Here is a 57,671-nt window from a genome sequence, read left to right on the forward strand (position 1 = left end):
TACGAACGCAGCATCGGGGCCGAGTTCTTCGACGAACTCGCGGTCATGGTCGACGCCTTCCGGCCCCTCGAACTCGGCGAAGGAGCGCTGGCGTGCGAGGACTTGGGCTACGCCTGGACCTGGGCGGGACGGGGGCCGGCGCAGTGACCGGCATTCCCGCGCTCTTCACTGGTCTGTGCGACGACGCCGCCCTGTTTCCCCCCGGCAATGCGCCCTTGCCCGATGCCATCCCCGCGCACACACGTCACCGGACATCACCGTACGCAGACCTGGTCGGCCCGTTCGTCTTTCCGGCCTCTCGGGTGAACGAACTCACCCCGGCCGAGCTCGACGTGAGTCTTACTCTGCCGGGCGGCCCTGCCACTCTCGAGGCCGCACTCACGCGCATTGCCGCGGTGGAGGGCGTCACGCCGGTTTCCCTCGAAATCGCGGTTCCGGCGGAGCAGTCGGTCGCGGACTTCATGACCGCGTTGCAGGTTCTCGAGACCTTGACGGCTGGACTCGATGTGTTCGTCGAGATTCCACGCGACGAGAGGCGTCCTGATGTGCTGGCCGCACTCGTGGGTACGTCGGTCTCGGCCAAGTTCCGTACCGGCGGTGTCGTTGCGAAGGCCTACCCGGACGAAGGTGAACTCGCCGCCGCCATCCACACCGTGGTTGCGACCGGGGTCCCTTTCAAAGCGACGGCCGGACTGCACCATGCCGTGCGAAACACGGATCCGGACACTGGGTTCGAACAGCACGGCTTCCTCAATGTGCTGCTCGCCACCCGGCACGCCCTCGGTGGTGGCACCGTCACCCAACTCGCCGCGACACTCGCCGAACGCGACGGCGCACTTCTCGCGCAGGAGCTCGGTGACCTCTCCGACGACGTGGTCGACGCCGTGCGCTCCGCGTTCCGTTCCTTCGGAACCTGCAGCGTCCTCGAGCCGCTCGAAGACCTCGTCGGGCTGCAGCTCGTTCCGTCATCCGTCCTCTCCACAGAACAGGGAACCTCCGCATGACCACGCTCGACATCCCCGACGATTCGCTTTTCGGGATCGACAACCTGCCATACGGCGTGTTCTCGACCGCCGGCTCGGTCCCACGGGTCGGAGTGCGGGTGGGGGATTCCGTCGTGGATCTCGCCGTCGTACTCGGCGACGACGTCTTCGCGCAGCCGACCCTCAATGCCTTCATGGCGCAGGGCAGGGACCGGTGGGTGGAGGTCCGACGGCAGATCACCGAACTCGTGCAGGGAGACGTCGACGCGGCTGCCGTGTTCGCGGTCGACGAGGTCACCATGCATCTGCCGGTAAATGTTGCGGACTACGTCGACTTTTACGCGTCCGAAAACCATGCCACCAACCTCGGACGGCTGTTCCGGCCCGACTCCGAGCCGCTGATGCCCAACTGGAAGCACCTGCCGGTCGGCTACCACGGACGGTCGAGCACCGTCGTCGTGTCGGGCACCGACGTCATCCGGCCGTGTGGGCAACGCAAGGCCCCGGCTCAGGACACCCCCGACTTCGGTCCGTCCCTCCGCCTCGATATCGAGGCGGAGATGGGCTTCCTCGTCGGCGTCCCGACGAAGCTGGGGGAGACCATCACCCCGGATCAGTTCGCGGACTACGTGTTCGGCGCCGTGGTGGTCAACGACTGGTCGGCCCGCGACATCCAGGCGTGGGAGTACGTGCCACTCGGCCCGTTTCTCGGCAAGAGCTTCGCGACCTCCATCTCGCCGTGGGTGGTGCCGCTGCTCGCCCTCGAGGCCGCTCGCATCGACACCCCGAGCCAGGATCCCGAGCCGCTACCGTACCTGCGCGGCGAGGAGAAGTGGGGCCTCGACATCGATCTGACCGTCGAGTGGAACGGGCACGTCGTGTCGCGGCCGCCGTACGCGCAGATGTACTGGTCGCCTGCGCAGATGCTCGCACACACCACCGTCAACGGTGCCGTCGCCAGTACCGGTGACCTGTTCGCGTCGGGCACCATCTCGGGTCCCGAGAAGAATCAGCGCGGTGCCTTCATCGAACTCACCTGGGGTGGCAAGGAACCGGTCCAGGTCGGCGACGAGACCCGTACCTTCCTCGAGGACGGCGACGAGATCGTCATCTCCGCCACCGCACCGGGCCCGAACGGCAGTCGCATCGGCTTCGGTGACGTCCGCGGTCGTATTCTGCCGGCAACACCACCTGTGAGTACTTGTTAACCGCGGGCGGTTTGTGCTGTCTACGTTGATATGAGACACGGGTGTCTACGTAGATGCGAGACAGATTTTAGGCGGGTTGGAGTTGTCCTTGGTAGCGCTTGGTGTGGTCGAGGTGTAGGTGTCCGATCACGTTGCCGTCGGCGGTGTAGGCGGTGACGTGGTCGTCGTCGTGGAGCAGGGTGATGGTCTGCCCGGCTCTGCGCCGGCCGACGCTCAGTCGGGTGTGGGAGTCGATGCACACGGTGCCGGCGGAGGAGACGATCAGGGCGTGCACGGTGGCGTCGTGTTGGATCGGAAGTGCTTGTGGCCCACCGAGGAGTGGCGCGTTCTGCCAGGCCTGCAGTGGCGGCATCTTGACCGCACTGTGCGGGCGGTCGGTGTTGTAGAACCGCTGGTAGGTGTCGCAGAGCTGCTGCAGTTCGATCAGAGTGGTCGGTTGGGTGGGGTGAGTGGCCAACCATTGCTTGAAGGTGCGGTGGTGGCGTTCGACCTTCCCGCAGGTCTGTGGGTGGTATGGGGTGGAGTGGATCAGCCGCGCCCCGGCCCGCTTCACGACCCGGGTGAAGCCCGAGGTGCCGCCCTTGGTGCGGCGGGAGGTGAACGCGCTGCCGTTGTCGGCGAGTACCAGTGCCGGAACCCCGAAGTCGGTGAACGCGGCGGTGATCGCCGCGATCGCCCCGGCGGCGGTCTCGGCGTCCGCGACCCGGGTGGCGACCAGGGTGCGGGTGCAGTCGTCGAGGACCTCGAAGACGGTGGCCTTGGCTCCGGTCGCCAACCGAACTTCGGTGGCGTCGATCTGATAGCAGTCGCGGGGTTTGCGGTAGCAGAACCGGCGGTAGGACGATTTCGGGCGTTTCTTCGGCTCGGGGACGACCAGGTGGTAGCGGGAGAGGATCTTGTTGATCGTGGCCCGGGACGGGATGGTCCAGCCCTGCTCGGACCAGTGTTGTTTCTCGGCGACCGCGTTCAGGTGGTAGGCGATGGTGTCGGCGCCGCGCTCGTGATGGGGCAGGTTGAGGCGAAGCCGCACGATCTCGGCCTCCACCTCCCACGCGGTGGCGTGTGGGCAGGAGGTGGGCCGGCGGGACCGGGCGGTCCACCGGCCGTCCTCCTCGATCCGTTTCTTGTGCCGGTAGGCGGTGGCGCGGGAGATCCCGTGGTCGGTGCACCAGCGGGCGAAGTTCCCGTCGAACATGTCGGCGCCGGTGGTCTGCGAGACCACCAGCAGGGCGTGTAGCAGTTCCATGACGGCTTCCGTTCCGGTCATGAACCAAGTCCACGACCAGTCAGGTGCCTCATACCTCAATCGACAGCAGCGTGTCTCACATCTGGGTGGACATCATCTGTCTCACATGTCCCCAGACTCAACAAACCGCGGACGGTTAACAAGTACGCACAGGTGGTAGGCAGTAGGCATGACCCAGAACTTCGTGGACACCACCGTCGAGCCGGACACCGGCGTCGCGTTCCTCACCCTGAATCGGCCCGAACAACGCAACCCGCTGTCGTCCGAGGCGATGCGGGAGGTCACCGCAGCGCTTCGGAAACTGGGCGGCGACGACACCACCCGTGTCGTCGTCATCAGGGCTGAAGGACCGGTCTTCTCCGCGGGACACGACCTGAAGGAGATGATCGGTCGCACCCTCGAGGACGAGCAGGCAATCTTCGACACCTGCGTGGAGATGATGCAGACGGTTCAGGACATCCCGCAGCCGGTCATCGCGTCGGTACAGGGCGCTGCTGTCGCGGCGGGCTGCCAGCTGGCCGCCTCGTGCGACCTCGTGGTGGCGTCGTCGGACGCCGTGTTCGGGACTCCGGGTGTGAAGATCGGACTGTTCTGCTCGACTCCGATGGTGGCGCTCAGCCGCGCGATCGGGCGGAAGCGGGCGCTGCAGATGCTCCTCACCGGCGACACGATCGACGCGGCGACGGCCGCGGACTGGGGGCTGGTCAACATAGTTGTCCCCGCCGCGAAGCTCGCGGACGAGACCACTACCCTCGCCCGGAAGATCACAAAGGCAAGTCCACTCACGGTGAAAATCGGCAAGCAGGCCTTCTATCGGCAGATCGAATTGCCGCAGAACCAGGCGTACAAGGCCATGGCCGACACGATGGCGGCCAACGCCGTCACGTGTGACGCGCAGGAAGGCATGCAGGCGTTCGTGGAGAAGCGAGCACCGCAGTGGCAGGGGAAGTAGGTGTCGGCATGGTGAAACCTCTGCCGTCATAGTTGGACGTCCTATAACCTTCGGGCATGAGTCTGGATCCGCGTACCGATACCGTCGACGGAGTGCTCCGGCGCTCGGCCGCCAAGTTCCCCGACCGCACGGCTCTGCTCTTCGAGGAGCGCACGTGGACGTACCGCGAACTCGACGACGCGGTGAGCCGGGCCGCCGCGTACCTGCGGTCCCTCGGGCTTCGGACGGGGGAACGCGTCGCCGCGTACGGCACCAATTCGGATGCCTACGTCATCGGGTTCCTCGCCTGTGCGCGTGCCGGTCTGGTGCACGTACCCGTCAACTACGCACTGAAGGGTGACGAGCTGACCTACCTGGTGTCGCAGTCCGGCAGCACTGCGGCACTGGTGGACCCGGCGCTGGCAGGAACACTCGACTCCGTCCGCGATGGGCTCGACCTGCGCCACGTCGTACCCCTGCGCGACGCCGAGGGTTCCCTGCTGTCCCACAGCAGTTCCGGTGACGTACCCGTCCTCGCGGAGCCGGTCGCCTCTACCGACCTGGCCCAATTGCTGTACACGTCGGGCACGACATCGAAGCCCAAGGGCGCCATGATGACTCATGGTGGTCTCGTGTGCGAGTACGTGTCTTCCGTGATCGCGCTCGCGCTGAACGACCGCGACAATCCGTTGATCTGCATGCCGCTCTATCACTCGGCGGGCATGCACGTCTTCATGTTGCCCTACCTGTCGGTGGGAGCTTCGGTGAATCTCATGCAGGCTCCGGACATCCCGGAGATTCTGCGGCGAATCGAGGCCGATCGCATCGGATCGCTGTTTCTCGCCCCGACGGTGTGGGTGCCGCTCGCCGGACATCCGGATCTGGAGACACGCGACCTGTCCTCGCTGAAGAAGGCACAGTACGGCGCGTCGATCATGCCGGTGACGGTGCTGAACCGGCTGCGTGAACGCTACCCTGACCTCGGTTTCTACAACTGTTTCGGCCAGTCCGAGATCGGTCCGCTGGCCACGGTGCTGCAACCGGAGGAGCACGAGGATCGGCCGTCGTCGTGCGGCAAGGCGGTGTTCTTCGTCGAGACGCGGGTGGTGGATCCGGACGGCAACGACGTCCCGGACGGCACCCCCGGTGAGGTCCTCTACCGTTCACCCCAGCTGTGCCTGGGGTATTGGGACAACCCGGATGCCACCGCGGAGGCGTTCCGCGACGGCTGGTTTCACTCGGGTGACCTGGTCACGCGCGACGCGGACGGTTATATCACCGTGGTAGACCGTATCAAGGACGTCATCAACACGGGCGGCATTCTCGTGGCCTCGCGGGAGGTCGAAGACGCCGTCTATACGCATCCGGACGTGGCCGAGGTGGCCGTCATCGGGACGCCGGACGACAAATGGATCGAGGCGATCACCGCGGTGGTGGTGCTGCGGGAGAACGCGGCCGGAGTGACACCCGACGGGCTCATCGCGCACGTCAAGGAGCGCATCGCGCCGTTCAAGGTGCCGAAGCAGGTGGTCTTCGTCGACGAACTGCCCCGCAATCAAAGCGGCAAGTTGCTCAAAAGGGAACTGCGAGCGACGCTCTGATCACCGCCTGGTCGACGCCCTCTCGACGAGTTCGACGGGAAGTTGCACCGACTCCACGTCGTGACCAGCGATCAGTGACAGCAGGTGACGCACGCCTGTGGCCCCGATGAGACGGGCCGGTGACCGCACCGTCGTCAGCGGCACCGGTAGCTGGGCGACCACCGGGATGTCGTTGTAGCCGACCAGTGCGAGGTCGTCAGGTATGCGCAGACCGAGGTCGCGGGCGACACCCAGAACACCGATGGCGATGGTGTCGCTGACGGTGAAGATCGCATCCGGACGCGCGTCGCGGTCGAGCAGGATGCCGGCGGCTTCGACGCCACCCGACACGTCGAAGTCCGAGCGGACGAGGCGGTCCGCGGGCAGTGTGATCCCGTCTTCGGCCAGCGCGTCGCGGAACCCGGCCACCCGGCCGCGGGAGGTGCTGGCGTGTTCGGGCCCCGCGATGACGGCGACGTCGGTGAAACCCCGATCGAGGAGGTGCCGGCCGGCGAGGTATCCGCCCCGGTGGTCGTCACCGGACACGAACGGCAGTCCGACGTCGGCATGCCGGTTGAGTTGGAGCATCGGCAGCGCACCCACCGACAGTGATTCGACGAACTCCTGTCCGGGGCTGTGCAGGCTGCTGAGCAGCAGCCCGTCCACCTGCCTGCTGACGAGGAACTCGATGGCTTTGCGCTGGGCATCGAGATCGTCCGGCGGGCTGGACAACAGGACCGAATATCCTGCGGCCGTGGCGGTCTCCTCGATGCCCTGGAACATGGTCGCGACCACGCCGTCGGTGAGCCGCGGCATGACGACACCGAGGGTGGTGGTCTTGCGCGTCCGCAGGCTGGCCGCCCACAGATTTGGTTGGTAGCCGAGTTCGACCGCCACCTCGCGGACTCGCAGAGCGGCCTCCGACCAGCCGTCCGCGGGTTCGGGCTGCCGGAGCACGCGGGACGCCGTCGACACGTGGACACCGGCGCGTTCCGCGATCTCTCGCAGGGTCGGCGGACGCCCGGAGGTGCGTGTCGGGCGGTCCGGCAGGTTCACAGGCAATCCTCGCGCTCGGGGGTGGGAGTACGGCCTGCCACGTGGTTGACGGCGACCGGGAACGCGCCCTAGTCTACGTGACGAAATCGTTCGTGCAATCGTTCTCGCGAACGTTTGCGCACCAGCCCCACCGGCCCCGTGGAGGAACCATGTCCGACCCGCAGTCCCTGTCACAGCTCTTCGCTCTCGACTCCCTCCTCGACACCGAGGAGATCGCGATCCGCGACACCGTGCGCCGCTTCGCCGACGAGCGCATCCGCCCGCACATCGGGGAGTGGTTCGAGGTCGGGGCGCTGCCGGTGCGCGAGCTGGCGGAAGGCCTCGGTGAACTCGGCGTGCTGGGTATGCACCTCGAGGGGTACGGCTGCGCCGGTATGAGCGCCACCGCCTACGGTCTGGCCTGCCTCGAACTCGAGGCCGTCGACTCCGGAATCCGGAGTCTGGTATCGGTGCAGGGCTCATTGGCGATGTACGCGATTCACCACTACGGCAGCGAGGACCAGAAGCAGGAGTGGCTGCCCCGCATGGCCGCCGGCCAGGCCATCGGCTGCTTCGGCCTCACCGAGCCCGACTTCGGCTCCAACCCCGCAGGGATGCGCACCAATGCCAAGCGGGACGGTGAGGACTGGATTCTCAATGGCACGAAGATGTGGATCACCAACGGGTCCGTCGCGGACGTCGCGGTCGTGTGGGCGCGCACCGACGACGGCATTCGCGGATTCGTCGTGCCCACCGATACCCCCGGCTTCTCGGCGCCGGAGATCAAGCACAAGATGTCGCTGCGGGCGTCCGTCACCTCGGAACTCGTGCTCGAGGACGTCCGGCTGCCCGCTTCCGCAATGCTGCCGGAGGCCAAGGGGCTGTCCGGTCCGCTCGGCTGCCTCAACGAGGCCCGATTCGGCATCATCTTCGGTGCGATGGGTGCCGCCCGCGACTGCCTCGAGACCGCCATCTCCTACGCCCAGGACCGTCAGGTGTTCGACAAGTCGTTGGCCGGCTATCAGATCACTCAGGTGAAGATCGCGGACATGGCGCTCGAGGTCGGCAAGGGTCACCTGCTCGCTTACCATCTCGGACGTCTCAAGGACCGCGGCGAGGTCCGGCCCGAACAGGTGAGCACCGGCAAGCTGAACAACGTTCGCGAGGCCATCGCCATCGCCCGCGAATGCCGCACCATCCTCGGCGCCAATGGAATCACGTTGGAGTACCCCGTCATCCGGCATGCCAACAACCTCGAGTCCGTACTCACCTACGAGGGCACGTCCGAGGTGCACCAACTCACCATCGGCAAGGCGTTGACGGGCGAGGCCGCGTTCAGGTGAGCGGGTCGCTCGAGTCGGGTCGGCGTGCTTCGCTCGACGGTCTGCTGATCGCCGATTTCGGCCGGGTGCTGGCCGGACCGTATGCCACGATGCTCCTCGCCGATCTCGGCGCCGAGGTGGTGAAGGTCGAGCGTGCGGGTGTCGGGGACGACACCCGGCAGTGGGGGCCGCCGTGGGTGGGTGAGGAGTCGACCTACTTTCAATCGGTGAACCGCAACAAGCAGTCCGTCGCGTGGGACTTGCGTAATCCCACCGACCTTCAGCAGGCGCGGGAACTCGTCGCCCGGGCGGATGTCGTGGTGGAGAACTTCCTGCCCGGCACCATGGACCGGCTCGGTCTCGGCTACGACACGGTGCGGGATTCCAATCCCGACGTCGTCTACTGCTCGGTGACGGGGTTCGGTGGGCACAACAACCTGCCCGGCTACGACCTGCTCATCCAGGCCGTCGGCGGGTTGATGAGCATCACCGGTCCGGAACCCGGCGTCCCGACCAAGGTCGGGGTGGCCGTCGTCGACGTCATCACCGGGCTGCACGCCGCGGTCGGGATCCTGGCTGCGTTGCGTCACCGTGACCGGAGCGGCGAGGGACAGCGGGTCGAGGTGAACCTGCTGTCGTCGTTGCTGTCCGCCCTCGTGAACCAGACGTCCGGGTATGTGGGCGCGGGTGTCGTTCCGCAGGCCATGGGCAACCGGCATCCCAGCATCGCACCGTACGAGGTCTTCGACACCGGCGACCGCCCGCTCGTGTTGGCGGTGGGCAATAATCGCCAATTCGCCTCTTTGGTAGAGGTTCTCGAAGTTCCGCACCTCGCCGGCGACGAGCGGTACGCCACCAACATGCAACGGGTGGCGCACCGCGAACAATTGGTCCGGGACCTCACCACGGCGCTGGCATCGGATTCCGCGGACGTATGGTTCGAGAAGCTGACCGCGCAGGGTGTCCCGTGCGGGCCGCTCAACGACATCGCCGATGCCGTCGCGCTGGCCGAGCGGCTCGGGCTGAATCCGGTGGTCGAGATTGACGATCCACGCCGGGACACACCGGTACGACAGGTGGCGAACCCGATCCGGCTCAGTGCCACCCCGGCGAGGTACCGCAGCGCGCCGCCGCTCCTGGGCGAGGACACCCCAGCTGTGAGTACTTCTTAACCGCCCGCGGTTAAGAAGTACTCACAGGGGGACTTTCCTAAGAGAGTGTTAGGAACCCCCGCGGACCCTTCCGAATGTCTGTGACCTGCCCCACTGTGGTGGGAACGGAGAGATTCAGGACATCGGAAGGAGTCCGCGTGAGCACCACACAGACTGGTGAGCGCCGAGTGATCGGCAACGTCTTGAAAGGTTCGGTCGGCAATCTGATCGAGTGGTACGACTGGTACGTCTACGCGGCGTTCAGTGTGTACTTCGCGAAGGAGTTCTTCCCCGAGGGCGACACCACTGCCCAGTTGCTCTCGACAGCAGCGGTTTTCGCGGTCGGGTTCCTCATGCGGCCGATCGGCGGCTGGGTCATGGGGCGGTACGCCGACCGGCACGGCCGCCGCTCGGCGCTCACCTTGTCGGTGACCGTGATGGCGGCGGGCTCGCTCGTCATCGCGCTCACGCCGTCGTACGACAGCGTTGGACTGGTGGCTCCGGTGCTCCTCGTGCTCGCCCGCATGCTCCAGGGACTGTCGGTCGGCGGTGAATACGCCACCAGCGCCACCTACCTCGCCGAGGTCGCCTCACCGGGTCGGCGGGGGTTCTACTCGAGCTTCCAGTACGTCACCCTCGTCGCCGGACAGCTGTTTGCGCTGGGTGTGCAGATTATCCTGCAACTGCTGTTGCCTGCCGAGGCCATGCAGTCGTGGGGCTGGCGAATTCCGTTCATCATCGGTGCGGCAGGTGCCGTCGCGGTGATGTGGCTGCGTCGCACGATGGACGAGTCCGAGGCTTTCACCGACGAGGTGGAGTCGAAGCGTGACACAGACACCCCGGACGACGGGCCGAAGGAAGGTTCGCTCCGGATGCTGCTGCAGTACCCACGCGAGTGCCTGCTGGTGTGTGCCCTCACACTCGGTGGCTGTGTGGCGTTCTACACCTACACCACGTACATGCAGAAGTTCATGATCAACACCTCCGGCATCTCCAAGGACACGGTCGCCTGGATCAACTTCGCGGCTCTGTTGGTCTTCATCGTGTTGCAGCCGCTCGGCGGAGCCCTGTCCGACCGCATCGGCCGCCGCAAGCTGCTCATCTTCTTCGGTGTCGGTGGAACCCTGCTGACGGTCCCGCTCATGACCGTGCTGGGAAAGACGTCGAATCCGCTGGTTGCCTTCGGGCTGATGATGCTGGGACTTACCGTCGTCACCGGATACACGTCGGTCAACGCGATCGTGAAGACCGAGCTCTTCCCGACCAAGGTCCGCGCGCTCGGAGTCGGACTGCCATACGCCCTCACGCTGGCGATCTTCGGTGGCACGGTCGAGACCGTCGCCCTCGCCCTGAAACGGGCCGGTCACGAATCGCTCTTCTTCTACTATGTGACCGGATGCATCGCGATCTCGCTCGTCGTCTACGTCTTCATGCGGGAGACGTCGGAAGGTTCGCCGCTCGACCGGGCGAGCAGCCGGGCCGACAGCCCGGACGACGATGTCGAGCTGGTCGACTCGCGGAGCTGATCGAAGGGAACGGACAGTGCAGATCGCGGTGGTCGAGGACGACGACGGAGTCGGCGACGCACTCGTGGAGGCGCTGGCGAACCACGGCCACGACACGGTGCGCATGCGACGCGGCTCCGATCTCCTCCTCGGCCATCGCGGTATGGACGCGGTGATTCTCGATCTCGGTCTCCCCGATGCGGACGGCCTGCAGGTGCTTCGGCAACTGCGGGCCGTCAGCGACGTTCCGGTCGTCATCCTCACCGCCCGCGACGACGAGCGTTCGGTGGTCCGCGGGTTGCGCGGCGGGGCGGATGACTACCTCGTCAAGCCGGCGCGGCTCGCGGAGTTGCTGGCCAGGCTCGACGTGGTGACCCAGCGCCGCCGAGCCGCCGAACGGCCGGCGTCGCAGCAGATCACCGAAGGCGACGTCGTGGTCGACCTGGCGGCACGCGAAGTGGAGGTCGCAGGCGAACCGATCGCGCTGACGACCAAGGAGTTCGAGCTTCTCGAGGTCCTCGTCACCCGGCCCGGCGCCGCCGTGAGCCGCCAGCAGCTGATGGACGCCGTGTGGGGCGATGCCTATGTGGCGATCTCACGCACCCTGGACGTGCACATGACCGGACTGCGAGCGAAACTTGCTCGGCCCGGCCTCATTTCGACTATCCGCGGGTACGGCTACCGCTGGGGTACCTGACGTGCGGCGACGGGTGCTCGCCGTCCTGCTGGTGTTCGCGGCCCTCGCGGTGGTGGCGTTCGCGGTCCCCCTCGCTCTGGCCACCGGTGCCGGGAGAACGCAGGCACTCCGGTTGAGCCGGGAGGCGGATGCGACACACTTCGCCAGCCTCGCCGGACAGACGCAGGCCCCCGGCAGCACTGCGTTGTTGCGGGAGGAGGTGGCGCGCTACCACGAGTTGTACGGCGAGGGCGTTCTCATCGTGGACGCTCGGGGCGGTGTCCGCGCCGGAGCGGGACTGTCGCCGGCCGACCCGGGCGTGGGCGAGGCCATCACGGCCGGACTCCGAAATCAGAAGAAGGGCATCGGCGGTTCGCTGACACCGTGGTCGGCGGACCGTGTCCTCTCGGCCGTCCCTGTAGGCACCGGAGCGCAGGTCGACGGCGCCGTCGTCCTCGAGGTGTCCACCCGAACGGCGCGCGAGTCGATCCGGACGTCGTGGCTGGTGATCACCGCCGGGGCGCTCGCGGCGCTGGTGGCGGTGACCGCAGTGGCCATCGCGCTGTCCCGGTGGACCGTTCGTCCACTCGGCGCACTGACGGCCCGCGTCGGTGCACTCGAGGACGCTGTCCCGTCGCCGAAGCCGTGGACCCGTCGCACTGCCGGCAACTCCGCGGACCGCTACACCGGACCGCCGGAGGTGCAGGAACTCGCGCGGGCCTTCGACACCATGGCGGGCGCCGTTCAGGCTTCCGCCCACGCGCAGCGCCGACTCATCGCCGATACCGCGCATCAACTTCGCAACCCTCTGGCGGCATTACATATTCGGTTGGACTCCCTCGCCCCGTACATCCTCGAGGCGGGGGCGGAAACCTATCGCCGGACGAGTATGGAAGTGGACCGTCTCGGCGGAATCCTCGACGGACTGCTGGCATTGGCAGTCGCCGAGTCGCCCGCCGAGACCTCGCACGGCGGCTGTGACGTCGGCGCAGTGGTCGCCGACCGGCTCGACGCATGGGCGGAGGCGCTGGCGGAGTCCGGGATGGTCGCGACATCGGACGGCCCCGACGAGCCCTTGTTCGCCGACTTCCGGTCCAGTCAGCTCGCTCAGATCCTCGACGTGCTGCTCAGCAACGCGCACACCTACGCGGGTACCGGGTCGACAGTGCGAATCGACACCCGGAAGACGGAGTCCGGCATCCGTATCCGGGTGAGTGATGACGGCGTCGGGGTGTCCGAAGACGAGGTCGACAAGTTGTCCTCGCGCTTCTTTCGTGGGTCCGGATCCGGCCGGCCGGGCACGGGTCTGGGGTTGTCCATCGCCACCGCTCTCGCTGACAACGGTGGTGGTTCCCTCACGGTGGCGGCCGCACAGCTGCACGGTCTCGAGGTAACCGTGACGCTGCCGGAGTCGCCCGACGGTACCGGGGAGGCGTTGTGATCTCCCGGCGCGAACTGTTCCGCGCTCTCGCGGCCACCGCAGTGGCCGCGGTGGCTGGGTCGGGCGCCGCCTGTTCCGGTGGCACCCGTGAACAGCTGCGACTAGCCGCCGGTGAGGAAGGCGGATTCTTCTGGGAGTTCGCGCAGCTGACCGCTGCTGCCGCGGAGCGCGCCGACCTGGGCGTGACGATCGTCCCGTTGCGAACTGCCGGGTCCATCGACAACCTCGCGGCGCTGGCGTCCGGGGAAGCAGAGCTCGCCCTGAGCCTCGCCGACGCCGCGGTGACGGCCATGGATACTGCCGCGGTGACGGCCGTGGATACTGCCGCGGTGTCGGCCATAGATGCCGCCGCCGACTTCACCGCCATCGGCAAGGTGTACGAAAACTACATGCAATTGGCGGTGCGCGCCGATTCCGAGATCGAGGACACGTCCCAACTTGCCGGAGCACGAATAAGTTTGGGAGCGCGAGGATCCGGCGCAGAACTGACCGCGGAACGAATTCTCGAGGTGTTGGGCCTCGGCCGCCCCGGCGACGTCATACGCCTGCACCTGTCGATGACGGATGCAGGCCACGCTCTGCGCGAAGGCAGCGTCGACGCCGTCCTGTGGGCTGGCGGAGTGCCCACACCATCGTTTGCGAACCTGGGTATCGCGCTGCGACTCCTCGATCTGTCCGCTGAACTCGAGTTGCTGCGACAGCGGTTCGGCCCCCGCTACGAGTCCGTGCTCATTCCGCCGGGTACGTACGGAAGTCAGACACCGGTCGCGACAATCGGTTTGGCCAACCTTCTCCTCGCCGGCCCCACGGTGACCGACAACGCTGCCGGTGCACTCGTGAAAGTGCTGATCGACCATGCCGCAGAACTGGTGCCGGAACAGGCGACGGGCAGCCAGTTCCTCGATCGGCAGTCGTTGATCGTCACCGCCGGAGTGCCGTTGCACCCCGGCGCGGCTGCGGCATACCGGCGGCACCACGGCTGAGGCGCTTCGCGCTCGTGCGCCCTTTTGGTAGTGGGAGCAACCAGAAAGGCGCACGGGCGCCGAAGGCGCCTCGCTACAACCCCAGATCCTTCGCGATGATCGTCTTCATGACTTCGCTGGTGCCGCCGTAGATGCGGGACACCCGGGTGTCGGCGTACAGGCGCGCGATGGGGTACTCGAGGACGTAACCGTATCCACCGTGCAGCTGCAGGCACTTGTCGATCACCCGGCCCGCGGCCTCGGTGCAGAAAAGTTTGACCTTCGCCGCGTCGGGCACGGACAGTTCACCGGCGTCGTGGAGTTCGAGTGCGCGGTCGGCCATCAGCTGGATTGCTTCGACCTCGGTGGCGCATTCGGCGAGCACGAACTTGGTGTTCTGGAATGCTGCCACCGGCTTTCCGAAGACGTTGCGTTCCTTCACGTAGGCGAGGGCGTGTTGCAACGCGGCCGCGGCGGTGGCCGACGCGCCGAGCGCGATGGTCAGCCGCTCCTGTGCCAGGTTGTGGGTGAGGTAGCTGAATCCGGCACCCTCCTCACCGAGCCGATCCTCGACCGGAACCTTGACGTCCGTGAACGACAACTCGGCGGTATCGGACGCCTTGAGGCCGATCTTCTCGATTTTCCGGCCCACCGCGAAACCCTCGGCGGCGGTGTCGACGACGAGAATGGACAGCCCCGCCCGGCGGTTCTCTTGCGTGCTGGGAGCGGTGCGGCACACCACGAGGATGCGGTCGGCGAGCGCGCCGCCGGTGATGAACGTCTTGGCGCCGTTCAACACGTAGTGGCTGCCGTCCTCGGACAGCTTCGCCGAAGTCGCGATGTTGGCGAGGTCGGAACCGGTACCGGGTTCGGTCATCGCGATGGCGAACATGATGTCGCCGGATGCGAATCCCGGGAGCCAGCGCTGCTTCTGCTCATCGTTCGCGTATTCGACCAGGTACGGCAGGATCAGATTGGTGTGTACCGAGAAGCTGCCGAACGTGACACCGGCCGCCGCCGTCTCCTCACCGACCACCGCGGAGAACTTGAAACTTTTCTCGCCGCCCCCGCCGTACTCCTCCGGCACCTGGATGCCCAGGACGCCGAGCTCGCCGAGCCGACGATAGAAATCACGTGGGGGATGTCCCTGTACCTCCCAATCATGGTGGACGGGAGCCACTTCCTTGGCGATGAAGTCGCGGATCGTCTTCCGGAACGCCTCGTGATCTTCGTTGAACACCGTACGCTGCACGGATCTCTCCTTCGATTTACAGTGCGTAACTACGCAGTACGCCCTTGCTGATGATCGTCTTCTGAATCTCGCTGGTGCCTTCGCCGATGAGCAGGAACGGTGCCTCACGCATGAGCCGCTCGATCTCGTACTCCTTCGAGTAACCGTAACCGCCGTGGATGCGGAAGCTGGCCTGGGTGATCTCCGAGCAGTACTCGCTGGTGAGGTACTTGGCCATCCCGGCGGCCACGTCGTTGCGTTCGCCGGAGTCCTTTAGTCGTGCCGCGTTGACCATCATCAGATGTGCCGCTTCGACCTTCGTCGCCATCTCGGCGAGGCTGAACGCGATCGCCTGATGCTGCGCGATCGGCTTACCGAACGTACTGCGCTGCTGCGCATATCGGGCCGCCAGCTCGAACGCGCGGATCGCCACACCGCACGCGCGCGCGGACACGTTGACCCGTCCGACCTCGATCCCGTCCATCATCTGGAAGAAGCCTCGACCCGGCGTGCCACCGAGGATGTCATCGGCCGCGGCGGTGTAGTTGTCGAACAGGAGCTCGGTGGTGTCGATGCCCTTGTACCCCATTTTTTCGATCTTCCCGGGGATGGTGATGCCCGGGACCACCTCGCCGAATCCGGCGGGCTTCTCGATGAGGAATGCGGTCAGATTGTCGTGCTTCTTGGCGGCACCTTCCTCGGTGCGAACCAGGGCGGCGACGAGGGTGGAGCTGCCACCGTTGGTCAGCCACATCTTCTGGCCGTTGATGACGTAGTTTCCGTCGGCGGCGCGCTTGGCCTTGGTGCGGATGGCGGCGACATCGGAGCCGAGTTCCGGCTCGGACATCGAGAAGGCCCCGCGAACCTCACCCGTAGCCATCCGGGGCAGGTAGTGCTCCTTCTGGGCATCGGTGCCGTGCTGACGCAGCATGTAGGCGACGATGAAGTGAGTGTTGATCACCCCGGAGACGCTCATCCAGCCCCGCGCGAGTTCCTCGACGCACAGGGCATAGGTGAGGAGGGATTCGCCGAGGCCGCCGTACTCCTCCGGGATCATCAGCCCGAACAGGCCCATGTCGCGCATCTTGTCGACGATGGCCTGCGGGTAGGTGTCGGAATGCTCGAGTTCCTGTGCGACGGGGATGACGTCGCGATCGACGAAGGTTCGCACGGTGTCGATGATCTCGGTCTGGAACTCGGTGAGGCCGAGAGTCTGGGCGAGGCGGCTCATGGGGGTCCTTCGAATACGAGTTGTACCGAGCAGGGGAGTGCGGAACCGGGGCGCGGACGAGCGCCTCGGGAGCCGCGAGGTCGAATTTCAGCTTGCCCGACTTCCCGTGGAGCGGCTAGAGGCCTTCGGCTATCGGTCGGATAGCGCACTCCAATGCTTCTTGCATCTGCCTGTGACCTGCGGGGGCCCTGACCCATAGGTAGTGGCAGCCGGTGCGTTCGCCGAGTGCGTATTGATCGGGTGGGCCCGCATCCGTTGAATGGGCTTGACGCTGTGACCTGCACCACCCATTCTTCGAAGGGATCACCAGGTGACCCACTCCACCGCCACCCTCGACGCACCCGTCGACATCGGCTCCGAGTCCCGCCGCCGTGCGTGGGGCTTGACCGCCCTCCTCGTGTTGCTCTACGTCGTCAACTATGCCGACAAGGCCGTACTCGGCATCATCGCTCAACCCCTCGCCCAGGAGCTGGGACTGAGCTCCTCCCAGATCGGTCTGGTCGGGAGCTTGTTCTTCCTGACCTTCACGGTCGGCGGATTCTTCGCAGGCGTGCTCAACCGATGGATGTCCCTGCGGTGGGCGCTCGTGCTACTCGCGCTGGCCTGGTCGGTGGCCATGCTGCCGCTCGTCGTCGCCGCAAGCTTCGTGGTTCTACTCGGCAGCCGGCTACTCCTCGGCCTCGCCGAGGGCCCGAGCTCGGCGCTGCTGCACACCGGGGCGTACTCCTGGCACGCGCCCGCAAAACGCGGACTGCCCAGCGCGCTGCTGGCCGGCGCGGCATCCATCGCGAAGATCGCCGTTGCTCCGGCACTCGCATTCGTCACCGTCACCTTCGGCTGGCGCTACGCCCTGATCGCGCTGTCGGTGATCGGAGTCGTGTGGTGTGCCGTCTGGCTGACCGCGTGGTCCGAGGGTCCCTACATTCGCAGCGGCAAGAGCGCGACCACCGCTCCTGACGGTGACGCCGGTGAGCCCGCCGTACCGTGGAGTCGTATCTTCCGGACACGCACGTTCATCAGCGGCGCCCTCCTCGTCATGAGCGTGTACGCACTGGTCGCAGTGGTGCTCACCTGGCTGCCCTCGTACTTCGAGGTAGGCCTCGGCTACAGCCGCCTGCAGGCGGGGTCGATGTTCGCCTTCCCGAGCATCGCGGGACTGATCCTGATGCTCCTCACCTCCGTGATCGGCGACCGCCTCCTGGTGCGCGGCTCGACGTCCCGGATCGTGCGGATCATCGTGCCGGCCGTCGGGGTGCTCATCTGCGGCGCGATCCTGCTTGCCCTGCCGTCCATCGACACCCCCGCCCTCGCGGTGCTCGTGGTGTCGGTCGGGTACGGTTTCGCCGCCTCGGTGTTCCCGCTGCTCAACTCCGCGATCTCCGAAATCTGCCCGCCGCGTCAGACGGCCGGCACGCTCGGGGTATTCCTCGCGATCATGGCGGTCGGCGGCCTCGTCGCCCCGTATGCGACCGGCCTGATCGTCGACGCCGCCAGTTCGCCCGCCGCGGGCTACGCGACCGCGTTCCAAGCGCTCGGTCTGGTCGCCGCGGTGTGTGCCGTCCTCGCCTTGATCCTGGCCAACCCGGAACGCGACAAGAAATTGGTTCGAGGCGACAGTGTGAGGAGCACACGATGAATGACGCAGTAATTATCGACGCAGTCCGCACACCGATCGGCCGGCGCGGAGGGTCCCTTTCGGATATTCATCCGGCCGATGTGTCGGCCCACGTGCTCGAAGCACTCGTTGCCCGTACCGGTCTCTCCCCGGACGAGGTCGGCGACGTCATCTGGGGTTGCGTCAGCCAGGCAGGCGAGCAGGCGGGCAACATCGCCCGGACCGCGGTGCTCGCCGCCGGCTGGCCCGAGAAGGTGCCCGGCACCACGCTCACCCGGGCGTGTGGATCGAGCCAGCAGGCGGTGAGCTTCGCCGCCGCGACCGTGATCGCCGGCCACGAGGACATCGTCGTCGCCGGCGGTGTCGAATCGATGAGCCGCGTTCCGATGGGCAGTGCCAGCAAGAACGGCGAGCACTTCCCCGCAACCGTTCTCGACCGGTACGGCGTCGACGGCTTCAGCCAGGGCACCGGTGCAGAAATGGTGGCAGCGAAATGGGGATTGACTCGTCGGGTGCTCGACGAATACGCCCTTCGCTCTCACGAACTCGCGGCGCGTGCCGCCGACCGCGGCGCCTTCGACGGGCAACTCGCACCGATACCCGGCGTGCTCGAGGGAGATGAGGGAATCCGCCGCGGTGGTTCGCTCGAGTCCCTCGCGAAGCTGAAGACCGTGTTCAAGGACGACGGCGTGATCCACGCGGGCAACTCTTCGCAGATCTCCGACGGCGCGGGGGCGTTGTTGATCACCACGAGCGACAAGGCTGCGCAGCTGGGACTGCGTCCGATGGCCCGGATACACACCAGCGCGGTGGTCGGTGACGACCCCGTCATCATGCTCACCGGTCCGATCGCAGCCACGGACAAAGCCCTCTCGCGGGCAGGACTGACCATCGAGGACATCGGCGCGTTCGAGGTCAACGAGGCCTTCGCTCCGGTTCCGCTGGCCTGGCAGGCGGAGACCGGTGCCGCCATGGACCGGCTGAACCCGGTCGGCGGCGCCATCGCCGTCGGCCACCCGCTCGGTGGATCGGGGGCGATCCTGATGACCCGACTGGTGCATCACATGCGCGACAACGGCATCCGATACGGCCTCCAGACCATGTGTGAGGCAGGCGGACTCGCCAACGCCACCATTCTCGAACTTCTCTGAACCACCACTTTTCTGAAGGGACCCACAGGCAATGGAACTCAAAGGCATCTCCACCGCGGTGACCGGCGGCGCGTCGGGACTCGGACTCGCCACCGCCCGTCGACTGGTGGACGCCGGGGCTCAGGTGACGCTCATCGACCTTCCCCACTCCGAGGGTGCGGCGGCGGCGAAAGAACTCGGCAGCGCAGCGCAGTTCGCGGCGGCCGACATCACCGACCCCGAACAGTTCGCGGCGGCCCTCGATGTCGCCGACGAACGAGGCGGACTGCGCGGCATCGTGCACTGCGCCGGCGCGGGACGACGAATGCGGATCCTGGACAACGACGGCAAGGCCGGTTCACTCGAGGATTTCGAGTTCGTGATTCGCCTCAACCTCGTCGGCTCCTTCAACGCTCTGCGGTTGGGAGCGGAACGAATCGCCCGCCACGACGAGATCGACGGCGAACGCGGCGCGATCGTGCTGACCGCCTCCGTGGCGGCATTCGAAGGTCAGATCGGCCAGATCAACTACACGGCGTCGAAGGCCGGCATCGTCGGAATGACCGTCACGGCGGCGCGGGATCTGGCCAGCCGAAACATCCGGGTGTGCACCATCGCCCCGGGAATCATGGACACCCCACTCCTGGCGCGACTGCGCGAAGACGTGCGGACGTCACTCGAGAAATCCGTACCCAGCCCGTCGCGGCTGGGCAAGCCAGGTGAGTTCGGGCAACTCGCCTGCTCCATCCTCGAGAACGGCTACCTCAACGGTGAGACCATCCGCCTCGACGGTGCCATCCGCATGGCACCCCGCTGACCAGTGAGGACCCACGTGAACAAGCCGGTACTGCACTACCCGGATCTGACCATGGCGGCCTTTCCGCCCAGCATGGCGGCCCTGTACGGAGACCGGGCCGCGGTGGTCGACGGCGACACGGTGTGTACCTACCGTGAGCTCGACCAGCGGTCGGGTGCATTCGCGTCCGCGCTGCGGGACGCGGGTGTGACCGAACGTGACGTGGTGCTCCTGCACCTCGGCAACTGCATCGAGTTCGTGGTCGCGTACTACGGCGCCCTGCGAGCCGGCGCAACCGTCACCCTGGTCAACCCGCTGCAACCCGTGCCGGGACTCCGCACACAGATTGTGGACACGGGTGCGGTCGCGGCCGTGACCCAGCCCGGGCAACTGGACAACCTCACCGCGGCTGCCGACGGCACCACCGTCCGCACGATCGTGGTGGCGGGACTGCCCGCCGGGCGAGGTCGCGGACAGTTCGGATTCGACGAGTTCGTCCGCGGGTACGCGGCCGCACCGTTCCCTTCGAAGGTGACCGGAGACGACGTGGCCCACCTCGCCTACACGGGCGGCACCACCGGCCTGTCGAAAGGTGTTCGGGTACTGCACCGCAACGTCCTCGCCAACGTGATCCAGATGGTCGCCTGGCGAGCGGGACACGCGGTGCTCGCAACCGCTGACGGTGGGATCGAGTTGCGACCCCTCGAGGAACTGGGGGATCGCGGTGTCGAACCCGGCGTCGGGGCGACGGTCGTCGTGTCGCCGCTGTTCCATGCCCACGCCCTGATCAACATGTCGTTCCTGCTGCTCTGCGGGGCGACTCAGGTGTTCGCCGGCCGGTTCGAACCCGGCAGGATGCTGGAACTGATCGAGAAGCACCGTGCCACCTACATCACGGGAAGCCCGGCAATGTGGCATGCGGTCGCCACTCATCCCGACGCGGCGACCCGGAACACCGATTCGGTGCGTGTAGTCTCCTCCGGTGCGGCCCCGATCGACCACGTCACACTCGAGGCGCTCGGCCGCGCGTTCCCCTCGGCGACAGTGGTCGAAGGGTACGGGTTGACCGAAGGCACCTGTCTCGTCGCGTCCGCGCCGCTGACCGGAGCCGACGCATACAAGCTCGGGAGTGTGGGTCTGCCGGTGTTCGACACCGAAGTGCAGATCCGTGCAGCCGACGATTCCGGGGCCGTACTCGACGCCCACACCCGCGGCAAGCTGTGGGTCCGCGGCCCGCAGGTCACCGACGGTTACCTGAATCAGCCCGAGATCACCGCTCAGCAATACGTCGACGGCTGGCTCGATACCGGTGACATCGCGTACGTCGACGAGGACAGTTACCTGTTCATCTGCGACCGCACCAAGGACATGCTGATCTACAAGGGCTACAACGTGTATCCGCGTGAGCTCGAGGAGATTTTGGTCTCGCACCCGGACGTCTCCTCCGCTGCCGTCGTCGGCAGAGAGGCCGGCAGCGTCGGTCAGGAGCCGGTGGCGTTCGTCGTCCCGATGCCGGGGGCGACGGTCGATCCGGATGCCGTGTCGGCGTTCGTAGCCGAGCGGGTGCTGCCGTACAAGAAGGTGCGTGACGTGGTGGTGGTCGAACAGTTGCCGACGTCGGCGGCGGGAAAGATCCTCAAAACGACTCTGCGGAAGATGCTCGAGGTCGCAGCCACCTAGAGGACCACGAAGCAACCGGCCCCCACCCGCTCTCGGCGGTGGGGGCCGGTTGTTTCCTTCAGCGTTGCGCGCGCTTGACCAGGCCTCGCCCGATGATGAGCCGCTGGATCTCGCTGGTGCCCTCGTAGAGGCGCAGGAGACGGACGTCACGGTAGATGCGTTCGACGGGGACGTCCCGCATGTACCCGGTGCCACCGTGGATCTGCACCGCCAGGTCGGCGACCTTACCCACCATTTCCGTGCAGAAAAGCTTGGCGACCGACGGCGCGATGCGCCGGTCCTCACCGGACACCCACGCCCGGGCGGCGTCCCGGACGAGTGCCCGCCCCGCCATCACGCCGGTCTGCTGATCGGCGATCATGGCCTGCACCAGCTGAAAGTCGCCGATCGCGCTGCCGCCCTGAGTAGCGGTGGCGGCGTACGCCACCGACTCGTCGAGTGCGCGCTGGGCCGCACCCACCGACAGCGCGGCGATGTGCACCCGGCCGCGCGCCAGCGACGTCATCGCGGCACGGTAGCCGACGTCCTCGCTTCCCCCGACGAGAGCGGAATCAGGCACGCGCACATCGGTGAAATGCACGTCCGCGGTCCAGGCGCCTTCCTGGCCCATCTTGCGGTCCTTCGCGCCTACCTGCACTCCGTCGGCGTCGGCGGGGACGAGGAACACGGCGATGCCGGTGCCGTCCGCGTCTGCGGGGCGGGTGCGGGCGAACACGACGAACAGGTCGGCGAGTGGCGCATTGGTGATGAACCGCTTCTCGCCGTTGATTATCCAGCCGTCGCCGGTCCGCGTCGCCTTGGTGCGCAGTCCCGCGGGGTCCGAGCCCGCGCCCGGTTCGGTGAGCGCGAACGACGCCACCACCTCGCCCGACGCGATGCGCTCGAGCCACGTCTCTTTCTGCTCGTCCGTGCCGAACGCCACCAGCACCTGCCCGGCGATGCCGTTGTTGGTACCGAACATGGAGCGCAGGGACAGCGACGTGTAACCGAACTCCATCGCCAGTTCCACATCCTGCGTCAGGTCCAAGCCGAGTCCGCCCCACTCCTGCGGGATCGCGTACCCGAACAGCCCCATCGCTTTGGCGGCCTCGCGGATGTCCTCGGGGATCGCGTCGGCATCCATGATCTCCTGCTCGCGGGGAACCACAGCGGAGCGAACGAAACTGCGCGTCTGGGCGAGGATGTCCTGAAAATCGTCGTCGCCGACCTGAGATGTGGTCATGGAATCACCGGCCTGCAAAGTTGTCATGAAGTCACTGTCGGATGGTAGTCGCCGCATGTCCAATACGAATCGGACCACGCCGCCATAGGAGATCCCGATGATTCCGACCCGTTCAGGAGGGTTCTGCGCCGATATATTCGGCTGGTGCCGGAACCCCCGAGTGGCGGGAGGGCACTCGTCATGTCGAAAGGACTTCCATGGAACTGCTCGCCAACCGCACCGCCGTCGTCACCGGAGGCACCCAGGGTATCGGCTTCGAAATTGCCCGGACCTTCGTCGAGGCCGGCGCCCGCGTGGTGATCGGTGACCTCGACCTCGACGCCGCCACGGCAGCGGCCGACAAGCTCGGTGGCGCGGACGTCGCCCACGCCGTCCGGTGCAACGTGGTGCACGCCGAGCAGGTCGACGAGATGCTGGGCGCAGCCGTCCAACGCTTCGGCTCGCTCGACGTGATGGTCAACAACGCCGGGATCACCCGCGACGCGACCATGCGCACCATGACCGAAAACGACTTCGACCTGGTCATCGACGTGCACCTGAAGGGCACCTGGAACGGGACGCGCAAGGCGGCCGCCATCATGCGGGAGGCCAAGCGCGGCGCCATCGTCAACATCTCCTCACTGTCCGGCAAGGTCGGCATGGTGGGGCAGACGAACTACTCGGCGGCCAAGGCGGGCATCGTCGGGCTCAGCAAAGCTGCGGCCAAGGAGCTGGCCCATCACGGTGTCCGGGTCAATGCGATCGCGCCGGGACTCATCCGGTCGGCCATGACCGAGGCCATGCCGCAGAAGGCGTGGGACCAGAAGATGAGCGAAATTCCGATGGGGCGTGCGGGCGAGGCCGGCGAGGTGGCGAACGTTGCCCTGTTCCTCGCCTCCGACCTTTCGTCGTACATGACCGGCACGGTCCTCGAAGTCACCGGTGGACGCTTCATGTGACGCGCACCGAACCCTCCCGACATTTCCCCGAAAGGCCATCATGCGTGAAGTCGTCATCTGCGAACCCGTCCGCACTCCCATCGGACGGTACGGCGGCATGTTCCAGTCCCTCACCGCCGTCGATCTCGGTGTCGCTGCTTTGAAAGGACTGCTCGAACGCACAGGGGTCGAGCCGTCCGACATCGAGGACGTCGTCCTCGGCCACTGCAACGCGAACAGTGAGGCGCCTGCCATCGGCCGTGTGGTAGCCCTGGATGCGGGGCTGCCGATCACCGTGCCCGGCATGCACATCGACCGCAGGTGCGGATCCGGTCTGCAGGCCGTCATCCAGGCGGCTATGCAAGTGGCGGCCGGTGACAACGACCTCGTGGTAGCCGGGGGCACCGAGTCGATGAGCAACGCCTCCTTCTATTCCACCGATATGCGGTGGGGCGGAGCACGATCCGGTGTGCAGATGCACGACAGCCTCGTGCGCGCCCGGTCCACCGCGGGCGGCCGCTTCTACCCGGTACCCGGGGGAATGATCGAGACGGCGGAAAACCTCCGGCGCGAATACGGGATTTCACGCACCGAGCAGGATGAGCTCGCGGTGTCTTCGCACACCAGAGCCGTCACGGCGCAGAAGAACGGCATCCTCGCCGAAGAGATTGTGCCGGTGACCGTGCGCAGCCGGGCCGGTGAGCAGGTGATCGACACCGACGAGCATCCTCGTCCCGACATCTCACTCACTCGAATCGCTGGCTGCCCTGAAACCGATTCTGGGCAAGACCGATCCGGAATCCACTGTGACCGCCGGCAACGCCAGCGGGCAGAATGACGCTGCAGCAATGTGTCTCGTCACCACGACGCAGACCGCGGAACGGCTCGGTCTGCGTCCGCTCGTGCGCATGGTGTCCTGGGGCGCGGCCGGTGTCGCACCGAAAATCATGGGTATCGGTCCGGTCCCGGCCACCGAGGTCGCGCTGCGCAAGGCCGGGCTCACCCTCTCCGACATCGACCTGATCGAACTCAACGAGGCGTTCGCGGCGCAAGCGCTGGCCGTGATGCGCGAATGGGATTTCCGCGCAGCGGATCTGGATCGCACCAATGTCCACGGTTCCGGAATCTCCCTCGGTCATCCTGTCGGTGCGACGGGGGTACGGATGCTGGCGAGCCTGGCCCGGGAGCTCGATCGCCGTGACGCGCGGTACGGGCTCGAGACGATGTGCATCGGTGGTGGGCAGGGCCTGGCCGCAGTGTTCGAACGAGTGGCGTAGAAGGCTAATTGCCCTGCGGGCCTGTGGCACGCGCGCGGATGAGTTCGACGAACGCGCGTCCCACGGGCGACAGCGTTTCCGGATCGAAGGCGATCCCGAATCTGCGAGCGAATCTCGGTTCCACTTCGCGCACGATCGCGCGGTCGCGGGCCGACTCCGCGATCGACCTCTCCACCAGGGTGCCGCCGATTCCCGCCAGTACCAAGGGAAGCCGCGCCTCCCGGTGATCGGACAACACGGCCAGGGGCGGCCGTGCCCCTGCGTGACGAATCGCTTCTTCGATTTCGTCGGCGAGGGAGTGACCGCGGGGCACGAACACCATGGGCACCTTGGGAAGTGCGGACAGCGGGACCGGTCCGTCCGGGACCTCGGTGTCGGCGGGATACACGAGCCAGTACTCCTGCTCACCCAGCTCCACCACGTCTAGGCCGTCTTCGTCGAGGGGCAGATGTGCGACGACGAACTCGCAGTGCCCGTCCTCGATCAGGGAGGCGGCCTGTGCTTCGGATTTCAGCTCACCGAACCGCACCGCCACTTTCGGGTAGGCCCGCCGGAATTCGGCGACCAGGTCGACGAGCGGGCCGAGGACCAGGGCGGGAAACGCCATCACGTCGAGGCGGCCGGCGAGTTCTCCGTCGGCGGTGGCCAGCAGATCCTCGACGGCGGTGACGTCGCGCAGGATCTGGCGGCTCGGGCCCACCATGCTTCGTCCGGCGGCACTGAGAACCATGCCCCGGCCGATGCGATGGAACAGTTGCACGCCCAGTTCCCGCTCGAGACCCCGCAACGCCTGGGAGATGGTCGGCTGGGCGACGCCCAGCGATGCGGCGGCACCGCCTATGCCCTCGTGCTCGACGACGGCGAGGAAGTACTCGACCTGACGTAACTCCATGTGCTCAGCCCCTTGTCGACGTGTCGTATGCGCTCGCGACGAACGCTGCGGCCGCCGGCGAACTCGGTCCGGAGCGCTGCACCAGGCCGACGGGGCGGGTCAACCGCGGTGACAACGACCGGATCGTCACACCGCGCAGTTCCTGTTCGGCGACGACACGGGGAAGGACGGTCGCGCCCGCCCCGCGCTGGACCAGGTCCCAGGTGGCGCTCGGATGCGAGCAGTCGACGACGACGTTGTCCGTGTTCTCCCCGAGAAGTTCGAAGATCAGCGCCGCGTCACTCTTGTCACCCAGGTCCTGAATCAACGGGACCTGGCGCAGGGCAGAGCGGGGTACGGGGTCGGGAAGGGCGGCTGCCAGCTGGTCGGGCACGGCAAGTACCAGCTCCTGCTCGCCGATCGGGACCGACAGCAGAGCACTGTGATCCACGGACAGGTCGATCACCCCGAGCTCCGCCTCACCGCGTCGCAACGCCCCGAGGACGCCGGTAGGGCCGTCGCTGTCGATGATGCGGACCGTGATCCGCGGATACTGCCGGCGGAATCGGCGGACCAGTCCGACGATCGGGTCGATCGAGAACGCCGAGTACGTGACCACGTCGACCCGGCCGGATTCGAGTTCACGGACCGCGGCCACCTTCGCCTTCGCCCGTTCGACATCGGTGAGAATGCGCCGCGCCGCCACGTCCAGTGTCCGGCCCGCCTCGGTCAGCTCGAGCCGTCGGCCCGTGCGATCGAACAGGGTTACCCCGAGGCGACGTTCGAGAGTGCGAATGGCCTGCGACAGCGACGGCTGAGAGATGTACAGGGACTGCGCCGCCCTGGTGATTCCGCCGTGATCGACTACCGCGACGAAATAGGTGACGAGATGCAGGTCCACCCGGTCATCGTACGGAAGCCGTGGTCGCGCCCGGCACCACCCATTCGCCGGTGAACGCGGGAGGACGTTTCAGGGCGAACGCCCGGAAGGCGTCCGGTGCATCGGTCGCGAAGTTGACGGCTTGTGCTCGCGCCTCGTTCTCCAGCGCCTCGCGCAGCGACGAGGACGACCCCTGTTCGAGGAGCCGGGCCGACTGCGTCACCGCGACGGGCGGGCCGGCGGCGAGCCGGCGTGCGAGGTCCTGCGTCACCGTCCTCAGCTCGGAAGGTTCGGCGAGCACCGATACCAGTCCGAGAGCGTGGGCCTCGGCGGCATCGACCATCTCGGCGAGCATGACCAGGCGCTTGGCCTGGTGTAGCCCCACGAGCCGGGGAAGCACCCACGACCCGCCGAAGTCGACCGACAGTCCCCGTTTCGCGAAGATCTGACTGAACTTCGCCGTCGTGGAGGCCACCACGAGGTCGCAGAGCAGGGCGAGATTCCACCCTGCACCCACGGCGTAACCCTCCACCTGGGCGATCACCGGCTTCGGAAACTCGGCAAGGGTCGCGGCGACAGAATTGATCGTCCGCATCCGGTCGAGTGGATGCTGTCCGGTCCGTCGTTCGACGTCGGCGCCCGTGCAGAAGTTGCCGCCCGCACCGGTGACGATGACCGCACGGATGTCACGCTCCGCTTCGAGCACACGCAGAGCGCTTCCGAACTCGACGAACGCGTCCAGGGTCAGCGCGTTCATGCGGGCGGGCCGATTCAGGGTCACGGTGGCCACAGCGCCGTCGCGGGTCACCGATACCGTGTCTCCGCTCATCGGCCGGACCACACGGGTGAGCGCTTCTCGGCGAACGCCCGCGCACCTTCCTGCGCATCCTCGGATGCGAACACCGGGTCGAGGTACTGCCGCTGCGCGGCAAACGCGTCGGGGTCGGTGTATCGCGCAGCCATCGCGACTACCTGCTTGGTGGCCCGGACCGCGAGGGGACCGTTGGCGGCGACGCGCGCGGCCAGCGCGCGTGCCGTGGAAAGTGCCTCGCCGGGTTCGGTGAGGTGGTTGACGAGGCCGTGCGCGTGGGCCGTTTCCGCTGTGAGCGGGTCGCCGGTGATCGCCATCTCCATGGCGATCGGGTAGGGCAGCACCTTGGGTAGCCGCAGCAAACCGCCTGCGGCTGCAGCCAATCCGCGCTTCACCTCGGGAATTCCGAACTTGGAGTCCCTCGCCGCGACGATGATGTCGGCCGACAACGCCAGCTCACACCCGCCGGCCAGAGCCCAACCCTCCACGGCGGCGATCAGTGGCTTCGTCGGTGGGGCCTCGGTGAGCCCGCCGAAGCCCCGCCCGGGCAATGACGGGCGTTCGCCGCGGGAGAAGGCCTTGAGATCCATTCCGGCGCAGAATGTCCCGCCGGCGCCGGTGAGAATGGCGATGGTGAGGTCGGGGCGCGCTTCGAACTCGTCGACGGCGGCGGCGAGGGCCTTGGCGACCTCGAGGTCGACGGCGTTCTTCGCTTCCGGGCGGTTGAGGGTGATGACGGCGACGCCGTCGGCGAAATCGGTGAGAACCACGTTCATGGGTGTCCTTCTACGGTGTCGGGGTGATGGGAAGTGTCCAGCGTTCCGGATGGCCGCCGAGCGAGCGGATGTGTCCGCGGTCGGCGAGTACCAGCAGGTGGGCATGCGTTTCGCGAACCGCGAGACGCAGGAGACGGTCGGACATGGAATCGAACGGGCGCGACCACGACACGTTCGTCGAGATCTCCCACGCCGTCGACTCGGGGCGGTCGCGGAGGGCGGCGACGATTTCCGTGAACCGCTCCTCGTGGTGACTCATCAGCTGCTGCGCCCGGTCGGCGATGCCGCGGAAGCGGTACTCGTGGGCGGGGAGCACCAGTCCGTCCGGCATGGTGGTGGTGGCGTGCAGCGAGAGCAGGTAACGGTGCAACGGGTTGTCCAGCTCGCCGGGGATTGTGGAGATGTTGGGGCTGATGCGGGGCAGCATGTGGTCGCCGCTGAACAGCAGTCCGTGGCGTTCGTCCACGAAGGTCAGATGGCCCGGAGTGTGGCCCGGTGTCCAGACCGCCCGCAGATCCCAGCCGGGCAGGTTCAGCGGAGCCCCGTCGTCGAGCACCACGTCGATGTACTCGCCGGGGCCGAATCGGACCAGATCGACACGGGCGGCGGCGCGGACCCCGGCAGGTGCACCGAGCCGGTCGAGCTGTATTTCCCACGTCCGTTCGTCGGCGGTCTCGTCGTCCGGGGTGCGGTGGCCGAGCAGTGTGGCGTCCGCAGCGTGCATCGCGAGGGCGGCGCCGCTCACCTCCCGCAGCCGCGGTGCGAGACCGAAGTGATCGGGGTGCAGATGGGTGACGGCGGCATACCGGACGTCGGTGACGTGGTGCCCCGTCTGTGCGATACCGTCGCAGAGAGCCAGCCATGACTCCTCGGAGTCCCAGCCGACGTCGATCAGCGCGAGTCCGTCGGGGAGTGCCAGTGCGTAGATCAGCACGTAGCGCAACGGGTTTCGGGGCATCGGCACCGGAATTGACCACAAACCCGGGCGCACGCTCTCGACCGGTGGCAGCACCCCGCGGGCCCAGGCCTCGCGCTGAACGGTGCCGACCTCTTCGGTGACGATCACGACGGCACCCCCTCCGCCGCACTGAGGTTTTCGCGTAACGCGCGCTTGAGGACCTTGCCGCCGGCGTTGCGGGGAAGCGAGGTCACGAATCGAATGTGCCGCGGTTTCTTGTACGACGCGAGCCGCCCGGCGCTGAAGGCGAGAAGTTCGGCGACGGTCGGGTCCGCCCCCTCGGCCACCCGGATCACGGCGGTGACGGCTTCACCCCACGTCCGGTCGGGCACACCGATCACGGCGACCTCCGCCACCGCGGGATGCTCGGCCAGCACCGACTCGACCTCGATCGGATACACGTTCTCACCCCCGGTGATGATCATGTCTTTCACCCGGTCGGTGACGAACAGATATCCGTCGGCGTCGAGATGCCCGATGTCGCCGGTACGCAAGAAACCGTCGGAAGTGAAGAGTCGCGCTGTCTCGTCCGGTCGGTGCCAATACCCGGCGACGTTGTTGCGGGAACGGCACACGATTTCGCCGGCCACCCCGGCAGGGAGATCGGCGCCGGTGGCGATGTCCCGGATGGCCAGCTCGACACCCGGCATCGGCGTGCCGGCGGAACGCAGCAGGTAGGCGCGATCACCGGCCGGATCGTGGTCCTCGGCGGTGAGTGCCGTGACCGATCCCGTCGTCTCCGTCATCCCGTACCGCTGCACGAAGGCGCAGCCGAACCGGTCGAGGGCGCGGCGCAACAGGGTGGGAGTGATCGGCGCTGAACCGTACGCGATCAGTTGGAGACTGGACAGGTCGCGCTCGCCGAGGCCCGGCAGGTCCAGCAGCATCTGGATCGCCGAGGGAACCAGGAACGCATGGGTGATGCGGTGTCGTTCGACGAGTTCGGCGACGTGGCCCGCGTCGAAGGCGCCGAGGAGAACCACGTGCACTCCCGCGGAGAGGCTGGTGCTCAGCCACCCGGCCCCGGCGATGTGGAACAACGGCAGGGCGTCGAGGGCCACCGAGTCTGTGCGCCACCGGTAGATCCGCAGCGCCTCGGGCTCGTTGTGGAGATTACGGTGCGTCGCGACCACACCTTTCGGTGCGCCGGTGGTGCCCGACGTATACAGCTGAAGCAACTCCGCGTCCGGATCGTCGCCCAGCCCCGGGTCGGTGTCGCTGCCCGCAGCGACGAGCCGATCCCACCTCCACACCCCCGACAGCGTTCCCTCCGACACGTCGTCGACGAGTACGACGACCAGACCGGGGAGCGCTTCGCGTACTGCTTCGGCCGTCTTCGCGAACTCGGCCTCGACGATCAGCACCTCGAGCGCCGCGTCGACGGCGATCGCCGCAGCCTCGGCGGCGGGCAGGCGCCAATTCAGCGGCACGAACACGAGCCCGGACTTGGCGGCTGCGACGAAGCACTCCGCACCCTCGAGCCGCATCCGCAGCAACGCCCCGACACGTGCACCGGTACCGGATGCCAACGACGACAGCGCTGCCGCGATCCGAGTCGTCCGCCGGTCGAACTCCGCGTACGTGAGGGTGGTGTTTCCCCACGTCACCGCCGGCGCGTCGGGGCGTTCAGTGGCATGATGCCGGACGCGCTGGGGAAGATGCAGCCCACTCACAAATGCTCTCCTCGAAGACTGGGGACCCGACGCCCGGTACCACGTCCCGCCAGTCGACCACCCCGCCGAGCCGGTGACAAAGACGCGTGACCGCACGGACACTTAGCGATCGCCTATGGATGCGGAAAGTCCGAGCCGGTGTGAGGCTTGACACATAGCAACGCTGACATCTAACGTAATTTGTATCACTGTTAAACACAGTGCGCGTTCCCACCGATCCGGTTTTCAGGCGATAGGGGCTCACGTTGGTCACCTGAGTAACGTGTCCGGTCGACGCGCTGGGGCGGAACCGGGTCGAGGCAGTCCGCCTCGACCCGGATAGCTCGTCTGTGTAATCACCTTGGACACAACGGTTTCCACTGATCCAGACCTGCCACCGCCGAAGAAAAGTGATTGACGTCTCACAGCCTAACGGTATAAGGTTTACGCGGCATCGGGGATGCAGCCCGCACTCGATCCTCTCGACCGGCGACAGCCCGCCGTCGAGGGTCGGAACAGTCTCGTCTCCCGACGTCGCCGGACGATGTGCCTCACTGCGAGTCTCCGGCATCCTGACGAACCATCACAGAGGAGTTCACATGAAGCTTCAGGACAAAGTCGCCGTCATCACCGGAGGAGGATCCGGCCTCGGACGCCAGGGAGCGCAGCTGTTCGCCTCGGAAGGAGCGAAGGTTGCGGTCGTCGACATCGACGGCGATCGGGCCGAGCAGACGGCGAAATTGGTTGAGCAGCAGGGCGGAACCGCGATCGCCATCACCGCGGATGTGAGCGACGAGGCCGCGGTCTATCGCAGTGTCGAGACGACTGTCGATCGCTTCGGCAAGCTCGACATCATGTGGGCCAACGCCGGAGTGATCTCCCGTGGGGGTGTCCCGTCGGTGGCGGGGGGTGAGCACGTCGAGTTCCAGGACCTCACGGATGCCGACTGGCAGCATGTTCTCGGAGTCAACCTCAGTGGCGTCGTGTACTCCTGCAAGGCGGCGGTGCCGGCGATGCGAGCCAATGGCGGAGGCACGATCCTGGCAACGTCGTCGGCCGCTTCGTTCGCCGCATATCACAGTATTGCCATGTATTCGGCGACGAAAGCCGGTGTGAACGGCTTGGTTCGCGGGCTCAGTCTTGATCTCGGACGCTACGGAATTCGTGTCAATGCCCTCGCCCCCACACACGGGATGTCTCCGAACTTCCTCATGGGCCCGGGGGCTCCGGTGATCGGTCAGTCCTACGAAGAGACCGCAGGGCCGTGGGATTCCGGTGTCTCGCCGATTCCTCTCAAGCTCCAGCGTCCGCCCTCACTCGTCGACAACGCGAAGGTCGCACTCTTCCTCGTCTCGGACGACTCCGCCTACATTTCGGGTCTGACGCTGCCCGCGACTGACGGCGGAACCCTGTCCCGGGTGGCAATGATGTTCGAAGAGGACGCCCCGAATCCGACTCTCTCCGATGCCTGATGGAGCGTCCGACCATGACCATTCATGCGCAGAAAAGTGCGCCGTCGTTGAAAGTCGACCGATCCGCCTGTGCGGGCCACGGCCTCTGCTACGGAGCGGCGCCCGACATAGTCGACAGTGACGACCAGGGTTATCCCGTCGTCGTTGCCGAACCGGTTCCACAGGAGCTACGAGACCAACTGGGCGCCCTCGTCGAGATGTGCCCCGAACGCGCGCTGAGCGTCGAATTCCCGATTTCGAAAGGCTGAGAAGCAGTGACCACAACCCATTTACCCGAACAGCTCATCGTGGACTTCGATGTCTACGACCAGTCCTTGGCCATGCCCGAGGATGTGTTCCAGGAACGCGCCGCCGCGCTGAGGGCACTCGGCCCGGTCGTGTACTCGAATGCGCACGGTGGGCACTGGATCGTGACACGCTACGAGGAAATCCATCAGATCCTGCGTGATCCCGAAACCTTCTCGAGCTACCCGAACAACCTGGTGAACGCGGGCCAGGGAAAGTTCATTCCGATCGAGCTCGACCCGCCGGAGCACACGTACTACCGGCAGGCACTGCAACCGCTGTTCAGTCCCAAGCGGATGAAAGAACTCGAGCCACGGATCCGAGACGTCATCAATGAGCTCATCGACGACTTCGCGGCACGCGGGGAGGCCGAGTTCATCTCGGAGTTCGCCCATGAATTACCGACTCGGGTTTTCCTCGCCCTCATGGGCTGGCCGCTCGGGGACGCCGAGATGTTCACCAAGACGACAGACGTTGCTCTGCAGGGCATTCCCGGTGGAACGGAAGCTGAATCCGCGAAGGCCCGCGAGGATGCGGCCAACCAGATCTTCGGTTACTTCGGTGCCATCGTGGCCGGCGTGCGTTCGGGTGAGATCACCTCGGACAGCCTGACCGCACAGATCATCAACACCCCGATCGAGATGGAGGACGGGGTACGGCTGCTCACCGACGAAGAGCTGTACCGCATGTTCTTCCTCCTACTCATCGCGGGTCTGCACACTGTCCAGGGGTCACTCGCCTGGGGCATCATCCACCTGGCGAACAATCCGGGCCAGCGCCAGGAAATCGTGGACGATCCCGACACGATCCCGGGCGCGGTCGAAGAGATCCTGAGAATCGAAGCGGCGGTCATCGCCGGCAGGCGGGCAACTCGCGACGTCGAGATCGGCGGAGTCACGATCGCGGAGGGGGACCAGCTCATCGTGCTGCTCTGCTCGGCGAACCGTGACGGCGACGAGTTCGAGAATCCGGACGAGCTGAGGATCGACCGCTCACCGAACCGGCACCTGTCCTTCGGTGCCGGGCCGCACCGGTGCATCGGGTCGCACCTGGCACGAATCGAGCTCAAGCTGGCCATGGAGGAGATCCATAGGAGGCTGCCCGACTACCGCCTCGTTCCGGAGGACCCGCCGATCCTGCATGCGACCCAGGTTCGCGGTTGCATCCGGCTCCCGATCACCTTCACCCCTTCTTCCTGAGGCGACAGAGACAGTTGTCCGTGGTCACGAGGGCCTACGGACAACTGTCCACTCCTTTGGTGTAATGAACAGGCGCAGTCGGAACCGGCCATGGAACATCTGACGTGTATTGTCATTTGTATCGCGGCTGCTCGGGGTGGCCGGTCGGAAATGACGGTGTCTGGAGCGAGGATGGCAAGAAGGAAGAGCGCCGGGGTGCTGAGTCAGGACGCCGATGTCGCACGATCTCAGATACTCGTAGCCGCCCAGACGATGATTCTTCGTTTCGGGATCTCGAAGACCACGATGGAAGACATCGCCAAGGAGGCGGGGGTATCCCGCCCGACCGTCTACCGGTATTTCCAGGACCGCGAGACACTCACCACCGAGTTGATCAGGTGGCGTTCGCGTCAGACACTCGAGCGTGGCCGGAAATTCCTGATGGAGTGTGCGACGTTCGAAGATCGGCTGATCGAAGGCCTCATCTACCTGGTCTACGACGGCATCAACGATCCGATTGTGCGCATTCTCGTCAGCCCGGAGCACGTCGGCGGTGACTCGTGGCTCGAGACCATCCCGCTCGCCACAAGTCTGACCACGGAACTGTGGGGCCCGATCTTCGACCAGGCCAAAGAGAGCGGCGAGATGAGAGCGGAGATCGACACGGATGAGGCATGCTCATGGATCACTCTCGTGCAGCTGATGTTGGCGCCGAGGCTCGACAATTCGGATCCGAGCGATCCGTCCCACCGGCAGATGATGCGGAGATTCGTCCTCCCCGCCTTCCTGCCGTAATCCCCGGTTCCCGAACCTGGCTTAGGTCCGTCTGTTCCGAAGTTGAAGCCGTGTCCCCGAAGGGGGCACGGCTTCGCTGTTCGTGCGGAGACCGTTTCACCTCATAAATCTAATGCCCATAGCCGCGCTCCGCAAAGAAATGCTAGCCGGCGGAAGCTCGAGTGAGTGAAATCGCCTATTCAAGTGCGTATTTCACTATTCGCGTTCTCGCTCTTGCCTCGACGGTCAGTAGGCGTATAACGTATGACGCGGAACGTAATTTGTATCACAGCGTGAAGTTGTGAACCCGGCGCGACCGACCGCTGTGCGATGAAAAATGCTGTCCGCGAGATTATTTGATCAAGTCTTCGCCGATACGCCGCGCGATTCTGGCGTGTGCGAGGCAGGCCGCATGGTCTGGCCGGAAGCAGCAAGTGCTCTGCAATATCCGATCCGGCGTTGAGGCCTGAATACACGGAGGTAATGGTGGGTGTCGAGGTAGCCGTTGAGGGACTGACCAAGTCGTTCGGCTCGCAGAGGATCTGGCAGGACGTCACGTTGACCCTTCCGGCAGGTGAGGTCAGTGCGCTGCTGGGCCCGTCCGGTACGGGTAAGTCGGTGTTTCTCAAGTCGTTGATCGGTCTGCTCCGCCCGGAGCAGGGTTCGATCGTGATCGACGGCACCAACATTCTCGAGTGCTCGTCCAAGGAGCTCTACGAGATCCGGAAGCTGTTCGGTGTGCTGTTCCAGGACGGCGCTCTGTTCGGTTCGATGAACCTGTTCGACAACGTGGCGTTCCCGCTGCGGGAGCACACCAAGAAGTCCGAATCCGACATCCGCAAGATCGTGATGGAGAAGATGGAACTCGTCGGTCTCCTCGGGGCCGAGGAGAAGCTGCCCGGTGAGATTTCCGGTGGTATGCGCAAGCGTGCGGGCCTGGCCCGCGCCCTGGTGCTCGATCCGCAGATCATTCTGGTGGACGAGCCGGACTCGGGTCTGGATCCGGTGCGTACCACCTATATTTCGCAGACGTTGATCGACATCAACGCCGAGATCGACGCGACCATTCTGATCGTCTCGCACAACATCAACCTCGCGCGGACGGTGCCGGACAACATCGGCATGCTGTTCCGTCGGCATCTGGTGATGTTCGGTCCGCGGGAGGTGCTGCTCACCAGTGAGGAGCCGGTGGTCAAGCAGTTCCTTAACGGCACGATGATCGGTCCGATCGGGATGTCGGAGGAGAAGGACGAGGCGCAGATGGCGCAGGAGCAGGCGATGGTCGACGCCGGTCACCATGCCGGTGGTGTCGACGACGTCGAGGGCATCGTCCCGCAGATGAAGGCGACGCCGGGGATGCCGTTCCGGCAGGCCGTGGCCCGCCGGCAGGAACGCGTCCGGCACATCATGCACATGCTGCCCGAGAACGCCCAGATTGCCATCCAGGAAAGTCTCGAAGCCTTCGGCCTCGACGAAGGGTATCTGACCGACGTCGACCAATTTACCTATGGAACAGCGATATACGAGAGAGGAGTTGCACAGTGACGGGCGTAATTGCGCCGATTTTCGTGGACCCAGCGCCGAAAAATCCCCCTGCATCAGAGAAGCGACGGCGACCGCGTGTGTCGATCCAAGCGGTGGCGACATACCTGAAGGGAACACCGATTCGAAGTCTCGCCACGCTGGGCCGGTCGGCCGAACTCGCCGCGAACATTCTGAGACACACCGTATCCGACACGATCGCGCTGCGCTTGCCCCTCGAGGAGGTGACCACTCAGATGTGGAAGCTCCTCAAGGTCACCGCACTTCCCGCGCTGCTGATGGCGGTGCCGATCGGTGCCGAGGTATCGGTCCAAGTCGGTGGAATCATGAACCAGGTCGGTGCCAATTCGCTGGCAGGCGCCGCAAGTGGACTGGGCGTCGTGGGGCAGGGCGCGCCGATGGCGGCGGGACTCCTGATGAGCGGCGCCGCGGCATCGGCTATCGCCTCCGATCTCGGTGCACGCGCGATCCGCGAAGAAATCGAAGCGATCCGGGTCATGGGAATCGACCCGGTCCAGCGGTTGGTCGTTCCGCGGTTCATCGCGATGATCGCCATCGCACCGATGCTGTGCATCGTGATCGTCGCGGCGGGTGTGGCCGCCGGGCTGGTGATCTCGGCGAATGTCAACGATGTGGTGCCCGGCAGTTTCTGGCAGTCGTTCGGTTCCTTCGCGACACCGACCGATCTGGCCTTCTCCGTGCTCAAGTCGGTGATCTTCGCAGCGCTCGTGGTGTTGATCGCAAGCCTCAGAGGTCTCGAAGCGAAGGGCGGTCCGAAAGGAGTCGCCAACGCGGTCAATGCCTCGGTGGTACTCAGTGTCTTCTGCATCTTCATGACGAATCTCGTGATCAGTCAGCTGCAGATGATGTTCTTCCCGGCTCGGTTGGCGTGACGTGAACACACATTCCACGCATCGCGCAGGTTCCGCCGGTGGGGTTCTACTGCAACCGATTCGCTCGCTGGGTCGCGCCGCCACCTCGGGAATCGAGGAGGTCGGGCAGGTCACGGTTTTCGTCGTCAAGACCGTCGCACTGTTGCCCAAAACAGTGAGGCATTATCGCAAGCAGACCATGACCACCATGAACAACATGGCGTGGGGGAATGGGTCGCTCGTCGTCGACGGTGGCGTGGTCAGCCTCATGTTCTTTCTGGGGTTGGCTGTCGGGGCCGTGGTGGCGATTCAGGCGTTCATGGCCTTCGATCTGCTGGGTTTCGGTGCATTGACGGGCATCATCGGTTCGTTCGGAAATGTCAGGGTCATCGCCCCGATCATCACGGGAATCGGATTCGCCGCTCAGGCCGGCTGCCGAATGACTGCGGAGATCGGCTCCATGCGCATCTCCGAGGAGATCGACGCCACCGAATCGATGGGTTTGCAGGCTATTCCGTTCGTGGTTGGGACACGGTTGATTGGGAGCATGCTCATCGTGATTCCCGGCTATTTGATGGCACTGGTGGTCAGTTTCATCACTGGAGGGCTGATTATCAAGACTTTTCATCGACAGCCGTCGGGTACCTACGATCACTACTTCAGTCAGTTTCTCAGTGTCCCCGACCTCGTGGCTTCGCTGCTCAAAGCCGTCGTCACCATGATCCACTGCTACTACGGCTACTTCGCCGGTGGCGGGCCCGCAGGTGTGGGTGCGGCGTCCGGACGGGCGATTCGAGCAAGTCTCGTCGCGATCGTCGTCCTGAACTTTTTGATGACTGTCGCTATCTGGGGTCTGAGTCCCGAGCTGGTGTTCAAAGGATGAGAAAATGAATAGAGCGAGGAGTCAGGACTTCCTGAGGGGGGTGCCCGGACGCCAGGCCCGAGTGCTGCACGCGGCGGGGCTGGGGGTCGTCGCGACGACCTGCGCAGTGATCATCGCTGCCGTCTGGGTGCACCCGGGCAGCGAAGAGCCGGATGGGTTGCCGATCAGCATCGACGTCCCCTACGTAGGACCGGGTGTCGACTCCGGTACGAAGGTGATCCTGCGCGGCGGCGAGGTCGGCGTCGTCACCGGCCTCGAACGCACGGGCGCCGATTCCGTTCGCATGGATCTTCGGCTCGACCCGGATCAGATCGGCGGTCTGACCGATGCATTCGACGTCGACTTCCGGCCGCAGAACTACTTCGGTTCCACAGCCGTCAATCTGGTCGCAATGCCCGGCGGATCCGGCCTGGAGGCGCATCGCGAGCTGGATCGCACGCCCACAGGGGATTACACGATGTCGACCATGATCGAGAAGGGTTCATTGACCGTCGACGGCACGCTCACAGAGTCGATAATCGCCGGCATGGACGAGGTTGTCCGGTATACCGACGGTCTGACACCCATGTTCGATGCCGGGCTGCTACTTGCCGACCGCATCGCGCACACTCAGCGGGCGCTGCCCAGCGACCTGCTCGGGTATTTCAACGACATCCTCGAGGTGTTTCCGGCGTTCAATCGTCAGGCGATCGATTCGCTCACCCATATCTACAACAGCACCTACAATCGACGCCCCGACGGCTCGATCGGGGTGGACGACCCGTTCATGGACGAAACCGACGCCGGTCTGACCCTCGCAGCCGGACAGCTCTTCGGGCAGGCGGGACAGCTGCTGAAATCTCACGGTGACGAACTGACACCTGTCACCGGAGTGGTCGCAGAACTCGCCGGCGTGATACCGCACCTTCACGGCGGTGGGATGCGTCCCGAGCGGCTGCGCGAGGCGCTCGGACGCCTGGACTCGGTGTTCGAGGACAGCGGCGACGGACAGCGACTCAACCTGCGAATCGTCCTGGACGACCTGCCGGGACTGGCGGCGCCGTTGGCGTACCCCGATGCCGCGGCGCTGTCCGGGGGCGGAGCCGGCCGATGAGTAGCCGAACCAGATACATGGTCACCGTCGTCAAGCTCGCCGTCGCAGCCGTGGTGTCCGTCCTGCTGTTCATCATCGTCATCAGTGCGATGAAGAGCCCTGTGGCAGGCGAGACACGCAGCTATACAGCTCAATTCACCGATGTCTCCGGACTGGGTGCACACGGGGACATCCGGACCAAGGGAGTGAGAATCGGCAAGGTGGAATCGGTCGAGCTGATCCGGGAGGGCGGGCGCAGTCTCGCGGAAGTGAACTTCACGATGGAGGAGCAGTATCGACTCACCTCCGACACGATCCTTGCGGTGAAGTATCAAAACCTGACGGGTGTTCGCTACATCGACGCCCAATTTCCCGACAATCCAGGAGAAGTAGTCGATCGACTGCCTGCCGACAAGACGCGGCCTTCGTACGACATCACCGAGTTGTTCAACGGACTGCAACCGGTGCTGTCCACCATGAGCACAGACGACATCAACAGGTTCACGGAAAACGCGATCTCCCTACTACAAGGAGACGGGAATGGATTGTCGCCGATGCTCGAGGACGCGCAGAAGCTCGCCGAACTCGCCCACGACCGTGAGCAGGTCATCTCGACCCTCACTGGCAACCTCGCACGAATTTCCGACAGCATGGGAGGCCGCTCGCCCGAAGTCATCGAGTTCCTGCGTTCGGTGAGTTTCCCCATTGCGAAGGCGATGACGGTCATCGAAGAGTTTCCGAAAACGGCCGCATTCGGCCCGGAGTTCCTGACACCGATCAAGCGGTTGATCGATGCCCTCGGTCTGCAACCGGGACTGGACGTCGAGAAATTGCTCTCCGACGCATTTGCGTCGGTACCGGACACAGCGGAAGCGTTGCGACTCCTGCCGGTCACCTTCGCCGGACTGCAGGTGCCGCAGGCCGCCGTGGCCGGCCCGGACGGCCTCCGGTGTACGAACGGAGTGGCCCAGCTTCCCACCGAGGTCGAGGTCCTGCTCAGGGGAAGCGAGGTCGTCGTATGCAACCCATGAGGTCACGCCATCCCCGACGCCTGGGCCGGGCGATGAACGCTGCGCGGTCGCTGATCGGCCGGGAGGTCGCATTCGGCGCAAGCGTCGTCCTACTGGTTGTGGTTGCGCTCACCACAACCGCCGTACTTTATGCCCATCCCGCAGGGCAACAATCCTTCTCCTTCCGCACTGACGACGCCTCCTCGATCGACCTGGGCCAGGACGTCCGAGTAGCCGGCATCGGCGTCGGAACTGTCACGGACGTATCGATCGAACCGGAGTCCGTACTGGTGACAGCGGAGATCGACGACGAGGTGCCGGTCGGCTCCGACTCCCGAGTCGAGGTGCGCATGCTCACCCCGGTCGGCGGGTACGCGATCACCCTCGTCCCTCTCGGTGATCGACCGCTCGGTGACGCCGCGCTACCCGTCGAGCAAGTCAGCGTTCCGTATTCGATCGGCGATGTGCTCCAGGCCGCGCCGCACACGACCGACAACATTGTGGGTGGCACCGTCGATGCGAACCTCGACGAGGTCGCTCGGGCCCTGCAGGAGAACCCGACATCTCTCGCCTCGATGATCTCGGGACTGACCAGTATTGCGCGCGTGATGGATCACCAACGTGCACAGGTCCGCACGATTGCTGACCTTGCCGCGGAGTATCTCCAAAGCTTCGAGGCCGATCGGGACATGGTGTTCGAATTGATACGCCAGATTGACGTGGTCCTGTCGACGTACAACACCACGCACGCCGGTTTCAACGAGGCATACCGCCTGCTCGGCAACGTTCTGATGACGATTCAGCCCTTCGAGGCGTTCTATCTCGACCACAAGACGGAGGTACTCGCAGCGGTGAACCATGCGAAGGCTGTGATCGACGAGTTCCGGACATCGATGAACCCCGCCCTCGACAATCTTCAGTCGTTGCGCGCTCAGCTCGCCGAATGGCTGACACCCGAAGGACTCGCCGCGATCAAGGGCGGCACACTTCTGGCGTCGGACTTCTGTGTGCCCGTTCCCGGACGGACGTGCTGAGATGACCGACAACTTCGGATCGAGGGTCAAGACGCTGGCTGTAATCTGTGCGGCCGCCGTTGTCGGCGGCGTCGGTGTGGCAGTGGCGACGACGGGAGAACCGGCAGACCGGACGACTTTCTGTGCGTTCATGCCGGACGCAGTCGGCCTCTACGCCGGCAACCCTGTCACCCAGATGGGGTACGAGGTCGGCCGTGTCGAAAGTATCGAACCGCAGGGTGACCACGTGCAGGTCACCTTTTCGCTCGCGAGCGGCCGGTCCTATCCGCACGATGTCAGAGCGGTCACCCGCTCGAAGTCGTTGCTGGCTGATCGGAGCCTCGAATTGGTCGGCAACTACGCATCCGGCCCGATGCTCGAGCCGGAACAATGCATTTCGCTCGAGCACAGCCACACCCCGAAGAGCATCTCCGAAATCGCGGGCTCGGCTGCTGATTTCATCGATGCGATCGCACCGGACGACGGGCAGGAGAGCATTCGGGCGACAGTGCTCGGTCTCGACGAAGCGCTCCGCGGACAGGGGGAGAACGCCGCAGACATGATGAGGCATGCGGCCGCGGCCGCGGCCGATCCGGACAAACTCATCGCCGACATCGGCTCGTCGATCGCGAACATGGCTCCACTGACGGATGAAGCGCTACGTCGGTGGAGTTCGATTCGATCGATCGTGGAGCAGATGCCCGCAGTCGTGGCCGCGGGTATCGATCTGTGGCCCGGAGTCATCGAGGTCTGCGAGGGAATAGGTTGGCTGGTAGCAACTTTGGACGATATCCAGCGAAACTACGGGGCTGACATCTGGCCGTTCGTGCACGGGCCGGCGACCGACGCCCTGAAGCTGGCCGCGACGCGATCGAACGATATCGCAGGCCTGATCTCGACGATACCGTCGGTCATCCCGTTCCTCGCACAGCAGACAACGCGCGACGGCGCGCTCACCATTGGCTATCAGCCACCGACCGTGGCACTGACGACCGCCGGAACCGAGGTGCCGATCACTCGGCTACTCGACCAAGTCCTGGCAGGAAGGAACTGAGATGAACCGGTCGAGAAGAGCGCGTCAGCTTCTGGGCGTGGTATCCGTGAGTGCGGTGGTGCTGACAATGCCGGCATGTTCCCTGGGACCGGACGATCTGCCGTCGGTCCGCGGCGGCGTAGGGGAAACCTACGATCTGTCGCTCGAGTTCACCAGCGTGATGAATCTGCCTGCCGGCGCCGACGTCGTGATGGACGGACTTCGGGTCGGGGAGGTTCGTTCCCTCCAGGTATCCGAATCAACTGTGACCGTGTCGGCGGGAATCAGCAGCGGCACACGCATTCCCGCCGATGCGAGGGCGATCGTCCGACAAGACACTTTGCTGGGTGACACGTACATCGCCGTCACCGATGACGGCGAGAAGAACTCGACCGGATATCTGCCCGCCGGCGGCACGATCCCCGTCGAGCGCACCATCTCGCCACCACAATTGGAGGACACCATCGCCGTGCTGGCGAACTTCGTCAACGGCGGCAGTATCCAGCGGATCGAGGACGTGATGGCCCGGGTGAACTCCGTGGTGCCGCCGCTCCCGGCCGTCCGCGACGTGGCGTCCGTGGCGGCGCTGGACATGGACGACCTCGCTACGCGGACGCAGGAGATCGATCGGATGTTGACGGGGCTGAACGAGACAGCACTGTCCTTCGACGACCGCACCGACGCCCTATCCGCCATCTTCGACAGTTCCAGCGTGCACTACTGGCGGCGACTCGCGATCTCGGTCGTGTCCCACATCGGCCAGATCCTGCCGTCGGTCGGCAGCGTCTACGAAGGCGGACTGTGGATGGTTCCCATGCTGAACTCCCTGGCCGACACGGGAGACGTGGCTCGGGGAGTCTGGGACGAGGCGCCGGACACGACCGTCGTGTTGTCGCGCTTTCTGCGTAACAGACTGGTGCCGTTCGCCCAGAAACCGTCCGTTGAGATCGAAGGTATCGAATCTGCCGGGGGAGACCAGATCGTGGCCGACGCGGAGAACCTGCTGCGCATGCTGGGAGCGGTGAAATGACTGTCAAGACGCCGTTGTCGATACTCGGCATGGTGGTGATCGCCGTGCTGTCGTTCCTCTACATGGACCGGGCGGGTTTGCATGTAGGCCGGTTCGAGGAGGTGCGCACTGCCACGCTGGACGTGCCGGACACCAACGGACTCGTGGTCGGCTCACGTGTCTTGCTGCGGGGGGTGGCGATCGGGCACATCAGCGACATGACGGCCTCTGCGGATCACATCGAGGTCTCATGGAGTTACGAGAGTGATCGGTCGATCCCCGCCGACAGCGAGTTCCGCGTCGACAATCTGTCGGCACTGGGCGAACCGTATCTCGCCGTGCTGCCCTCTTCCGACGCGGGACCGTATCTCGGGGAAGGAGACACCGTCCCGGCGTCGCAGGTGGTGGTGCCGACGACGTTCAAGGAGCTCTCGGAGCGCCTGACCAGACTGCTCGAACAGGTGGAGCCCGCGCGGGTACAGGCGATCTTCGACACGATCGACGTGGCATTGCCCGACGACTTCGCGGTCCTGAACAATCTGACGCGTGCCGGCGAGTTGCTCGCAGCGACGCTCACCCAGCAGTCCGACAATCTCACGACGCTGTTCGACACGCTGCAACCGTTGCTGATGGAGAGCACTACCGTCCCGGAGGGTTTGCGGGGTGCGACACCGATCGTCGCCGAATTCGGAAGCGGGTTCCACGACGTGCTCGGCGGAATCCGGTTCGCCACCGAGAAGGGCCCGCTGCGCGACGGGATCGCCTATGGAGCAAGTCCTTTCATCGGGGAGTTGCAAACCTTCCTCGACCGCACCGCCCCGGATCTTCAGGTGATCGGAGTGAATCTTCTCCCCTCGGTCCAGGCAGGAGCGGCCGCGATGCGGACCGTCGACGTGGGGCGGCTACTCGACAATGTGATGGCGTCCACCACTTCCGGGGATGCTCTGACAGTCCATCTCAGCCCTTCCGGACCGTAAACACGGCCGGACACGAGACGCAACCGATCGTTCACCCTGGCGATCGGGCAGCCCAGCGAAAGGCGAACGATGCAGAAAACCATCGAACTCACAAAATCCGATACCACTGCCCCCGAGAGCGACCATTCCCGCCGTGAGCGTTCGGCGGACGTGCGTACCGGACCCCGGAACGTCCCCCTACGCTCCGTGGTCATCGGGGGACTGATCACGATTCTCGTAGTCGCACTCGCGCTGCTCGGGTGGCAACTTCGGAACACGACGAACGAGCTGGGACAACTCCACGATGCTGCGGCGAACCAGCAGGAGGCAGAACGGATCGCCCTCGACTACGCCACCGGGGCCGCCGAAATGGATTTCCGCGACCTGCCCGCATGGCGAACACGGCTGACGGCAGGTACCGCCCCGGAACTGTCGAATCGCCTCTCGCAGGCGGCGACCTCGATGGAGCAGATCATTGCTCCGCTCCAATGGACGTCGAGCGCACAACCTATCTCGGCGAAGGCCGAACCGGGACCGGACGGAACCTATTCGGTGGATTGCTTCGTCAGCGTCCTGACGAAGAACAGCCAGGCGCCCGACGGGATCCAGTCGACGGCAACCTACAAGATGACCCTCGACAGGGAAAACGAGTGGAAGATCACCGAAATCAGTGGAATCGGCACGGCTCTCGACGGTGACGAGGCGCCACGGTAGGCCGACATCGGGGCCCACTGCCGGCGGCGGCGTAGATCGCGTACTCAGTCGCCGGCAGGCAGAAGCGAGGGGATCAGGAAGGTGCGGATCTTCTCTCGGAATCGTTCCAGTGAGCCGGTGCCGCCGTTGAGTTGGCTGATACACATGATTTCGAGTTCCGAGATCCATTCGCAGAGCAGTGTCAGGTCGATGTCGGCGCGGATATCGCCGGCCTCCTGCGCTTCACGCAGTATCGGCTCCCACAGTTCACTCGTCAGTTCGACGGCCTTCCCCGACGTGGTCAGCAGTGAGTTCGCCAGGGTCATCTCGGACGGGGAGACGAGAAGGTGAACCATGGGGTCGCGCAGACCGCTCTCCACGTTCTGGCAGATGCCCTCGACGAGTCGCTCCTCGATCGTGGGCCACTTGGCGATGAAGGCGCGCGCGGGCGTCATGTTCATACGGGCACGCCGTGCGACCGATTCGATGATCAGACTTTCTCGGTCCGAGAAGTACCGGTAGACGGTTGCGCGGGACATGTCCGCCGCTCGCGCGACGTCCTCCATGGTCGTCTTCGTGATTCCGAAGCGTTCGAAGCACGACTCCGCCGCGGTGAGGATTGTCGTGCGGACGTCGGTCGCGGGGTCGTTTCCAGTCCTTGCAGCCACCAGGAAACAGTACCGCCACAATTCTGCGTGAGACGCTAGACAATGAATGTCTCATGTGCCACTCTCGGTGTATGGAGCGAGAAGACAAGATCACACTCACCGAGCGGCTGATCGCACATGTCGACAACAACAGCACCGACTACGCGGACGACCTGCTTCGAGTGCCGTTCTCGGTGTTCACCGACCCGGAACTCGCCGAACGCGAACGCAAGGTGGTCCGGCGACTGCCGCACATCGTCGCCCACGTCGACGAGCTGAAGAAGGCGGGCGACTTCGTCACCACCGAGCTGATCGGCACACCGCTACTGGTGGTGAAGCAGACGGACGGCAGCGTCAAGGCCTTCTCCAACGTCTGCCGACACCGTGGTTCGAAGGTGGAGTTCGACGAATCGGGTTGTAAGCGCATCTTCAGCTGCCCGTATCACAACTGGGCGTACGGCCGCGGCGGAGATCTGCGGGGAATGCCGCACGCCGAAGGCTTCGACGGCATGGACCGCTCGCAGTACGGGCTCGTCGAGTTCCCCTGCGAGGTGCGACACGGCCTGGTCTGGGTGGTTCCGACAGTCGGCGCCGATCTCGACATCGCAGGAATCCTCGGCGCCAAGCACGACGCGGAGGTGACGGCGACCGGAATGGCCGAGTCGTTCCAGGTGCGGAAGGAGACCTGGAAACTCGACATGAACTGGAAGATCGCCGTCGACGGGGTCCAGGACTCGTACCACCTCTGCCAGTTGCACACCAAGACCGTGTGCAATTACCTCGAGGGCAACATCACGGCATACGACCTTGTCGACCGCTCGTGGCGAATCGTCGTGGCCCGCAAGTCGATCACCGAGGTTCGGGGTGCAGATCCGGACTCCTTCGACGTCCGCGACTACTCATTGGCGAACTACACGATCTACCCCGGCACGATGCTCGTGACGGAGCCCAATCACTTCGAGATCTGGACGATCGTGCCCGACACCGAAGATCCCAACGTGTCGTACTGCACCATTCGGCTCCTCTCGCCGAAGGAGCCCGAGACCCCGCGCGAGAAGCGGATCCTCGACAAGAACTGGGAACTCCTCATGGAGACACTGCACGCCGAGGATTGGTTCGTCACGAAGACGATCACGGCGAACGCGGCGCACGGCCAGGTCGACGAGCTGATCTACGGACGGAACGAGCTGCCCGGTCAGGTTTTCCACAAGATGATCACCCGGGATGCCGAGGAGGTCGCTCGCGAGGAGGCGGCGGTCGGCGGTGTGAGATGACGCCGGGCGACCTGCGTCGTTCGTCGCCGGCTCCCGGCGTACTGCAGCTCGACCTCGCTCGGCCGGACGTGCACAACGCGATCTCGCTCGGGCTGCAGCGCGAACTCGATGCCGCGCTCACGGACGCGGCGGCCGATCAGGCCGTTCGGGTCGTGGTGCTGGCGGGAGAGGGTCCGGCGGCGTTCTCCGCCGGATACGACTTGAAGGAACTACGGGCGATGACTCCCGACGCCGGCACTCTGAGCATGCTCGAACGGGACGAGCTGTTGTGGAGGTACTTCACGTTTCCCAAACCCACCATCGCCGCTGTCCACGGAATGGCCTACGGCGCGGGGACCCTGCTGGCGGTGTGTTCGGATCTGCGGGTGGGTGGCCCCGACACCCGCATCACCGTCACCGCGGCGAAGTACGGCGGCGCCAATCTGACCTGGGTACTCGACACGCTGATCGGCGCGGGACAAACCCGCGATCTGCTGATGACCGCACGAGCAGTGTCCGGCGCGGAGGCCCTCCGAATGGGGCTCGTCTCCCGGTACGCGGCCGATGGCGACGTCCTCGGTACCGCGCTCGAGGCGGCCCAACAGATTGCGGCGCAGCCCCCGGAATCGATGCGCGAAATCAAAGCGCTGCTGCTCGAGGGGCCCGGGCAGGGTCTGCGGAGCCGATACGACCGGGAGAACACGGTGTCGCGCACGACGCTGCGACCGCGTCCGGTCGAGGAGATGTTCAGCCCGTACTTCGAAAGTCGGGTCCGATGACCCGCAGGTCGCCACTCCTCTCCACGGAAAGCGAGGTCCGGATGGACGCCACCGTCGGGGCGCGCGACGACATCTGGAGTCCGAGCTGGGACGACCCGTTCGAACCGACCACCGACAGTGACGACGAATTCGCCGAGTTGACCGAGGCCCTGCGCGCCGTGCAGGAGGCTGTCACCCGCAGCCGCCCGAACCCGGAAACTGCGGGTCGCGCTGCGCGGACGCTGCGTGACCTCGCGGCGCGGCTCGCGGAGTTCGAGGTCGATGAGGACGAGCAGATCTCCGGCCGACGCTGGGATCTTCCCGGGCGAGGTCACACGCTCTCGCCACCCCTCCACGTCGATGAGGTGACCGAGACGCGAGCGCGTGGGCACGTCACCGTCGGTAGATTCCATTCCGGGCGATATGCGATGAACGGTGGCGTGACGCCGCTGATCTTCGACGAGATTCTCGCGCGCCTCGCCAACAGTTCCGGCAGACCGTGGGCGCGGACGGCATACCTGCGCGTCGACTACCGCGCTCCCGCCCCGCTCGGCGTCGAATTGCGGGTGGAGGCCGAATTCGCCGGCCAGGATGGCCGCAAGCGCTTCATGCGCGGTGCGATGTATCACGGAGACGTCCTCGTAGCCGAAGTCGAGGGACTCTGGATCGAGCTGAAACCTGATCAGACACACAATGTCTCGCTGACCGCCGGTCGGGGAGTGGAGGAGAGTTCATGAGTGGTTACTCGCTGTTGGACGGAGTTCGGATTCTCGAGGTCGCGCAGCTGGCGCCGGCATCGCTCGGCGGGCACCTCGCCGATCTGGGTGCCGACGTGATCAAAATCGAGTCCGGCCCACTCGGGGATCCCGTGCGCGTCGGTGGCAGCCGTGCCGTCGGAGGCGAGGACGGTCCGGCGTTCATGCACCTGCGCTGGAATCGCGGAAAGCGAAGCGTCGCGCTCGATCTGCGCACCCCCGAGGGAAAGCAGGCCTTCCTCGACCTTGCGCGTTCGTGCGACGCGGTGATCGAGGGCATGCGAGGCGGATATCTCGACTGGCTCGGTATCGGCTATGAGCAACTGCGACAGGTGAATCCGAAGATCGTGCTGTGCACGGTGTCGGGCATGGGCACCGATGGCCCGTACCGCGGTCTCGGCACGGGTGGCCCGGTGTTCGACGCGTACGCCGGGCTCCGCGAGGTTTCCACTCCCGCGCAGCCGCCGACCGAGGGCATGGCGGGATCGACCGCGCCTCCGATCGCGATGTACGCGCTCGGCGCATACGGGGCGATGGGACTGCTCGCCGCATTGCACAAGGCCGGCGCCACCGGCGAGGGATGCCATGTCGAGGTGGCGGGCATCGATGTCGCCGCCGCGTGGATGCCGGACCTCGTGGATGCGGCGTTGAACGAGGACCGCTCGATTCCCCGTCCGACCTGGCTGCCGGACGGGCGACTGCCCGACTGGCCACGGCTCGAGGCCTACCGCACCAGCGACGGCGAGGCGATCCTGTTCGGGTCGCACGTGGACAAGTTCTGGCACAACTTCCTCGTCGCGGTCGGGCGCGAGGACCTGATCGGCGTCGATCTCACCAGCACGGACGACGGCGCCCCGGCTCGCGCGGATCTGGTGTGGCGGGCGCTGACGGAAATATTCGCGCAGCGCACCCGCGCCGAGTGGGTGCAGCTGTTCCTGGACCACGGCATCGCAGGTGGCCCGGTCAACAGCGTCGCCGACATGCTCGCGGACCCGCACTTCCGGGCGCGGGAGAACACCTACCGGGTCGACTACCCGGGGGTTGGTGAGCTCGAGTTCATTGCCAGCCCGGTGCGCGTCGCAGGGGAGAAATTCGCCCCCGCCCTGCCGCCGGTCGTGGGCGCGGATACCACGGAGGTGCTGCGGGCGGTCGCGCGGTACGACGACCGGCGCATCGCGGCGGCGACCGACCCGGCGCGAGCGCCCCGGTAGAAGACTTTCGCCGGTTGCTTCCGGCGCATATCCCGGCGAACGACGCCCACGCGAAATATGTTGTGTGGGTGCAGTTTGCGTGACAAACACAGGATCGATGCCGAGCCGCGGGAACTCCCAAATCGGACATTGCGCACCATGCCTACAACTGTTAGGTTTACGACACGCAGTGAGGGTGATCACACCCATCGACGCCGCGGCCGGGACGACCGGCTGACGACAACGAGGAGCACAGATGAATCTCGCGGACCTGACCCGGTTCTGGGGAAAAACGCGTTCGCAGCAGCAGGCGATCGTGTTCGGGGACACGTCGCAGACCTGGGCGGAGGTCGACGCGATCACCGATGCGCTTGCTCGCGGACTGGCGGCCCGCGGCGTCCGCAAGGGTGATCGTATCGCCGTGATGATGCTCAACCGCCCCGAACTCGCGCATGTCATCCTCGCGACGCTGAAGCTCGGCGCCATCAGCGTCCCGCTCAACTTCCGGCTCACCGCCAAGGAGCTGGCGCCGATGGTGGTCGACTCCGCGCCGCGCGTGGTGATCGTCGAGGACGACTTCGCGTCGCTCCTCGAGGTTGCCGCCGAGGAAGCGGAGTTCGAGACCTACGCGATCGGGGGCACCGGCCACCAGCCGTACGAGCGGCTGATCGACCCCGGGGCCGCGCCCGTCGTCGCCATCGACGCCGACGACCCCGGATTCATCTGCTACACGTCGGGGACCACCGGTGTGCAGAAGGGCGCCCTGATCACCCACCGCAATGCGATGACGCCCGGCATCTCGCAGTCGATCACCTTCGGCTTCTCGTCCCGGGACCGGGTGCTGTGCTCGGCCCCGCTGGTGTACACCGGCTCGATCCTGTCGATCTTCATGCAGCTCGTCGTCGTGCCCGGCGCGACGATGGTCCTGCTCCGCGAGTACGACCCCGAGATCGCCCTCGACACCTTCGAGCGGGAGCAGATCACGGCCACCACCACCGTCCCGGTGATCTGGGAACGGATGACGATGCTGCCCGACTTCGGCACCCGCACGCTCGCGAAGTTCACCTTCGCCGGCACGGGCGGAGCGCCGGTCAGCCTGGACCTCCTCGACTTCTACCGCTCGCACGGCATCCCACTCACCCAGTGCTACGGCCTGACCGAGGCGTCCGGCATGGTGTCGACCCTTGCCTACGAGGACGCCGTGTCGCGCCCGGGTTTCGCCGGGCTGCCGCTGGTCGGCACCCACGTCCGGATAGGCGATCCGGGAGTCGACACCCCGGCCGGGGAGGTCGGCGAGATCCTGGTCCGCGGCGAGCACGTTCTGCGGGAGTACTGGAACAAGCCCGAGGCCACCGAGGCGACCCTCGAGGACGGGTGGCTGCGCACCGGCGACCTCGGCATGCAGGATGAGGGCGGATTCCTGAAGATCGTCGATCGCAGCAAGGACATGCTGATTTCCGGGGGCCTGAACGTCTATCCCGCAGAGATCGAGAAGGCACTGCACGGCATCGAGGGACTGGTCGACCTCGCGGTCATCGGCGTCAAGGACGACCGCTGGGGCGAAGTGCCGATGGTGGTGTTCCACAGTGAGCGTGCCGCCGAGGAGATCGTCGCCGACATCGCCGAGGTCGCCGGCGAGAACCTGGCGAAGTTCAAGCGTCCCAAGCACGCCGTCGCGCTGGGCGAACCCCTCCCGCGCACCTTCTCCGGCAAACTCGCCAAGCCGTCTCTGCGCCAACGCTTTCCCGAGGTGCCCGTCGACGCACTCGCCGTCGACGGCACCATCACACCGGTCTGAGGCGTGTCCGCTCAGCTCGAGGCTTCATCCCCCGCGGTTCCCCCTTCCGAGAGGAATTCACGTCGTGGCCCCAACTCGTGAAATAAACATTTCCCAACTCATCGACACCGCACCGGTGTCAGCCCTCCAGAAACGCGCCATCGGGTTGTGCCTGGCGCTCGCGATCCTCGACGGCATGGACGCCCAGCTGATCGGCTTCGCGATTCCCGCACTGTCCGAGGACTGGGGACTGTCCAAGGCCTCGTTCGGACTGCTCCTGGCCCTCAGCAGCGGCGCGATGGTCGTCGGCAGCCTGCTGTTCGGTCCCGTCGCCGACCGGTGGGGCCGGCGCCGGGTAATCCTGCTGTGCACGGTGCTGTTCGCGGTGTTCACGCTCGCGTCCGCATTTGCGCCGTCCATGGGTGTGCTGATCGTGCTGCGTATCCTCGCCGGAATCGGGCTCGGTGGCGTCACCCCGAACCTGATCGCCCTGACCAGTGAATACAGCCCCGCCCGCAGCCGCTCCACCCTGGTCACCATCGTCGTCGCGGGCATGTCACTCGGCGGCTTCCTCGGCGGACTCGCCGCCGCACAACTGATCCCGGCATACGGCTGGCAGTCGATCTTCGTGGCCGGCGGCGTTCTCCCGCTGATCGTGGCGGCACTGGCGTGGGCCGGACTCCCGGAGTCGGGCAAGTTCCTCGCAGCCCGCGGCGACCACGCCGGCGCCGCGAAGATCCTCTCGGCGATCGCCCCGCAGGCGGGCGTCACCGGATCGGTGACGTTCACCGTGGATACCGCCGTGGCCACCAAATCGCCCATCCGGGAACTCTTCGCCGGAGGCCGGGCGCTCGACACGGTGCTGCTGTGGGTCGTGTTCGTCATCAACTTCCTGGTGATCTACTTCCTGTTCGGATGGATGCCGTCGTTGTTCAGCCAGGCCGGGCAGAGCCCGTCCAACGCGATCCTCGCCGCGGCGCTGTTCAACCTCGGCGGCATGGCCGGAGCGCTGTCCATCGGGTGGATCACCGACCGGGTCGGCACCGCGTGGGCTCGATCCCGGGGGTCGGACGCCGCCTACGCGGTGGTGATGGCCGGCTACACGCTCGGCGCCCTGTTCATCGGTGCCGTCGCGATGTTCCTGGCGAACTCCACGCTGTTGCTGATCACCATCTGCATCGTGGGATTCGGCATATCCGGCAGCTCGGCGGGCATCATCGCGATTGCCGCCTCGATCTACCCGGTAGCGGCACGCTCGACCGGCATCGGCTGGGCCATGGGAATCGGGCGCATCGGGTCCATTGCCGGGCCCACCCTGGGCGCCGCCCTGATCGCGGCCGGAATGGATGCCCGCACGATCTTCCTGCTGATGATCGTGCCGACCGCCGGCGCCGTCCTCACCCTCGGTGCACTGTTCGTGCGGGAACGACTGCGCGGCCGCGGCGTCCCCGGGGCTGGCGAAGCGAGGGCTGTGGAATCGAGCGCTGCCGACTCGAGGGCCGTGGAGTCGTCGGCCGGCACGGTCGAGGCGCACTGACCCATGCGATCCGTCACGTCGAGGGCTACCTCGTTCTGCAGGCTGTGCGCCTCCTCGTGCGGGGTTCTGCTCGACATCGAAGACGGGCGGATCACACGGGTGCTCGGCGATGCCCACCATCCGATCTCCGGTGGATACACCTGCCCGAAAGGGCGTCGCGGCGGTGACCTCGTGCACGGGCCGGACCGGTTGACCACCTCGATGTGGCGCAGCGCCACCGGCACCCATGAACCGGTGCCGGTGGCGCAGGCGACCGCCGATATCGCGGGCCGGCTGCGCGCCATCGTGGATCGGCACGGACCGGATGCGGTAGCGCTGTTCATGGGGACGCAGCAGAACTTCGCCGCACTCACCCCGCCGATGGCCCGCGCCTGGTTCCGGGGCACCGGCTCACACAAGCTGTTCTCGACGATGACCATCGACCAGTCCGCGAAATGGGTTGTCGCGGAACGTATGGGCACATACCTCGGCGGCCGGCAACGCTTCGAGGATGCAGACGTATGGTTGCTGGCAGGCACCAACCCCGTCGTCTCCGGCAACGGTGGCGACGGGGACGGCGCGGTGGTGCAGAACCCCTCGGTCACCCTGCGGGCGGCGCGGGAGCGGGGCGTGAAGCTGATCGTCGTCGACCCGCGGTGCACCGAGACCGCCGCCCTGGCCGACATCCACCTGGCGCCCCGGCCGGGGACGGACGCGGTGCTCTTCGCCGGCCTGCTCCACGTCGTCCTCACCGAACACCTCCACGACACCGACTTCTGCCGCCGGTACACCGCCGACCTGACCGCGCTCCTCGATGCCGTGTCCGACGTGACTCCCACTGTCGTGCAGGGCGTCTGTGGTGTTCCCGCCGATCGGATCCGCGAAGCGGCACGCGTGTTCGCGGGCGGGAGCCGGGGGATGGCGACCAGCGGCACCGGGGTGTGCATGGGCCCGCACTCGAACCTCGCGGAGCACCTCGTCGCCGCTCTGAACGTGGTGTGCGGCAGGTACCTGCGCGAGGGAGAGCAGGCAGACGACCGCGCCGTCCTGACCCGGCACCAGCCGGCGCGCGCGGAGGTCGCTCCGCCCACCCGGGCGTACGAGCACGGATTTCGCAGCCGAATCGGTGGGGTGCGGGCGATTCGCGGCGAGCTGCCGTCCGGCATCCTCGCGGACGAGATCCTCGAACCCGGCCCCGACCGGGTTCGGGCGCTGATCGTCTCCGGTGGTAATCCCGCGGCGGCGCTGCCCGACCGCGGGAAAGCGTTACGCGCATTGCGATCACTGGATCTGCTGGTGTGCGTAGACCCCCGGATGTCGGACACCGCGCGGCTCGCCGACTACGTCATCGCCCCGACCACCATGTACGAGCGCGCCGACCACACCGTGATCATGGAGCCGTTCTTTCCACGCCCGTTCGCGCAATACACTCCCGCGATCGTGACCGCGCCGCCCGGCGTGGTCGACGACTGGCGGTTCTTCCTCGACCTTGCCGCCGCCTCCGGGCAGTCGGTCAAGTTCGCCGGCCGTATCCTCGACCCCGCCGCGCCGCCGACCTCCGAACAGTTGCTGGCGATGATGACCGAGCGCGGACGCGTACCGTTCGCCGACCTGGTCGCCGCTCCGCACGGATATCTCGCCGGGCGCAGCGGTGCCGTCGTGGGTCCGGCCAGCGAGGACGGTGCGGGACACCGCCTGACACTGATGCCCGAGGACGTGCGCGGCGAACTGCACGCAGCACTCACGGACAAGGCCGTCACGTCGCAGTTCCCGTTCCTTCTGACGGTGCGACGGATCCGCGAGGCCGTCAACTCCACCGGCACCCGAATCCCGGGGCTCGTTCCCGGCGGCGCCAATCCCGCGAGCCTGCACCCCGCCGACCTCGCCGACCTGGGTATCGGCGACGGGCAGGCGGTGACTGTGCGGTCGGCGTCCGGACGCCTGCGTGCGACCGCACGGGCAGATGCCACCCTGGCCCGGGGCAGCGTGTCGATGACGCACTGTTTCGGCAGCGTCGACCCGCGCGAGGACGTCGGAGTGAACGTGAACGCGCTGACCGGAACCGGTGAGGGTGTCCAGTCGATCAACGCGATGCCCACCATGACCGCGGTTCCCGTCGCGGTCGAGCCCACCGCAATCGAACAGGACGCGTGATGACCACCGCAGAACCGATCGTCGGGCACCGAATCTGCCCACTGTGCGAGTCGACCTGCGGGCTACTCGTCGAGCTCGACGGCCGCACCATCGTGCGGGTCGCACCGAACCCCGACGACGTACTGAGCAGTGGGCACAGCTGCGCGAAAGGCCTCGGCCTCGGCCGCATCGAGAACGACCCCGACCGGATCCGGACACCGCTGTTGCGCACCGCGGACGGTGGATTCCGCGACGCCACCTGGGACGAAGCATTCGGCGAGATCGACCGGCGGCTACCGGAGTTCGTCACCGGCGACCCGGGCAGCTGCGCGATCTACCACGGCAATCCGGCTGCCCACCACCTGGATTCGACGTTCTACCTCGGTGAGTTGATCGGCGCGGTCGGCACCCGGAACATCTACTCGCCTGCGAGCGTCGACACCTGGCCGAAGAACCTCGCGCACATGCTGCTGTACGGCACCGGCCTCGGCATGAGCCTGCCCGACCTCGACCGCACCGACTACCTGCTGATCCTCGGCTCGAACCCGATGGTGTCCAACGGCAGCACCGTCACCGCACCCGGCATCCACCACCGCCTGCAGGCGCTGCGCGAGCGGGGCGGCACCCTCGTCGTGGTGGACCCGGTGCGGACCCGCACCGCCGAGGTCGCGGATCTGCACGTGCCGATCCGGCCGGGTACCGACGCCCTGTTTTTGCTCGGGGTGCTGTCCGTGATCGCGTCCGAGGGACTGTCCAGGCCCGAGCGGGTGCCGGACGTGGTGGACGGTCTCGACGCCGCCCTCGCGATGGCGGCGGAATTCGAGCCCGATGCCGTCGCCGCGGCGTGCGGGATCGACGCCGATGTGATCCGTTCGGTGGCTCGTGGGTTCGCGGGTGCTCCTGCAGCGGTGGCGCATTCGCGGATCGGCACCTGCATGCAGGAGTTCGGCACCCTCGCGAACTGGCTCGTAGAGGTACTCACCATCGTCACCGGCAATTTGGACCGGCCCGGAGGGGCGATGTTCGCCTTGCCGCCCGCGGGTGGGCAGAACACCTGGCCGGTGACCAGGCCGCCGAAGCTGATGTTCGACCGGTGGCGTTCGCGGGTGCGGGGACTGCCGGAGGCGATGGGGGAATTGCCCGCGGTGTGTTTTGCGGAGGAGATCCTCACTCCCGGACCGGGTCGCACCCGGGCGCTGATCACCCTCGCCGGGAACCCGGCCCGCTCTCTGCCCAACAGCGGGGCGATCGAGGAGGCGCTCGGCGCCCTCGAATTCATGGTGTCGGTGGACTGCTACCTCAACGAGACCACCCGCCATGCCGACGTGATCCTGCCCCCGCCCCCGGTGACGACCCGGGGCCACCACGACGTCACGCTCGCGCACTTCCAGATCCGCAACGTCGCGCGGTACACCCCACCCCTGCTGGACCTCGCCGACGGCGAGATGGCGGAGTGGCAGATCCTGCTGCGGCTGGCAGCGATCGCCAAGGGAACCCCGCACCGTCCGGTCGGTGAGATCGACGACGAGGTGGCCGCCCTCGCGGCCCGGCGCGCCGCGAAACTCGTCGGCTGCGAAACGGGACGGGCGATGGACGCCGTGAACGGCCGCCGCGGCCCGCAGCGACTGCTGGACCTGCGTCTGCGCAGCGGACCCTACGGCGACCGGTTCGGGCTCGACCCGGACGGGCTGACTCTCGCACTGCTGGAGGACAGTCCGGACGGCATCGACTACGGGCCGCTGGCGCCGCGTGTCCCGGAGGTGCTGCGCACCCCGGACGGGCGGATCGACCTGATGCCGGACATGATCGTCTCCGACCTGCCGCGGATGCGCGCGAGCGTCACGAGGGCAGCCCCGGATCTGCTGCTGATCAACCGGCGCCAGCGTCGCGGCATGAACTCGTGGCTGCACAATGCCCTGCCCCAACCGGATGCCGGCCAGTGCGCCCTGCTGGTCAGCCCATCCGACGCGGCCGAGCGGGGTCTGGTGAACGGCGACCAGGTGTCGGTCACGTCCAAGGTCGCCACCGTGACGGCCGAACTGCGGATCGACGACACGCTGCGTCCCGGTGTGGCGAGCATGCCGCACGGGTGGGGCCACGACGGACCGGGCCTGCGGACGACCCGGTCGGCCTCGGTGCCCGGCAGCAACTACAACGCCCTGGTGGACGACACCACCGACCTCGAGGCGCTCACGGCGTCCCCGATCTTCAACGGCGTCCCGGTCACGGTGACGCGCACGAGCGAGGAGCATCCCTGATGGCGTACGTGGTCACCCAGAACTGCTGCAACGACGCGACCTGTGTCGCGGTCTGCCCGGTCGACTGCATCCACCCGACCCCCGCGGAGCGGGACTACCAGCGCACCGAGATGCTGTACATCGACCCGGGCGCCTGCATCGACTGCGGCGCCTGCTCCGACGTGTGCCCCGTGGACGCGATCGTCCCCGGCGACGCACCTGCCCCCGACATCGACCGGTACCGGGAGATCAACGCCGAGTACTTCCAGCGCAATCCACGCAGCATTGCGCCGGGCGCGCACGTGCAGCCGCTTCCGCTCGCCCTCGCGACCGCCGGCGTCGCGGACCCCCCGCCGCTGCGGGTGGCGATCGTCGGATCCGGACCGTCCGCGTTCTACGCCGCCGAGGAGCTGCTGGCCCGTCGCGACATCGCCGCCGAGGTCACCATGTTCGAACGACTGCCCGTGGCCGGTGGACTCGTGCGGTTCGGCGTCGCGCCCGACCACTGGCACACGAAGACGGTGGA

General features: G+C 66.1%; 51 protein-coding genes and 1 pseudogene (2 of these 52 running past the window's edge). 40 read left to right on the plus strand and 12 right to left on the minus strand.

Translation table 11 applies throughout. The annotated features are described in order from the left end of the window. The 3 genes in view from GFS60_RS19370 to fahA are tightly spaced (each overlapping or abutting the next) and all read left to right on the plus strand, a layout consistent with a single transcriptional unit that may run on beyond the window. Nucleotides 1-147, plus strand: the end of a protein-coding gene (locus GFS60_RS19370) for a homogentisate 1,2-dioxygenase (RefSeq protein ID WP_159923718.1). 1,053 nt of this gene lie to the left of the window's left edge; 147 of the gene's 1,200 nt are visible here — the last part of the coding sequence; its start codon lies beyond the left edge, outside the window; the stop codon is at nucleotides 145-147. Continuing rightward, nucleotides 114-1,004: a hypothetical protein gene (locus GFS60_RS19375; RefSeq protein WP_159927353.1), complete on the plus strand. Its 891-nt coding sequence runs from the start codon at nucleotides 114-116 to the stop codon at nucleotides 1,002-1,004. The genes GFS60_RS19370 and GFS60_RS19375 overlap by 34 nt, the downstream gene beginning before the upstream one ends. Beyond that, nucleotides 1,001-2,191 (plus strand): fumarylacetoacetase, encoded by a 1,191-nt coding sequence (gene fahA, locus GFS60_RS19380; RefSeq protein ID WP_159923720.1) that lies wholly within the window; start codon nucleotides 1,001-1,003, stop codon nucleotides 2,189-2,191. The genes GFS60_RS19375 and fahA overlap by 4 nt, the downstream gene beginning before the upstream one ends. 67 nt (nucleotides 2,192-2,258) lie before the next feature. Here the strand turns inward: fahA and GFS60_RS19385 are convergent, their stop codons facing one another. Further along, entirely contained in the window at nucleotides 2,259-3,458 is a 1,200-nt protein-coding gene (locus GFS60_RS19385; protein WP_236603167.1) for a DDE-type integrase/transposase/recombinase, read from the minus strand. A 148-nt stretch (nucleotides 3,459-3,606) separates the two neighbouring features. Between GFS60_RS19385 and GFS60_RS19390 the strand changes: the two genes are divergently transcribed. Both GFS60_RS19390 and GFS60_RS19395 read left to right on the plus strand, forming a co-directional pair. Further along, nucleotides 3,607-4,389: an enoyl-CoA hydratase gene (locus GFS60_RS19390; RefSeq protein WP_159923722.1), complete on the plus strand. Its 783-nt coding sequence runs from the start codon at nucleotides 3,607-3,609 to the stop codon at nucleotides 4,387-4,389. A 56-nt stretch (nucleotides 4,390-4,445) separates the two neighbouring features. Beyond that, nucleotides 4,446-5,969, plus strand: coding sequence for an acyl-CoA synthetase (locus tag GFS60_RS19395; protein WP_159923724.1), 1,524 nt, complete (start codon nucleotides 4,446-4,448; stop codon nucleotides 5,967-5,969). Here the strand turns inward: GFS60_RS19395 and GFS60_RS19400 are convergent, their stop codons facing one another. Beyond that, nucleotides 5,970-7,004, minus strand: a complete 1,035-nt coding sequence (locus GFS60_RS19400; protein ID WP_159923726.1) for a LacI family DNA-binding transcriptional regulator — start codon at nucleotides 7,002-7,004, stop codon at nucleotides 5,970-5,972. Between the two features lie 149 nt (nucleotides 7,005-7,153). Between GFS60_RS19400 and GFS60_RS19405 the strand changes: the two genes are divergently transcribed. From GFS60_RS19405 to GFS60_RS19430, 6 genes are all read left to right on the plus strand, one after another. Further along, a complete protein-coding gene (locus GFS60_RS19405; RefSeq protein WP_159923728.1) occupies nucleotides 7,154-8,326 on the plus strand; it encodes an acyl-CoA dehydrogenase family protein in 1,173 nt (390 codons plus the stop codon). After that, a complete protein-coding gene (locus GFS60_RS19410; protein WP_159923730.1) occupies nucleotides 8,323-9,477 on the plus strand; it encodes a CaiB/BaiF CoA transferase family protein in 1,155 nt (384 codons plus the stop codon). The genes GFS60_RS19405 and GFS60_RS19410 overlap by 4 nt, the downstream gene beginning before the upstream one ends. Nucleotides 9,478-9,614: 137 nt before the next feature. After that, nucleotides 9,615-10,982 carry an MFS transporter gene (locus GFS60_RS19415; protein WP_159923732.1) on the plus strand — a complete coding sequence of 456 codons (1,368 nt, stop codon included), beginning with the start codon at nucleotides 9,615-9,617 and terminating at the stop codon, nucleotides 10,980-10,982. A gap of 16 nt (nucleotides 10,983-10,998) precedes the next feature. Continuing rightward, on the plus strand, nucleotides 10,999-11,658 hold the full coding sequence (locus GFS60_RS19420) for a response regulator transcription factor (RefSeq protein ID WP_159923734.1): 660 nt from the start codon (nucleotides 10,999-11,001) through the stop codon (nucleotides 11,656-11,658). Between the two features lies 1 nt (nucleotide 11,659). Further along, nucleotides 11,660-13,078: a sensor histidine kinase gene (locus tag GFS60_RS19425; protein ID WP_159923736.1), complete on the plus strand. Its 1,419-nt coding sequence runs from the start codon at nucleotides 11,660-11,662 to the stop codon at nucleotides 13,076-13,078. Next, nucleotides 13,075-14,061: a TAXI family TRAP transporter solute-binding subunit gene (locus tag GFS60_RS19430; RefSeq protein WP_159923738.1), complete on the plus strand. Its 987-nt coding sequence runs from the start codon at nucleotides 13,075-13,077 to the stop codon at nucleotides 14,059-14,061. The genes GFS60_RS19425 and GFS60_RS19430 overlap by 4 nt, the downstream gene beginning before the upstream one ends. A 73-nt stretch (nucleotides 14,062-14,134) precedes the next feature. Here GFS60_RS19430 and GFS60_RS19435 read toward each other — a convergent pair whose 3' ends face one another. Continuing rightward, nucleotides 14,135-15,292, minus strand: coding sequence for an acyl-CoA dehydrogenase family protein (locus tag GFS60_RS19435; RefSeq protein ID WP_159923740.1), 1,158 nt, complete (start codon nucleotides 15,290-15,292; stop codon nucleotides 14,135-14,137). Nucleotides 15,293-15,308: 16 nt separating this feature from the next. After that, complete coding sequence (locus tag GFS60_RS19440; RefSeq protein ID WP_159923742.1) at nucleotides 15,309-16,502, minus strand: acyl-CoA dehydrogenase family protein; 1,194 nt, start codon at nucleotides 16,500-16,502, stop codon at nucleotides 15,309-15,311. A 310-nt stretch (nucleotides 16,503-16,812) separates the two neighbouring features. Between GFS60_RS19440 and GFS60_RS19445 the strand changes: the two genes are divergently transcribed. Genes GFS60_RS19445 through GFS60_RS19460 form a run of 4 tightly spaced genes read left to right on the plus strand, consistent with a single transcriptional unit; the run spans nucleotide 16,813 to nucleotide 21,723 of the window. Beyond that, the gene (locus GFS60_RS19445; protein WP_159923744.1) at nucleotides 16,813-18,138 is read left to right on the plus strand and encodes an MFS transporter; all 1,326 of its coding nucleotides are present in this window, start codon (nucleotides 16,813-16,815) and stop codon (nucleotides 18,136-18,138) included. After that, entirely contained in the window at nucleotides 18,135-19,268 is a 1,134-nt protein-coding gene (locus tag GFS60_RS19450; RefSeq protein WP_159923746.1) for a thiolase family protein, read from the plus strand. Before GFS60_RS19445 ends, GFS60_RS19450 begins: the two co-directional genes overlap by 4 nt. A 31-nt stretch (nucleotides 19,269-19,299) precedes the next feature. After that, complete coding sequence (locus tag GFS60_RS19455; RefSeq protein ID WP_159923748.1) at nucleotides 19,300-20,064, plus strand: SDR family NAD(P)-dependent oxidoreductase; 765 nt, start codon at nucleotides 19,300-19,302, stop codon at nucleotides 20,062-20,064. Between the two features lie 51 nt (nucleotides 20,065-20,115). After that, a complete protein-coding gene (locus tag GFS60_RS19460; protein ID WP_159927355.1) occupies nucleotides 20,116-21,723 on the plus strand; it encodes a class I adenylate-forming enzyme family protein in 1,608 nt (535 codons plus the stop codon). Nucleotides 21,724-21,781: 58 nt separating this feature from the next. On the opposite strand, the gene GFS60_RS19465 is transcribed toward GFS60_RS19460, so the two are convergent. Next, a complete protein-coding gene (locus GFS60_RS19465; RefSeq protein WP_159927357.1) occupies nucleotides 21,782-22,945 on the minus strand; it encodes an acyl-CoA dehydrogenase family protein in 1,164 nt (387 codons plus the stop codon). 197 nt (nucleotides 22,946-23,142) lie between these two features. Between GFS60_RS19465 and fabG the strand changes: the two genes are divergently transcribed. Further along, the gene (gene fabG, locus GFS60_RS19470) at nucleotides 23,143-23,883 is read left to right on the plus strand and encodes a 3-oxoacyl-ACP reductase FabG (RefSeq protein ID WP_159923750.1); all 741 of its coding nucleotides are present in this window, start codon (nucleotides 23,143-23,145) and stop codon (nucleotides 23,881-23,883) included. A gap of 40 nt (nucleotides 23,884-23,923) precedes the next feature. Next, a pseudogene (locus tag GFS60_RS19475) lies at nucleotides 23,924-25,139 on the plus strand (acetyl-CoA C-acetyltransferase). Nucleotides 25,140-25,143: 4 nt separating this feature from the next. Here the strand turns inward: GFS60_RS19475 and GFS60_RS19480 are convergent. From GFS60_RS19480 to GFS60_RS19505, 6 genes are read right to left on the minus strand one after another with little or no spacing between them, the layout of a single operon-like run. After that, nucleotides 25,144-26,031, minus strand: coding sequence for a LysR family transcriptional regulator (locus tag GFS60_RS19480; protein WP_159923752.1), 888 nt, complete (start codon nucleotides 26,029-26,031; stop codon nucleotides 25,144-25,146). A gap of 4 nt (nucleotides 26,032-26,035) precedes the next feature. After that, complete coding sequence (locus tag GFS60_RS19485) at nucleotides 26,036-26,911, minus strand: LysR family transcriptional regulator (RefSeq protein WP_159923754.1); 876 nt, start codon at nucleotides 26,909-26,911, stop codon at nucleotides 26,036-26,038. 4 nt (nucleotides 26,912-26,915) lie between these two features. Beyond that, nucleotides 26,916-27,719, minus strand: a complete 804-nt coding sequence (locus tag GFS60_RS19490; RefSeq protein ID WP_159923756.1) for an enoyl-CoA hydratase/isomerase family protein — start codon at nucleotides 27,717-27,719, stop codon at nucleotides 26,916-26,918. After that, a complete protein-coding gene (locus tag GFS60_RS19495; protein WP_159923758.1) occupies nucleotides 27,716-28,477 on the minus strand; it encodes a crotonase/enoyl-CoA hydratase family protein in 762 nt (253 codons plus the stop codon). The genes GFS60_RS19490 and GFS60_RS19495 overlap by 4 nt, the downstream gene beginning before the upstream one ends. Before the next feature lie 10 nt (nucleotides 28,478-28,487). Next, a complete protein-coding gene (locus GFS60_RS19500; RefSeq protein ID WP_159923760.1) occupies nucleotides 28,488-29,543 on the minus strand; it encodes an MBL fold metallo-hydrolase in 1,056 nt (351 codons plus the stop codon). Continuing rightward, on the minus strand, nucleotides 29,540-31,108 hold the full coding sequence (locus tag GFS60_RS19505; RefSeq protein ID WP_159923762.1) for a long-chain-fatty-acid--CoA ligase: 1,569 nt from the start codon (nucleotides 31,106-31,108) through the stop codon (nucleotides 29,540-29,542). The genes GFS60_RS19500 and GFS60_RS19505 overlap by 4 nt, the downstream gene beginning before the upstream one ends. Nucleotides 31,109-31,686: 578 nt before the next feature. Here GFS60_RS19505 and GFS60_RS19510 point away from each other — a divergent pair. From GFS60_RS19510 to GFS60_RS19575, 14 genes are all read left to right on the plus strand, one after another. Next, entirely contained in the window at nucleotides 31,687-32,559 is an 873-nt protein-coding gene (locus GFS60_RS19510) for an SDR family NAD(P)-dependent oxidoreductase (RefSeq protein ID WP_159923764.1), read from the plus strand. 14 nt (nucleotides 32,560-32,573) lie between these two features. After that, nucleotides 32,574-32,807 carry a ferredoxin gene (locus tag GFS60_RS19515; protein WP_159923766.1) on the plus strand — a complete coding sequence of 78 codons (234 nt, stop codon included), beginning with the start codon at nucleotides 32,574-32,576 and terminating at the stop codon, nucleotides 32,805-32,807. A 6-nt stretch (nucleotides 32,808-32,813) separates the two neighbouring features. Beyond that, on the plus strand, nucleotides 32,814-34,043 hold the full coding sequence (locus GFS60_RS19520) for a cytochrome P450 (RefSeq protein ID WP_159923768.1): 1,230 nt from the start codon (nucleotides 32,814-32,816) through the stop codon (nucleotides 34,041-34,043). Between the two features lie 171 nt (nucleotides 34,044-34,214). Further along, entirely contained in the window at nucleotides 34,215-34,817 is a 603-nt protein-coding gene (locus tag GFS60_RS19525; RefSeq protein WP_109333665.1) for a TetR/AcrR family transcriptional regulator, read from the plus strand. 462 nt (nucleotides 34,818-35,279) lie between these two features. Continuing rightward, on the plus strand, nucleotides 35,280-36,341 hold the full coding sequence (locus tag GFS60_RS19530) for an ABC transporter ATP-binding protein (RefSeq protein WP_317765005.1): 1,062 nt from the start codon (nucleotides 35,280-35,282) through the stop codon (nucleotides 36,339-36,341). Nucleotides 36,342-36,424: 83 nt separating this feature from the next. Next, nucleotides 36,425-37,231, plus strand: coding sequence for an ABC transporter permease (locus GFS60_RS19535; RefSeq protein WP_159927359.1), 807 nt, complete (start codon nucleotides 36,425-36,427; stop codon nucleotides 37,229-37,231). Nucleotides 37,232-37,280: 49 nt separating this feature from the next. Continuing rightward, nucleotides 37,281-38,093 carry an MlaE family ABC transporter permease gene (locus GFS60_RS19540; RefSeq protein WP_159927361.1) on the plus strand — a complete coding sequence of 271 codons (813 nt, stop codon included), beginning with the start codon at nucleotides 37,281-37,283 and terminating at the stop codon, nucleotides 38,091-38,093. Between the two features lie 4 nt (nucleotides 38,094-38,097). Beyond that, nucleotides 38,098-39,186, plus strand: coding sequence for an Mce family protein (locus tag GFS60_RS19545; protein ID WP_159923772.1), 1,089 nt, complete (start codon nucleotides 38,098-38,100; stop codon nucleotides 39,184-39,186). After that, nucleotides 39,183-40,196 (plus strand): MlaD family protein, encoded by a 1,014-nt coding sequence (locus tag GFS60_RS19550; protein WP_159923774.1) that lies wholly within the window; start codon nucleotides 39,183-39,185, stop codon nucleotides 40,194-40,196. Before GFS60_RS19545 ends, GFS60_RS19550 begins: the two co-directional genes overlap by 4 nt. Further along, entirely contained in the window at nucleotides 40,193-41,209 is a 1,017-nt protein-coding gene (locus tag GFS60_RS19555) for an MlaD family protein (protein WP_328799781.1), read from the plus strand. Before GFS60_RS19550 ends, GFS60_RS19555 begins: the two co-directional genes overlap by 4 nt. Nucleotide 41,210: 1 nt before the next feature. Beyond that, nucleotides 41,211-42,242: an MlaD family protein gene (locus GFS60_RS19560; RefSeq protein ID WP_159923776.1), complete on the plus strand. Its 1,032-nt coding sequence runs from the start codon at nucleotides 41,211-41,213 to the stop codon at nucleotides 42,240-42,242. A 1-nt stretch (nucleotide 42,243) separates the two neighbouring features. After that, nucleotides 42,244-43,251 carry an MlaD family protein gene (locus GFS60_RS19565; protein ID WP_159923778.1) on the plus strand — a complete coding sequence of 336 codons (1,008 nt, stop codon included), beginning with the start codon at nucleotides 42,244-42,246 and terminating at the stop codon, nucleotides 43,249-43,251. Then, on the plus strand, nucleotides 43,248-44,207 hold the full coding sequence (locus tag GFS60_RS19570) for an MlaD family protein (RefSeq protein ID WP_159923780.1): 960 nt from the start codon (nucleotides 43,248-43,250) through the stop codon (nucleotides 44,205-44,207). Before GFS60_RS19565 ends, GFS60_RS19570 begins: the two co-directional genes overlap by 4 nt. Nucleotides 44,208-44,276: 69 nt before the next feature. After that, nucleotides 44,277-44,900, plus strand: a complete 624-nt coding sequence (locus GFS60_RS19575; protein WP_159923782.1) for a hypothetical protein — start codon at nucleotides 44,277-44,279, stop codon at nucleotides 44,898-44,900. Between the two features lie 44 nt (nucleotides 44,901-44,944). Here GFS60_RS19575 and GFS60_RS19580 read toward each other — a convergent pair whose 3' ends face one another. Next, a complete protein-coding gene (locus tag GFS60_RS19580; RefSeq protein WP_109333647.1) occupies nucleotides 44,945-45,547 on the minus strand; it encodes a TetR/AcrR family transcriptional regulator in 603 nt (200 codons plus the stop codon). 71 nt (nucleotides 45,548-45,618) lie between these two features. On the opposite strand from GFS60_RS19580, the gene GFS60_RS19585 reads away from it, so the two are divergent. The 9 genes from GFS60_RS19585 to GFS60_RS19625 form a co-directional block, all read left to right on the plus strand. Continuing rightward, nucleotides 45,619-46,800 carry an aromatic ring-hydroxylating oxygenase subunit alpha gene (locus GFS60_RS19585; RefSeq protein WP_109333645.1) on the plus strand — a complete coding sequence of 394 codons (1,182 nt, stop codon included), beginning with the start codon at nucleotides 45,619-45,621 and terminating at the stop codon, nucleotides 46,798-46,800. Continuing rightward, a complete protein-coding gene (locus GFS60_RS19590; RefSeq protein ID WP_159923784.1) occupies nucleotides 46,797-47,558 on the plus strand; it encodes an enoyl-CoA hydratase/isomerase family protein in 762 nt (253 codons plus the stop codon). Before GFS60_RS19585 ends, GFS60_RS19590 begins: the two co-directional genes overlap by 4 nt. A 41-nt stretch (nucleotides 47,559-47,599) precedes the next feature. Next, nucleotides 47,600-48,274, plus strand: coding sequence for a PaaI family thioesterase (locus GFS60_RS19595; protein WP_236603515.1), 675 nt, complete (start codon nucleotides 47,600-47,602; stop codon nucleotides 48,272-48,274). Then, nucleotides 48,271-49,503, plus strand: a complete 1,233-nt coding sequence (locus GFS60_RS19600; protein WP_159923788.1) for a CaiB/BaiF CoA transferase family protein — start codon at nucleotides 48,271-48,273, stop codon at nucleotides 49,501-49,503. Before GFS60_RS19595 ends, GFS60_RS19600 begins: the two co-directional genes overlap by 4 nt. A 235-nt stretch (nucleotides 49,504-49,738) precedes the next feature. Next, a complete protein-coding gene (locus GFS60_RS19605; protein WP_159923790.1) occupies nucleotides 49,739-51,280 on the plus strand; it encodes a class I adenylate-forming enzyme family protein in 1,542 nt (513 codons plus the stop codon). Nucleotides 51,281-51,344: 64 nt separating this feature from the next. Further along, nucleotides 51,345-52,796, plus strand: a complete 1,452-nt coding sequence (locus GFS60_RS19610; RefSeq protein ID WP_236603205.1) for an MFS transporter — start codon at nucleotides 51,345-51,347, stop codon at nucleotides 52,794-52,796. 3 nt (nucleotides 52,797-52,799) lie between these two features. Then, nucleotides 52,800-54,929, plus strand: coding sequence for a molybdopterin-containing oxidoreductase family protein (locus GFS60_RS19615; RefSeq protein WP_159923792.1), 2,130 nt, complete (start codon nucleotides 52,800-52,802; stop codon nucleotides 54,927-54,929). After that, a complete protein-coding gene (locus tag GFS60_RS19620) occupies nucleotides 54,929-57,166 on the plus strand; it encodes a molybdopterin-dependent oxidoreductase (protein ID WP_159923794.1) in 2,238 nt (745 codons plus the stop codon). Before GFS60_RS19615 ends, GFS60_RS19620 begins: the two co-directional genes overlap by 1 nt. After that, on the plus strand, nucleotides 57,166-57,671 hold the 5' portion of the coding sequence (locus GFS60_RS19625) for an FAD-dependent oxidoreductase (protein WP_159923796.1). It continues 1,123 nt past the right edge of the window; only the first 506 of its 1,629 coding nucleotides appear in the window; it begins with the start codon at nucleotides 57,166-57,168; its stop codon lies off the right edge, out of view. The genes GFS60_RS19620 and GFS60_RS19625 overlap by 1 nt, the downstream gene beginning before the upstream one ends.

This window comes from Rhodococcus sp. WAY2, assembly GCF_009859915.1.
Taxonomy (GTDB): Bacteria; Actinomycetota; Actinomycetes; order Mycobacteriales; family Mycobacteriaceae; genus Rhodococcus_F; species Rhodococcus_F oxybenzonivorans.

Coding starts and splice junctions, on each gene's coding strand:
- fahA (WP_159923720.1), top strand. CDS start 1,001: ATGACCACGCTCGACATCCCCGACGATTCGCTTTTCGGGATCGACAAC.
- GFS60_RS19385 (WP_236603167.1), bottom strand. CDS start 3,458: ATGACCGGAACGGAAGCCGTCATGGAACTGCTACACGCCCTGCTGGTG.
- GFS60_RS19390 (WP_159923722.1), top strand. CDS start 3,607: ATGACCCAGAACTTCGTGGACACCACCGTCGAGCCGGACACCGGCGTC.
- GFS60_RS19395 (WP_159923724.1), top strand. CDS start 4,446: ATGAGTCTGGATCCGCGTACCGATACCGTCGACGGAGTGCTCCGGCGC.
- GFS60_RS19405 (WP_159923728.1), top strand. CDS start 7,154: ATGTCCGACCCGCAGTCCCTGTCACAGCTCTTCGCTCTCGACTCCCTC.
- GFS60_RS19440 (WP_159923742.1), bottom strand. CDS start 16,502: ATGAGCCGCCTCGCCCAGACTCTCGGCCTCACCGAGTTCCAGACCGAG.
- GFS60_RS19450 (WP_159923746.1), top strand. CDS start 18,135: ATGAATGACGCAGTAATTATCGACGCAGTCCGCACACCGATCGGCCGG.
- GFS60_RS19455 (WP_159923748.1), top strand. CDS start 19,300: ATGGAACTCAAAGGCATCTCCACCGCGGTGACCGGCGGCGCGTCGGGA.
- GFS60_RS19460 (WP_159927355.1), top strand. CDS start 20,116: ATGGCGGCCTTTCCGCCCAGCATGGCGGCCCTGTACGGAGACCGGGCC.
- GFS60_RS19465 (WP_159927357.1), bottom strand. CDS start 22,945: ATGACCACATCTCAGGTCGGCGACGACGATTTTCAGGACATCCTCGCC.
- fabG (WP_159923750.1), top strand. CDS start 23,143: ATGGAACTGCTCGCCAACCGCACCGCCGTCGTCACCGGAGGCACCCAG.
- GFS60_RS19480 (WP_159923752.1), bottom strand. CDS start 26,031: ATGGAGTTACGTCAGGTCGAGTACTTCCTCGCCGTCGTCGAGCACGAG.
- GFS60_RS19490 (WP_159923756.1), bottom strand. CDS start 27,719: ATGAGCGGAGACACGGTATCGGTGACCCGCGACGGCGCTGTGGCCACC.
- GFS60_RS19495 (WP_159923758.1), bottom strand. CDS start 28,477: ATGAACGTGGTTCTCACCGATTTCGCCGACGGCGTCGCCGTCATCACC.
- GFS60_RS19510 (WP_159923764.1), top strand. CDS start 31,687: ATGAAGCTTCAGGACAAAGTCGCCGTCATCACCGGAGGAGGATCCGGC.
- GFS60_RS19515 (WP_159923766.1), top strand. CDS start 32,574: ATGACCATTCATGCGCAGAAAAGTGCGCCGTCGTTGAAAGTCGACCGA.
- GFS60_RS19525 (WP_109333665.1), top strand. CDS start 34,215: ATGGCAAGAAGGAAGAGCGCCGGGGTGCTGAGTCAGGACGCCGATGTC.
- GFS60_RS19530 (WP_317765005.1), top strand. CDS start 35,280: ATGGTGGGTGTCGAGGTAGCCGTTGAGGGACTGACCAAGTCGTTCGGC.
- GFS60_RS19545 (WP_159923772.1), top strand. CDS start 38,098: ATGAATAGAGCGAGGAGTCAGGACTTCCTGAGGGGGGTGCCCGGACGC.
- GFS60_RS19550 (WP_159923774.1), top strand. CDS start 39,183: ATGAGTAGCCGAACCAGATACATGGTCACCGTCGTCAAGCTCGCCGTC.
- GFS60_RS19555 (WP_328799781.1), top strand. CDS start 40,193: ATGAGGTCACGCCATCCCCGACGCCTGGGCCGGGCGATGAACGCTGCG.
- GFS60_RS19560 (WP_159923776.1), top strand. CDS start 41,211: ATGACCGACAACTTCGGATCGAGGGTCAAGACGCTGGCTGTAATCTGT.
- GFS60_RS19565 (WP_159923778.1), top strand. CDS start 42,244: ATGAACCGGTCGAGAAGAGCGCGTCAGCTTCTGGGCGTGGTATCCGTG.
- GFS60_RS19570 (WP_159923780.1), top strand. CDS start 43,248: ATGACTGTCAAGACGCCGTTGTCGATACTCGGCATGGTGGTGATCGCC.
- GFS60_RS19575 (WP_159923782.1), top strand. CDS start 44,277: ATGCAGAAAACCATCGAACTCACAAAATCCGATACCACTGCCCCCGAG.
- GFS60_RS19585 (WP_109333645.1), top strand. CDS start 45,619: ATGGAGCGAGAAGACAAGATCACACTCACCGAGCGGCTGATCGCACAT.
- GFS60_RS19590 (WP_159923784.1), top strand. CDS start 46,797: ATGACGCCGGGCGACCTGCGTCGTTCGTCGCCGGCTCCCGGCGTACTG.
- GFS60_RS19595 (WP_236603515.1), top strand. CDS start 47,600: ATGGACGCCACCGTCGGGGCGCGCGACGACATCTGGAGTCCGAGCTGG.
- GFS60_RS19600 (WP_159923788.1), top strand. CDS start 48,271: ATGAGTGGTTACTCGCTGTTGGACGGAGTTCGGATTCTCGAGGTCGCG.
- GFS60_RS19605 (WP_159923790.1), top strand. CDS start 49,739: ATGAATCTCGCGGACCTGACCCGGTTCTGGGGAAAAACGCGTTCGCAG.
- GFS60_RS19615 (WP_159923792.1), top strand. CDS start 52,800: ATGCGATCCGTCACGTCGAGGGCTACCTCGTTCTGCAGGCTGTGCGCC.
- GFS60_RS19620 (WP_159923794.1), top strand. CDS start 54,929: ATGACCACCGCAGAACCGATCGTCGGGCACCGAATCTGCCCACTGTGC.